The organism is Bacillus vallismortis, assembly GCF_004116955.1.
In the GTDB taxonomy this organism is placed as follows: domain Bacteria; phylum Bacillota; class Bacilli; order Bacillales; family Bacillaceae; genus Bacillus; species Bacillus vallismortis.
In genome coordinates, this window is record NZ_CP026362.1 from 926927 (window position 1) to 984597 (window position 57671).

At 43.1% G+C, this 57671-nt stretch carries 58 protein-coding genes and 6 pseudogenes (1 of these 64 cut by a window edge); 56 read left to right on the forward strand and 8 right to left on the reverse strand.

Features of this window, described 5'->3' with window-relative positions; translation table 11 throughout:
• From pssA to spoIVCA, 6 genes and pseudogenes are all read left to right on the forward strand, one after another.
• A protein-coding gene (gene pssA, locus BV11031_RS05005; RefSeq protein WP_010330743.1) for a CDP-diacylglycerol--serine O-phosphatidyltransferase crosses the window boundary here: on the forward strand, positions 1-483 show its 3' portion. 9 nt of this gene lie to the left of the window's left edge; 483 of the gene's 492 nt are visible here — the last part of the coding sequence; its start codon lies beyond the left edge, outside the window; the stop codon is at positions 481-483.
• A 31-nt stretch (positions 484-514) separates the two neighbouring features.
• On the forward strand, positions 515-1000 hold the full coding sequence (locus BV11031_RS05010) for a DedA family protein (RefSeq protein ID WP_010330742.1): 486 nt from the start codon (positions 515-517) through the stop codon (positions 998-1000).
• Between the two features lie 480 nt (positions 1001-1480).
• Entirely contained in the window at positions 1481-2704 is a 1224-nt protein-coding gene (locus BV11031_RS05015) for an MFS transporter (RefSeq protein WP_010330741.1), read from the forward strand.
• A 264-nt stretch (positions 2705-2968) separates the two neighbouring features.
• Positions 2969-4321: an IS1182 family transposase gene (locus BV11031_RS05020; protein ID WP_010328610.1), complete on the forward strand. Its 1353-nt coding sequence runs from the start codon at positions 2969-2971 to the stop codon at positions 4319-4321.
• A gap of 684 nt (positions 4322-5005) precedes the next feature.
• Positions 5006-5184: pseudogene (locus BV11031_RS22875) on the forward strand (hypothetical protein).
• A complete protein-coding gene (spoIVCA, locus tag BV11031_RS05035; RefSeq protein ID WP_241210327.1) occupies positions 5142-6602 on the forward strand; it encodes a site-specific DNA recombinase SpoIVCA in 1461 nt (486 codons plus the stop codon). The pseudogene BV11031_RS22875 and the gene spoIVCA overlap by 43 nt, the downstream one beginning before the upstream one ends.
• Before the next feature lie 27 nt (positions 6603-6629).
• Here spoIVCA and BV11031_RS05040 read toward each other — a convergent pair.
• Positions 6630-6980 (reverse strand): annotated as a pseudogene (locus BV11031_RS05040) (sigma-70 family RNA polymerase sigma factor); the annotation flags it as partial.
• A 195-nt stretch (positions 6981-7175) separates the two neighbouring features.
• Here BV11031_RS05040 and BV11031_RS05045 point away from each other — a divergent pair.
• A pseudogene (locus BV11031_RS05045) lies at positions 7176-7585 on the forward strand (sporulation protein).
• A 35-nt stretch (positions 7586-7620) separates the two neighbouring features.
• Here the strand turns inward: BV11031_RS05045 and BV11031_RS05050 are convergent.
• Positions 7621-7746 (reverse strand): annotated as a pseudogene (locus BV11031_RS05050) (CysS/YqeB C-terminal domain-containing protein); the annotation flags it as partial.
• Positions 7747-7848: 102 nt separating this feature from the next.
• Here BV11031_RS05050 and gnd point away from each other — a divergent pair.
• Positions 7849-8742 (forward strand): phosphogluconate dehydrogenase (NAD(+)-dependent, decarboxylating), encoded by an 894-nt coding sequence (gnd, locus tag BV11031_RS05055; RefSeq protein ID WP_010330737.1) that lies wholly within the window; start codon positions 7849-7851, stop codon positions 8740-8742.
• A 17-nt stretch (positions 8743-8759) separates the two neighbouring features.
• Here gnd and BV11031_RS05060 read toward each other — a convergent pair whose 3' ends face one another.
• On the reverse strand, positions 8760-9386 hold the full coding sequence (locus tag BV11031_RS05060; RefSeq protein ID WP_010330736.1) for a TVP38/TMEM64 family protein: 627 nt from the start codon (positions 9384-9386) through the stop codon (positions 8760-8762).
• A 227-nt stretch (positions 9387-9613) separates the two neighbouring features.
• Here BV11031_RS05060 and BV11031_RS05065 point away from each other — a divergent pair.
• Together BV11031_RS05065 and BV11031_RS05070 are read left to right on the forward strand one after the other, a co-directional pair.
• A pseudogene (locus tag BV11031_RS05065) lies at positions 9614-10248 on the forward strand (peptidoglycan recognition protein family protein); the annotation flags it as partial.
• Positions 10249-10501: 253 nt separating this feature from the next.
• Positions 10502-11233 carry an SGNH/GDSL hydrolase family protein gene (locus tag BV11031_RS05070; protein ID WP_010330735.1) on the forward strand — a complete coding sequence of 244 codons (732 nt, stop codon included), beginning with the start codon at positions 10502-10504 and terminating at the stop codon, positions 11231-11233.
• A 304-nt stretch (positions 11234-11537) separates the two neighbouring features.
• Here the strand turns inward: BV11031_RS05070 and sda are convergent, their stop codons facing one another.
• Positions 11538-11678: a sporulation histidine kinase inhibitor Sda gene (sda, locus tag BV11031_RS05075; protein WP_003226124.1), complete on the reverse strand. Its 141-nt coding sequence runs from the start codon at positions 11676-11678 to the stop codon at positions 11538-11540.
• A 356-nt stretch (positions 11679-12034) separates the two neighbouring features.
• On the opposite strand from sda, the gene BV11031_RS05080 reads away from it, so the two are divergent.
• Genes BV11031_RS05080 through BV11031_RS05115 form a run of 8 tightly spaced genes read left to right on the forward strand, consistent with a single transcriptional unit; the run spans position 12035 to position 17047 of the window.
• Complete coding sequence (locus BV11031_RS05080; protein WP_003226126.1) at positions 12035-12553, forward strand: YqeG family HAD IIIA-type phosphatase; 519 nt, start codon at positions 12035-12037, stop codon at positions 12551-12553.
• A 3-nt stretch (positions 12554-12556) separates the two neighbouring features.
• On the forward strand, positions 12557-13657 hold the full coding sequence (yqeH, locus tag BV11031_RS05085) for a ribosome biogenesis GTPase YqeH (RefSeq protein WP_010330734.1): 1101 nt from the start codon (positions 12557-12559) through the stop codon (positions 13655-13657).
• Positions 13658-13675: 18 nt separating this feature from the next.
• Entirely contained in the window at positions 13676-14518 is an 843-nt protein-coding gene (gene aroE, locus BV11031_RS05090) for a shikimate dehydrogenase (protein ID WP_010330733.1), read from the forward strand.
• Positions 14512-14802, forward strand: coding sequence for a ribosome assembly RNA-binding protein YhbY (gene yhbY / locus BV11031_RS05095; RefSeq protein WP_003226133.1), 291 nt, complete (start codon positions 14512-14514; stop codon positions 14800-14802). The genes aroE and yhbY overlap by 7 nt, the downstream gene beginning before the upstream one ends.
• Before the next feature lie 11 nt (positions 14803-14813).
• Positions 14814-15383 carry a nicotinate-nucleotide adenylyltransferase gene (locus BV11031_RS05100; protein ID WP_010330732.1) on the forward strand — a complete coding sequence of 190 codons (570 nt, stop codon included), beginning with the start codon at positions 14814-14816 and terminating at the stop codon, positions 15381-15383.
• The gene (yqeK, locus tag BV11031_RS05105; protein ID WP_010330731.1) at positions 15373-15933 is read left to right on the forward strand and encodes a bis(5'-nucleosyl)-tetraphosphatase (symmetrical) YqeK; all 561 of its coding nucleotides are present in this window, start codon (positions 15373-15375) and stop codon (positions 15931-15933) included. Before BV11031_RS05100 ends, yqeK begins: the two co-directional genes overlap by 11 nt.
• A gap of 17 nt (positions 15934-15950) precedes the next feature.
• A complete protein-coding gene (gene rsfS, locus BV11031_RS05110; RefSeq protein ID WP_010330730.1) occupies positions 15951-16307 on the forward strand; it encodes a ribosome silencing factor in 357 nt (118 codons plus the stop codon).
• Entirely contained in the window at positions 16304-17047 is a 744-nt protein-coding gene (locus tag BV11031_RS05115) for a class I SAM-dependent DNA methyltransferase (RefSeq protein ID WP_010330729.1), read from the forward strand. The genes rsfS and BV11031_RS05115 overlap by 4 nt, the downstream gene beginning before the upstream one ends.
• Positions 17048-17112: 65 nt before the next feature.
• Here the strand turns inward: BV11031_RS05115 and comER are convergent, their stop codons facing one another.
• On the reverse strand, positions 17113-17934 hold the full coding sequence (comER, locus tag BV11031_RS05120; RefSeq protein ID WP_010330728.1) for a late competence protein ComER: 822 nt from the start codon (positions 17932-17934) through the stop codon (positions 17113-17115).
• An 83-nt stretch (positions 17935-18017) separates the two neighbouring features.
• Here comER and BV11031_RS05125 point away from each other — a divergent pair, with 83 nt between their 5' ends.
• The 3 genes and pseudogenes from BV11031_RS05125 (at position 18018) to BV11031_RS05135 (ending at position 21604) form a co-directional block, all read left to right on the forward strand.
• The gene (locus BV11031_RS05125) at positions 18018-18635 is read left to right on the forward strand and encodes a helix-hairpin-helix domain-containing protein (protein WP_010330727.1); all 618 of its coding nucleotides are present in this window, start codon (positions 18018-18020) and stop codon (positions 18633-18635) included.
• A gap of 66 nt (positions 18636-18701) precedes the next feature.
• Entirely contained in the window at positions 18702-19271 is a 570-nt protein-coding gene (locus BV11031_RS05130) for a ComE operon protein 2 (protein WP_010330726.1), read from the forward strand.
• 3 nt (positions 19272-19274) lie between these two features.
• Positions 19275-21604, forward strand: a pseudogene (locus BV11031_RS05135) (DNA internalization-related competence protein ComEC/Rec2).
• 40 nt (positions 21605-21644) lie between these two features.
• Here the strand turns inward: BV11031_RS05135 and BV11031_RS05140 are convergent.
• On the reverse strand, positions 21645-21779 hold the full coding sequence (locus BV11031_RS05140; protein ID WP_003229983.1) for a YqzM family protein: 135 nt from the start codon (positions 21777-21779) through the stop codon (positions 21645-21647).
• A gap of 40 nt (positions 21780-21819) precedes the next feature.
• Between BV11031_RS05140 and BV11031_RS05145 the strand changes: the two genes are divergently transcribed.
• Positions 21820-21969, forward strand: a complete 150-nt coding sequence (locus BV11031_RS05145) for a hypothetical protein (protein WP_121642933.1) — start codon at positions 21820-21822, stop codon at positions 21967-21969.
• A 39-nt stretch (positions 21970-22008) separates the two neighbouring features.
• On the forward strand, positions 22009-23052 hold the full coding sequence (gene holA, locus BV11031_RS05150) for a DNA polymerase III subunit delta (RefSeq protein WP_010330724.1): 1044 nt from the start codon (positions 22009-22011) through the stop codon (positions 23050-23052).
• 14 nt (positions 23053-23066) lie between these two features.
• Here the strand turns inward: holA and rpsT are convergent, their stop codons facing one another.
• On the reverse strand, positions 23067-23333 hold the full coding sequence (gene rpsT / locus BV11031_RS05155) for a 30S ribosomal protein S20 (protein WP_010330723.1): 267 nt from the start codon (positions 23331-23333) through the stop codon (positions 23067-23069).
• Positions 23334-23536: 203 nt separating this feature from the next.
• On the opposite strand from rpsT, the gene gpr reads away from it, so the two are divergent.
• The 12 genes from gpr to mtaB all read left to right on the forward strand — a co-directional run bounded on the left by gpr (position 23537) and on the right by mtaB (position 37473).
• Positions 23537-24643, forward strand: coding sequence for a GPR endopeptidase (gene gpr / locus BV11031_RS05160; RefSeq protein ID WP_039074531.1), 1107 nt, complete (start codon positions 23537-23539; stop codon positions 24641-24643).
• 62 nt (positions 24644-24705) lie between these two features.
• Complete coding sequence (gene spoIIP / locus BV11031_RS05165) at positions 24706-25911, forward strand: spore autolysin SpoIIP (protein ID WP_121642932.1); 1206 nt, start codon at positions 24706-24708, stop codon at positions 25909-25911.
• A 16-nt stretch (positions 25912-25927) separates the two neighbouring features.
• Complete coding sequence (locus BV11031_RS05170) at positions 25928-26266, forward strand: YqxA family protein (RefSeq protein ID WP_010330722.1); 339 nt, start codon at positions 25928-25930, stop codon at positions 26264-26266.
• 133 nt (positions 26267-26399) lie between these two features.
• Entirely contained in the window at positions 26400-28238 is a 1839-nt protein-coding gene (lepA, locus tag BV11031_RS05175) for a translation elongation factor 4 (RefSeq protein ID WP_121642931.1), read from the forward strand.
• 52 nt (positions 28239-28290) lie between these two features.
• Positions 28291-29430: a radical SAM family heme chaperone HemW gene (hemW, locus tag BV11031_RS05180; protein WP_010330719.1), complete on the forward strand. Its 1140-nt coding sequence runs from the start codon at positions 28291-28293 to the stop codon at positions 29428-29430.
• An 80-nt stretch (positions 29431-29510) separates the two neighbouring features.
• Positions 29511-30542: a heat-inducible transcriptional repressor HrcA gene (gene hrcA, locus BV11031_RS05185; RefSeq protein WP_010330718.1), complete on the forward strand. Its 1032-nt coding sequence runs from the start codon at positions 29511-29513 to the stop codon at positions 30540-30542.
• Between the two features lie 71 nt (positions 30543-30613).
• Complete coding sequence (grpE, locus tag BV11031_RS05190; protein ID WP_010330717.1) at positions 30614-31177, forward strand: nucleotide exchange factor GrpE; 564 nt, start codon at positions 30614-30616, stop codon at positions 31175-31177.
• A 23-nt stretch (positions 31178-31200) separates the two neighbouring features.
• Positions 31201-33036, forward strand: coding sequence for a molecular chaperone DnaK (gene dnaK, locus BV11031_RS05195; protein WP_010330716.1), 1836 nt, complete (start codon positions 31201-31203; stop codon positions 33034-33036).
• Positions 33037-33234: 198 nt separating this feature from the next.
• The gene (gene dnaJ, locus BV11031_RS05200) at positions 33235-34365 is read left to right on the forward strand and encodes a molecular chaperone DnaJ (protein WP_010330715.1); all 1131 of its coding nucleotides are present in this window, start codon (positions 33235-33237) and stop codon (positions 34363-34365) included.
• Positions 34366-34389: 24 nt separating this feature from the next.
• Positions 34390-35325: a 50S ribosomal protein L11 methyltransferase gene (gene prmA, locus BV11031_RS05205; protein WP_010330714.1), complete on the forward strand. Its 936-nt coding sequence runs from the start codon at positions 34390-34392 to the stop codon at positions 35323-35325.
• Positions 35326-35347: 22 nt separating this feature from the next.
• The gene (locus BV11031_RS05210) at positions 35348-36118 is read left to right on the forward strand and encodes a 16S rRNA (uracil(1498)-N(3))-methyltransferase (RefSeq protein WP_010330713.1); all 771 of its coding nucleotides are present in this window, start codon (positions 35348-35350) and stop codon (positions 36116-36118) included.
• Positions 36118-37473, forward strand: a complete 1356-nt coding sequence (mtaB, locus tag BV11031_RS05215; RefSeq protein ID WP_010330712.1) for a tRNA (N(6)-L-threonylcarbamoyladenosine(37)-C(2))-methylthiotransferase MtaB — start codon at positions 36118-36120, stop codon at positions 37471-37473. Before BV11031_RS05210 ends, mtaB begins: the two co-directional genes overlap by 1 nt.
• Before the next feature lie 34 nt (positions 37474-37507).
• On the opposite strand, the gene BV11031_RS05220 is transcribed toward mtaB, so the two are convergent.
• Positions 37508-38431: a Na/Pi symporter gene (locus tag BV11031_RS05220; RefSeq protein ID WP_010330711.1), complete on the reverse strand. Its 924-nt coding sequence runs from the start codon at positions 38429-38431 to the stop codon at positions 37508-37510.
• A 172-nt stretch (positions 38432-38603) separates the two neighbouring features.
• Here BV11031_RS05220 and rpsU point away from each other — a divergent pair, with 172 nt between their 5' ends.
• From rpsU to dnaG, 21 genes are all read left to right on the forward strand, one after another.
• On the forward strand, positions 38604-38777 hold the full coding sequence (gene rpsU / locus BV11031_RS05225; RefSeq protein ID WP_003152957.1) for a 30S ribosomal protein S21: 174 nt from the start codon (positions 38604-38606) through the stop codon (positions 38775-38777).
• A gap of 14 nt (positions 38778-38791) precedes the next feature.
• Positions 38792-39238, forward strand: coding sequence for a GatB/YqeY domain-containing protein (locus tag BV11031_RS05230; protein WP_010330710.1), 447 nt, complete (start codon positions 38792-38794; stop codon positions 39236-39238).
• A 130-nt stretch (positions 39239-39368) separates the two neighbouring features.
• Positions 39369-40682: an NfeD family protein gene (locus tag BV11031_RS05235; protein ID WP_010330709.1), complete on the forward strand. Its 1314-nt coding sequence runs from the start codon at positions 39369-39371 to the stop codon at positions 40680-40682.
• Between the two features lie 21 nt (positions 40683-40703).
• Positions 40704-41699, forward strand: a complete 996-nt coding sequence (gene floA / locus BV11031_RS05240; RefSeq protein ID WP_010330708.1) for a flotillin-like protein FloA — start codon at positions 40704-40706, stop codon at positions 41697-41699.
• Between the two features lie 24 nt (positions 41700-41723).
• Positions 41724-42140 carry a YqfB family membrane protein gene (locus BV11031_RS05245; protein WP_010330707.1) on the forward strand — a complete coding sequence of 139 codons (417 nt, stop codon included), beginning with the start codon at positions 41724-41726 and terminating at the stop codon, positions 42138-42140.
• Between the two features lie 56 nt (positions 42141-42196).
• Positions 42197-42478 (forward strand): sporulation protein YqfC, encoded by a 282-nt coding sequence (gene yqfC / locus BV11031_RS05250; RefSeq protein WP_010330706.1) that lies wholly within the window; start codon positions 42197-42199, stop codon positions 42476-42478.
• 18 nt (positions 42479-42496) lie between these two features.
• Entirely contained in the window at positions 42497-43693 is a 1197-nt protein-coding gene (yqfD, locus tag BV11031_RS05255) for a sporulation protein YqfD (protein ID WP_010330705.1), read from the forward strand.
• Positions 43690-44649, forward strand: coding sequence for a PhoH family protein (locus tag BV11031_RS05260; RefSeq protein WP_010330704.1), 960 nt, complete (start codon positions 43690-43692; stop codon positions 44647-44649). The genes yqfD and BV11031_RS05260 overlap by 4 nt, the downstream gene beginning before the upstream one ends.
• 78 nt (positions 44650-44727) lie before the next feature.
• Positions 44728-46863: a cyclic-di-AMP phosphodiesterase PgpH gene (gene pgpH / locus BV11031_RS05265; RefSeq protein WP_082246387.1), complete on the forward strand. Its 2136-nt coding sequence runs from the start codon at positions 44728-44730 to the stop codon at positions 46861-46863.
• Complete coding sequence (ybeY, locus tag BV11031_RS05270) at positions 46864-47337, forward strand: rRNA maturation RNase YbeY (RefSeq protein WP_010330701.1); 474 nt, start codon at positions 46864-46866, stop codon at positions 47335-47337.
• Positions 47318-47689, forward strand: coding sequence for a diacylglycerol kinase family protein (locus BV11031_RS05275; RefSeq protein ID WP_010330700.1), 372 nt, complete (start codon positions 47318-47320; stop codon positions 47687-47689). Before ybeY ends, BV11031_RS05275 begins: the two co-directional genes overlap by 20 nt.
• Before the next feature lie 120 nt (positions 47690-47809).
• Positions 47810-48220: a cytidine deaminase gene (locus tag BV11031_RS05280; RefSeq protein WP_010330699.1), complete on the forward strand. Its 411-nt coding sequence runs from the start codon at positions 47810-47812 to the stop codon at positions 48218-48220.
• Positions 48201-49106, forward strand: a complete 906-nt coding sequence (era, locus tag BV11031_RS05285; RefSeq protein ID WP_010330698.1) for a GTPase Era — start codon at positions 48201-48203, stop codon at positions 49104-49106. Before BV11031_RS05280 ends, era begins: the two co-directional genes overlap by 20 nt.
• Positions 49107-49249: 143 nt before the next feature.
• On the forward strand, positions 49250-49393 hold the full coding sequence (locus tag BV11031_RS05290) for a YqzL family protein (RefSeq protein ID WP_010330697.1): 144 nt from the start codon (positions 49250-49252) through the stop codon (positions 49391-49393).
• Between the two features lie 36 nt (positions 49394-49429).
• Entirely contained in the window at positions 49430-50197 is a 768-nt protein-coding gene (gene recO / locus BV11031_RS05295) for a DNA repair protein RecO (protein ID WP_010330695.1), read from the forward strand.
• A gap of 303 nt (positions 50198-50500) precedes the next feature.
• On the forward strand, positions 50501-51388 hold the full coding sequence (glyQ, locus tag BV11031_RS05300; protein ID WP_003226213.1) for a glycine--tRNA ligase subunit alpha: 888 nt from the start codon (positions 50501-50503) through the stop codon (positions 51386-51388).
• Positions 51381-53420 carry a glycine--tRNA ligase subunit beta gene (gene glyS / locus BV11031_RS05305; RefSeq protein WP_010330694.1) on the forward strand — a complete coding sequence of 680 codons (2040 nt, stop codon included), beginning with the start codon at positions 51381-51383 and terminating at the stop codon, positions 53418-53420. Before glyQ ends, glyS begins: the two co-directional genes overlap by 8 nt.
• Positions 53421-53552: 132 nt before the next feature.
• On the forward strand, positions 53553-54191 hold the full coding sequence (ccpN, locus tag BV11031_RS05310; RefSeq protein WP_026014545.1) for a transcriptional regulator CcpN: 639 nt from the start codon (positions 53553-53555) through the stop codon (positions 54189-54191).
• Between the two features lie 25 nt (positions 54192-54216).
• Entirely contained in the window at positions 54217-55029 is an 813-nt protein-coding gene (locus BV11031_RS05315; protein ID WP_003237056.1) for a pyruvate, water dikinase regulatory protein, read from the forward strand.
• A 255-nt stretch (positions 55030-55284) separates the two neighbouring features.
• Positions 55285-55779, forward strand: a complete 495-nt coding sequence (locus BV11031_RS05320) for a YaiI/YqxD family protein (RefSeq protein WP_010330692.1) — start codon at positions 55285-55287, stop codon at positions 55777-55779.
• 33 nt (positions 55780-55812) lie between these two features.
• Positions 55813-57624 (forward strand): DNA primase, encoded by a 1812-nt coding sequence (gene dnaG / locus BV11031_RS05325; RefSeq protein ID WP_010330691.1) that lies wholly within the window; start codon positions 55813-55815, stop codon positions 57622-57624.
• Positions 57625-57671: the final 47 nt, after the last annotated feature.

A 57671-nucleotide genomic window follows, 5' to 3' on the forward strand; every position in this document is an offset into this window, starting at 1 on the left:
ATACCTAATATAATTACAATTGGTAATTTAATTTGTGGCCTTCTGGCTATTTACTCATTATTAGTTCAGGATATTTATTCTGCAGCAACTCTTATTTTTATAGGTCTGTTTTTTGATTTCTTTGATGGTATGATTGCCCGGAAACTTAATGCTGTTTCGGATATAGGTAGAGAATTGGATTCGATGGCTGATATGGTAACCTTTGGCGTAGCCCCATCCATATTTGCCTATTATACATGTCTTTATGAATTATCCATCACCGGAGTTTTATGGATGATAATTTACAGTATTTGTAGTTTGCTTCGTCTCGCTAAATTTAATGTTAAACAAAGTAAGCTCTCTACATTTGTTGGAATGCCTACGCCACTTGCAGGAATTTGTCTTGTCACATTGAGTACTATGCATAACCAAATACTCTTGGTAGTAGGGATAGGTATTATTTCTTGTTTAATGGTAAGTAACATCAAATTCCCACAATTTTAAAAAAATACAATGGAAAGTTTGGGGTCAAAAAATGGAGCAAATTGAAGAATTTATTACGAGTTATGGATACATCGCTATTTTTTTGATGTTAGTTCTTGGAATTGTAGGATTACCCATACCTGATGAAGTGATGATGACAATCGTTGGTTTCTTCACTCATACTGGAGTATTGAATTATCCCCTTGCTATTATAGTAAGCTTTTTGGGGGCGTTGTCAGGTATGATGATTAGTTATCTCATCGGTAGAAAAGCAGGGCGTCCTTTTATTGATAAATTCGGGAAATGGATTGGGCTGAAAGAAAAGAGAATGCTGAAAGTAGAAAATTGGCTAAAAAAGTATGGACCATATTCTCTGATATTTGGATATTTCATTCCAGGAATCAGACATGTAACGTGTTACTTTTCAGGTATTGGCAAGATGGAATTGAAGACATATACACTATTCGCTGCAATTGGTGCCTTTATATGGTGCTTTATTTTTATTACGATTGGAAGAATGGTGGGAATTCTTTATTAAAGAAAGAGTACACGTCCGTTGTAACTTAACGGGTTTGTGCTTCTGATAATCCTTATGTGAAGGAGAAAGATGTAAAATATCTTTTTTTATCTTTGATCTTAAATACCTCCTTGACTATACGGTAACTGTATACTTTAAGATATTGATTATATTCCTAAAAAAATTTAATTAACGAATAAGAAATACAGTAGTTACTGTATATTTCCTGGTTTAGTTGAGTTAACTGATTTGAAAGTTAACAGGTGAAATTTATGGAAACTTTGTTGCAGGACTGAGAATATCAACAACATTACCTTTTGTGTAAGTTTTTTTAGGTAGGTTATGGTTAACACTTTTCTGGTACGTAGTTGATAATCACAATACTTGGTTTGATTATTGTAGCGACCTCTAACCGAAGGATGATTATGATAATAATTAAGGGCATACTAGCTAATCGATATAATCAGTGGATCAGAAATGTAAGGTAAGGAGGTCTATCTATTGAATCAACTTTTAAGAAATAGGGTTTTTGTAATTGTTGCAACAGCCGATTTATTACAGCAAGCCGGCATATGGATTCGGAATATGGCCTTGCTGTTTTATATTATGAACCAAACCAATAATGATCCAACAGCTGTTTCATTACTTACGGCACTTGAATACCTTCCGATTTTCGTATTTTCCTTACTAGGTGGAACATTTGCTGACCGTTGGAATCCCAAAAAAACTGTAATATTAGGGGATACATTGAGTGCAATATCGATGTTGATAATATTAGCTCTCGTATCATTAGGTTTATGGCAGGCTGTATTTGCTGCTACCGTAGTCTCAGCAATTGTTAGCCAATTTTCTCAGCCTTCTTCCTCTGTATTATTTAGGAAACATGTACCAGCCGAACAAGTTGGGGCAGCTATTGGTATTACCCAAAGCCTTATGTCTGTATTTACGATATTTGGTCCGATTGCTGGCACATTTATATATACCCAGTTAGGGCTTAAGTTCTCTCTCATTATATTGTTTGTAATTTTTCTGTTGGCAGCTTTTATTCAGTTATTTTTACCTCCTTCATCAAGAGAAGAAACAGTTAAAAAAAGACCAGCTATGGAGGATCTCAAAGACGGAATTCAGTATGTAATTAAACATTCAAACTTGCGTCTTATCGCTGGGATGTTTCTTCTTACAGGGATGGCAATAGGATTAACCCAACCGTTAGATGTATTTGTCACAATGGAGCGTTTGGGATTACCTAAAGAAGCCGTACAATGGTTTGCAGCTTGCGAAGGTGTGGGCATGCTAGTTGGTGGGATTTTGGCAGCTACCTCTTCAAAATGGGTGGATCGACATCGTAATAATGTCATAACAAGCACGTTAATCCTATGGTCAATCATAACCATTATCGAGGTATTATCCATATTTCCTCTTTTAACAGCTGGGGTTCGCATCATTTCTGGGATTACGACAGCCTTCTTTCAAGTTGTCTTTAATACCCTTATGATTAAAGAAGTACAGGTAGAATACATTGGGAGAACGAATGGAGTTATTACTCCTTTGTTAATGGGAGGCATATTAGTCGGGACACTTGTTTCTGGTTTTATAGTTAATTCTCTTACACTGTTTGGAGTTTACGGACTATCTGCAGTTTTAATTATGTTGTGTACGATTTTAACAGCGAAGTTAAAAGTTTACGATGAAGGGGACAATACAAGAGAATCTGAAATTAAGTAGGAAATTTTGCTATAGAAGAGTTTGAATAAACGAAAAAGGTTATCAAATTATTTTATTTATAATTTGATAACCTTCTGGTTGGAAGTACAATAACCACTATATTAGAAAGTAAAGAAACAGTAAAATGAATAACCCTGAATTTAAAAGATACCCCTTGGTATCTTCAGGCTGTCGAGAAAATCTCGACAGCCTTTATTTTTCCTTAAAATATCCATTCTTCTGTAATAAAATAAAAGAAAGACTAAAAAGGACGGTGTCTTTCTCATGTTCTACACAAGAAATTCTTCTCAAAACGCAGCCGAATTTGTTCTGCTTGACCAACTCGTCGAAGAGGATCATTTGCTTCGAAAAATTGATAAACACATAGACTTCTCTTTTATCATTGAAAAGGTTAAGCCTTACTACAGCGAAAACAAAGGCCGCCCCTCACTCGACCCGCTGATTTTATTCAAAATGATGTTTATCGGCTACCTCTACGGTATCCGTTCAGAAAGACAGCTTGAAAAAGAAATTTACTACAATATGGCGTACAGATGGTTTTTGGGCCTGAATATCAATGACCCAGTTCCGCACCACTCCACCATCAGCTGGAACAGACGCACACGCTTTAAAGATACAACGATTTTCCAAGACATTTTTGATGAGATCGTTCTTCAGGCCATCAATCATGACATGGTGGGTGGACGTGTCCTATTCACCGATTCAACTCATCTGAAAGCCAATGCCAACAAGCACAAATACACAAGAAAAACGATTGAACAGGATACACAAAACTATATCAAAGATTTAAATGAAGCCATTCAAGAAGATCGGGAGGAGCACGGAAAAAAGCCATTACCGGCCAAAGAGGAGGTGAAAGCTGAAAAAGAGATCCGCCACAGTACCACTGATCCGGAAAGTGGATATATGTATCGTGAAAACAAACCGGAGGGTTTCTTTTACTTAGATCACCGAACAACGGATATGAAACATAACATTATCACCGACGCCTATGTTACGCCTGGAAATGTCCATGATTCTGTGCCTTATCTTGACCGATTAGATCACCAAATTGCACGATTTCATTTTGAAGTAGAAGCCGTCGCTCTTGATTCTGGTTATTTAACGACTCCGATCTGTAAAGGGTTAGCCGACCGCCATATTTTTGGCGTTATTGCCCATAGACGATATCACCCTACTAGAGGCTTGTTTCCAAAATGGAAGTTTCATTATGACAGTGAACAAGACAGTTACATTTGCCCGAACCAGCAGGTACTTACATACTCAACAACTGACCGAAAAGGCTACAGGTCATATAAATCAAATCCTGAAACCTGTTCCGCATGCCCATTGCTTGCGCAATGCACAAGATCAAAGAACCGCCAGAAGATCATCACCCGGCATGTATGGGAGGACCATAAAGAAAAGGTCAGACAAAATCGTTTATCTGTTTCAGGAAAAACCCTCTATAAAAAAAGAAAAGAAAAAATAGAGCGAAGCTTTGCAGATTCAAAACAGCTGCATGGGCTTCGCTATTGCAGGTTGAGGGGAAAACGGAATGTGAGTGAACAAGTTCTCCTCACAGCCGCATGCCAGAACATGAAGAAGATTGCCACATACCTAGCCAAGCAGGGCTAGGTATGTGGGAGCTCTTTTTGAGTTTTTGAAATCCGCTGAATAACTAAGGAAACAGCAAAAAACAAAAAAGCTTGTAGAAAAAACGTCGTTTTCTCTACAAGCTGAAGATACCCCTTGGTATCTTTTTTATCTAATCGTGATAATCCGATTTTTTTTGAATCCAAATTTATTTTTAGAAATTACTTTTTTTAAAAGGAAAGGACATAGAATACTTCCGGCTAACCCGATGCATTCGTAAAAAACATTATTTTTATATTTAAAAATCCAATATGCTGTCGACCCTATGATCATTTCGAAAATCAAAAATTCTTTTAATTGTTTTTTTGATAAAGAGATGATTAAAATTCTTGTTAGTTTCAGTTTATTCATGGTGATCACCGCCTCATTGAACAAATATATTCAGGAATTTTATAATAAATTACAAGTATGAACCAACTGGTCGGTTCTGTTGGCAGAAAGTCACTGAATGTATTTTTTGGCTACTCTAACAGACATTGCACCAGTGGCATTTTATTTGCCTAGTTAAAAAAACTCTTTATTGGGGACTTAGGCATTAGTAAATGTCGGATAAAAACCGATGGTTTCAAACTATTGTTTTTTTATAATGTTTTCATACTCATTGAAAATGATCTCATTAGGACAAACACTTGCTACATAGCATTACCCAAGGGGTGATGCATTTTTATGAAGGTAATAATCATCGAAGGACCGCAAGCTGACAAATGCATTAACGATTGCTATCATTATTTAATAAAACTTTATAGGAAGGAGATTAAGGGTGATAGCAATATATGTAAGGGTATCGACAGAGGAACAAGCGATCAAGGGATCGAGCATCGACAGCCAGATCGAGGCCTGCATAAAGAAAGCAGGGACTAAGGATGTACTGAAGTATGCCGATGAAGGATTTTCTGGAGAACTTTTAGAACGTCCGGCTTTGAATCGCTTGAGGGAGGATGCAAGCAAGGGACTTATAAGTCAAGTCATCTGCTACGATCCTGACCGTCTTTCTCGGAAATTAATGAATCAGCTTATCATTGATGATGAACTGCGAAAGCGAAACATACCCTTGATTTTTGTAAATGGTGAGTACGCCAATTCTCCTGAAGGTCAATTATTTTTCGCTATGCGTGGAGCAATCTCAGAATTTGAAAAAGCCAAAATCAAAGAACGGACATCAAGCGGCCGACTTCAAAAAATGAAAAAAGGCATGATTATTAAAGATTCCAAACTATATGGCTATAAATTTGTTAAAGAGAAAAGAACTCTTGAGATATTAGAAGAGGAAGCAAAAATCATTCGGATGATTTTCAACTATTTCACCGATCATAAAAGTCCTTTTTTCGGCAGAGTAAACGGTATTGCTCTACATTTAACCCAGATGGGGGTTAAAACAAAAAAAGGCGCCAAAGTATGGCACAGGCAGGTTGTTCGACAGATATTAATGAACTCTTCTTATAAGGGTGAACATAAGCAGTATAAATATGATACAGAGGGTTCCTATGTATCAAAACAGGCAGGAAACAAATCTATTATTAAAATAAGACCTGAAGAGGAGCAAATCACTGTTGCAATTCCAGCGATTATTCCAGCGGAACAATGGGATTATGCTCAAGAACTCTTAGGTCAAAGTAAAAGAAAACACTTGAGTATCAGCCCTCACAACTACTTGTTATCGGGTTTGGTTAGATGCGGGAAATGTGGAAATACCATGACAGGGAAGAAAAGAAAATCACACGGTAAAGACTACTATGTGTATACTTGCCGGAAAAATTATTCTGGAGCAAAGGACCGCGGTTGCGGAAAAGAAATGTCTGAGAATAAATTAAACCGGCATGTATGGGGTGAGATTTTTAAATTCATCACCAATCCTCAAAAATATGCTTCTTTTAAAGAGATTGAACAATCAAATCACCTGTCTGATGAATTAGAACTTATTCAAAAAGAGATAGAGAAAACAAAAAAAGGCCGCAAGCGTCTTTTAACGCTAATCAGCCTAAGCGATGACGATGATTTAGACATAGATGAAATCAAAGCACAAATTATTGAACTGCAAAAAAAGCAAAATCAGCTTACTGAAAAGTGTAACGAAATTCAATCAAAAATGAAAGTATTAGATGATACAAGCTCAAGTGAAAATGCTCTAAAGAGAGCCATTGATTATTTTCAATCAATCGGTGCAGATAACTTAACTCTTGAAGATAAAAAAACAATTGTTAACTTTATCGTGAAAGAAGTTACCGTTGTGGATTCTGACACCGTATATATTGAAACGTATTAAAGAGGGGTGTATGCACCCCCCTTTTGTAATTACAATCTCGTTCTCAATACACCGCGCGGCATACGTCGCCAGCTTTGTCCCTTTTCCGGCGGAATAGCTTTCAATTCCTTTGATCAGCCCGATTGTTCCGATGGAGATTAAGTCCTCTGCATCCTCACCTGTATTTTCGAATTTTTTTACAATATGGGCGACCAAGCGAAGATTATGCTCTATCAGCATGTTCCTGGCATGTTCATCCCCTTTAGCCATGAGCTCTAAGTATTTTTTTTCCTCGCTGCTTGAGAGCGGTTGTGGAAAGGCATTGTTTTTCACGTAAGATACTAAAAAGACAAGCTCTTTAACAACAAAGCCGAGCGCTGCGAAAACACCTGTCACCATCGTCACCTCCACAAAAGTATGTAGGCAAAAGCCTATATGTAAATGTATGTGGGCATAAGGCTGTCTGTGTCTGTACAGGGAAATTTCTCGCAGGGGGGCTTGGCTTTTGTGAGCAATAGACGAATTTCAAATTTTAAAAATAATTTTTATCAGACTCCCATACATGGAAATGTACAAAAAATGTGTAGGATGGGAATGAAAAAGTGGATGGCAGGCCTGTTTCTTGCTGCGGCAGTGCTTCTTTGTTTTATGGTTCCGCAGCAGATCCAAGGCGCTTGTATGTTCGACAAAGTGTTGACTTTCCGCTGTCTCGTTATTCTGAAACAGGGGATCATATTAGAGATGCGATTGCAGAGGGACATTCTGATATTTGCACCATCGACAAGGGTGGAGCGGACAAAAGACGGCAGGAGTCATTAAAAGGAATTCCGACGAAGCCGGGCTAAGACCGGGATGAGTGGCTGATGGCGGTTTGTGAGGAGGGCGGCGCGGGGGCAGATGTCCGATATGTGACGCCTTCTGATAATCGCGGGGCCGGCTCATGGGTAGGGAATCAAATGAGCGGTTATCCTGACGGCACCAGAGTGCTGTTTATTGTGCAGTAATAAAGGAATAGAGGCTCTTTCCTGAGCCTCTGTTGTTATGAACCTTCGCGATGCTGAAGGTTCGGAGGATAGGTTCCTGCTTTTCGCCAATACTGGCGTGTGCCTTCGTCTCGAACAACGATGCCCAGCTGTGCAAGTTCAAGCCGGAATTCTTCCACATCAGTCAAACCCTTTTTGACTTCATTTGTGTTTATGCGTATCACAATTCAGTTCACTGGGAACATAAAAAGTAAAGGCTTTTTAGACAACCAGGAGGAATTGACATGAAAATCGGATTAATCGGGCTGGGAAAAATGGGCATCAACATAGGAAAACAATTGATTGACCGCAAACATCAAGCAGTTGGGTATGATGTAAATCAATCGGCTGTTGATGAATTGAAAGCCTATGGGGCTGAAGGGACAACCAATCTAAACGAGTTGATTTCTTCATTAGATACGCCGCGTATACTATGGGTTATGGTGCCGCATGGCGTTGTCGATGCTGTTTTGCGTGATGTGACACCTTTATTAAGCCAAGGCGATATCATCATTGAAGCCGGAAATTCTCATTATAAAGAATCGATTCGCCGTTACAATCAACTGAAAGAAGCGGGTATCCATTATCTCGACGCCGGAACGTCAGGCGGAATGGAAGGCGCACGCCACGGAGCCTGTTTTATGGTGGGAGGCGACCCAGAAGCATGGGAGGCTGCTGAGCCGCTGTTTCGGGATGCTGCCGTCGAAAATGGCTATCTTTACGCTGGTGAAGCGGGAAGCGGACATTTTCTGAAAATGATTCATAATGGCATTGAGTACGGAATGATGGCTGCGATCGGTGAAGGATTCGAAGTGCTTGAAAACAGCCAATTTGATTTTGACTATGAAAAGGTCGCCAGGGTGTGGAATCATGGCTCTGTCATTCGATCTTGGCTTATGGGGCTGACTGAGCGGGCTTTCTCTAAAGATGCGAAGCTGGATCAGATCAAAGGTATCATGCATTCCTCAGGTGAAGGAAAATGGACGGTGGAAACAGCGCTTGATCTGCAAACAGCAACGCCGGTAATCGCCATGTCGCTATTGATGAGATACCGTTCTTTAACAGACGATACGTTTACAGGAAAGGTTGTCGCGGCGCTTCGAAATGAATTCGGAGGCCATGCGACAGAAAAAAAGTAGGGGGCGCACACGCCTCCTTATTTTTTTTGCACGTTCAGCAGGTGAGGAAACTTTTTATAAACGATCAGCATGATGATGAGAATGTAGGCTCCGTAAATGCTGAAAGACAGCAATTTATTGCTCGCGAAATTGGCACCTGCAATGGTAACAACGACAATATTCGGGATTTTTCCTATGAGAGACGCGAAGAAAAAAACATGCCAGCGAACCTGACTCAGCCCGCATATCACGTTCATAACAAGGGAAGGAATAACCGGGATGAGCCTTCCTAATAAAACAGCGGCAAAAGCATTCTTGTTGAAAGAAGCCTCGTAGCTTTGGATGGCAGGATAGGCCTGAACTTTTTTTCTGGCCCAATCTCTAAGGCTGTACCTGGCGAGAAAAAACAGCATGATTGTACCAAGCATTGAGCCGCTCAGTGTAATCCAGATTCCATTTGCCATTCCGAACACAGCTCCATTTAAAGCGGCTACCAAAGCAAACGGCACAATAGGGAAAAAGACATCGGCAGCAATCAGCAGCATACTGAATAAAACAGAAAACATCCCTCCTGCTTTGATCGCATCAAGCCAAGCCTCTTTCTGAAAAAAACCGACTGCAATGACCGTCAAAATGACGATGATACCCAGTATCTTTTTTAACATGTATGTGTCACTCCCAACTACGGTGATGTCAGGAGCTGAAATCTCCGTCATCTAGAGTTAGTATAACTGGTGTCATGTCAGCGGTCCAATTGAAATTGATATCCGGGTTGGAAACCCATTCTTTTCTATCTTGTAAAATAGGCTGTCCATCTCTCTGTTTTCTCCATTCTTTATATAGTAGGGAGGGATAGAAATGACTAGGCTAAAAAAGGATTATTCCGGCATATCCTGCTTACATTACGGTGCATAATACAGCAAATACAGCCGACGGGGCAGCTGCGAAAAAACACGTCATTTACGTGAAAAAACCAAGCATATCTGTCAGCTGGCATTTTACAGGTGAAGATTCAGTCATTTATCTGCATTTCCCGATAGATGAAAACGGCTGGCATGCTGGTGATGGCACAAATGGGACAGGGAACCGCTCACATTAATAGGAAATGAAATTTGCGAAAATGCTGACGGCGATTTTGAGCAAACAACTGAAATGCCCAGTGAATGATCAGAAAACGAATGAAAGAAATCAATATTCCGCTGAACCATGTCGTTCCCTACAAAAATGGTCCGGGAAAGAATGTCCGCGCAAACTCTTGGATGTCGGGAGTTCTTTTTAAGATGGAATTACTTCCGCCGATACGCCCCAACAGACATCTCCATCATATCCGCTGCCGTCGGGGATGATAAAACTTACTTCACCTTTCTATTCTATCCTGACAAGGGCGCCAAAAATAACGGAATTGACGGAGTTTACGGACCGAAAACCGCAAATGCCGTCAAGCGTTTTCAGCTGATGAACGGATTAACTGCGGCTGGCATCTATGGACCCCAAACAAAGGCCAAGCTTAAATCGAAGGTAAAGTGAATGCAGGGGTACGGGATAACCTGTTTCCAAGGCGGATTCAGGTTATGTTTTTTCTGTGTGATTTGGTGTTTTTTCGAGTGAGAAGAAGGGAATTTTTAAAAGAATCATCGGCCGTGCCTCAATGAAAATAGAATGATTTTTACTGAGGGGGACACGTTAACAGTAAGAAAAATACAGGAAGAACGAGAAACTCTTCGTTGAACGAGGGGGAACAGAGGTATAACATAGTGGTGAGGCTTGTGGGGGTGTAAAGATGAAACATTTTTTTATCCTTTTCCTTCTACTGTTCGTTACAGCTGGATGCGAGGGGGAGGGATACGAAGACGTTGTAGCATTTGGTGACAGCAATACGCGAGGCTCTAATTGGGACTATCGCGATTATCCAAAAGCACAGCAGTGGGTCAATATGTTAAAAACGGCTGAACGCGGAAAGCTTGATATACGCAACGCGGGAATTGGCGGACAGACGACTGAGGATGCCCGACTGCGGTTTCAGGCAGATGTGCTGGATCAAAAACCGAAGTATGTGTTCATTATGTTCGGCACAAATGACGCCGCGATACTGACTGAGGGAAAACCGAGGGTATCGAAGCTGCGTTTTAGAGAAAATCTGGTTTATTTTATTGAAGAAAGCAGAGAGCACGGGATCAAGCCAATCCTAATGACATGTATCCCAATTATTGAAGGGAACGGAAAGCACCATTTGTTTTACTATTCGAGATATAAAGCAGCTGTATTTGAACCGAAAGGCGGGGCTAGAAAATGGCACAACTCATACAACGATATAACAAGGGATGTGTCGAAGCGCATGGATGTCCCTCTTGTAGACAACTGGAAGCATTTTGTAGAAGCAGATGGCGGAAAAGCAACGGATGAAGCGCTTATCCAATCGGGCCTGATAGATCCTTCAGGCAATCATATGACACCTAAAGGAGCAAGGATTGTATATGAAGGAATACAAGATGGGCAGGTTTTGAAGTACTGAGCCGGACAACGGCCTAAGCCGTTTTATTTCTCCTACATAGGCTGTTATAAATCTTATGTAAGGAGGCGCTTCAATGTATGGCGCAGGCAGGGCATATGGATATGCTTTTATCGTTGTTTTAGTTGTTGTTCTTCTGGTTGTGGGCGGCATATATTGGTTAGCATAGCTACCGTCCCTTGAAAACACCTCTTTTTAGGGGTGTTTTTTGCTGAAAACAGTAGTAAAGCCCGCAACCGAAGTGATATAATATCAGTCATCTGAGTAAAAAAAGGAAATACGCCCGGAAAAAATAGACAAGTTCCTATTAAGAAGATACGGAAATAATATGTCCGAGCGATCTTCTTTTTATTTCGTTTTCAATTAACTCGATAAAGTCACGGTTTAAATTCATTTCAGTGGCTTTGAAATAAGATTCTATTAGTAATTCATCAGACAGTTTTCTCATGCTTGGAACCCAATTAATGGGAGAGTCACCTCCTTAAAAGTTGGAATCATTCATGAATGTAACGCATATATTGATACGTTGCGCATATCTGAGGCTGAAGTTACCTTTAATCTACCATGAAATGCATATAAGAACAATCGTTCTGTTATCCACACCAAAAAGTGGATAACTTGTGAGTATCGTGTTTATAATTTGTCTAAAGAGTGATGTAATAAGAGTGGATAGTGTGTGTAATTTTATCCACACCTGGTGAAGAAACCCAATTTTTGTCGAAATTTTTTTGCTCAGTTTTTCTTTCGGCACAAGTTCGATTTTTTTCGACAATCATTTAAAGAGAAAAGGGAAGGGTGCAGGTTTTGTTAAAAAAGTTTTTTTTACCTGACGAGTTTGTAAAAAATATTTTTCATATTACACCTGAGAAATTAAAAGAACGAAATGTAAAAGGAATCATTACTGACCTGGATAATACGCTTGTTGAGTGGGACAGGCCGAACGCGACGCCGCGTTTGATCGAGTGGTTTGAAGAAATGAAGGAGCACGGCATTAAAGTGACGATTGTCTCTAATAATAATGAAAGAAGAGTAAAACTTTTTTCAGAACCGCTTGGAATTCCATTCATCTATAAAGCGAGAAAACCGATGGGCAAAGCCTTTAACAGAGCGGTGCGCAATATGGAACTGAAAAAAGAAGACTGCGTGGTCATTGGAGACCAGCTTTTGACCGATGTGCTCGGGGGAAACCGTAACGGCTACCATACGATTTTGGTCGTGCCTGTTGCTTCCTCTGACGGGTTCATTACGCGCTTTAACCGCCAGGTCGAACGCAGAATACTGAGTGCTCTCAAACGAAAAGGGCATATTCAGTGGGAGGAGTAAGAAATGGATAAGGTTGTTTGTATCGGCTGCGGAGTAACAATCCAAACCGAGGACAAATCAGGTCTGGGATACGCGCCGCCGGCATCGCTTACGAAAGAAAATGTCATTTGCCAGCGCTGCTTCAGACTGAAAAATTATAATGAAATACAAGATGTTTCCTTAACGGATGATGATTTCTTAAACATTCTTCACGGTATAGGGGAAACGGATTCTCTCGTTGTTAAAATTGTTGATATTTTTGATTTTAACGGCAGCTGGATCAATGGGCTGCAGCGCTTGGTAGGGGGGAACCCTGTCTTATTGGTCGGCAATAAAGCCGATATTTTGCCCAAGTCATTGAAAAGAGAGCGTCTGATCCAGTGGATGAAGCGTGAAGCGAAAGAGCTTGGCTTAAAACCGGTTGACGTATTTTTAGTCAGTGCGGGACGCGGCCAGGGGATCAGAGAAGTCATTGATGCGATTGAGCACTATCGCAACGATAAAGACGTCTATGTTGTCGGGTGTACCAATGTAGGAAAGTCAACCTTTATTAACCGGATTATTAAAGAAGTATCAGGTGAAGAAGATATTATTACGACTTCCCAATTTCCGGGTACAACCCTTGATGCGATTGAAATCCCGCTGGACGACGGCTCAGCGCTTTATGATACACCGGGAATTATCAACCATCACCAAATGGCGCATTATGTCAATAAAAAGGACTTGAAAATACTATCTCCTAAAAAGGAGCTGAAGCCTCGCACATTCCAGCTTAACGATCAGCAAACACTGTATTTCGGCGGGCTTGCAAGGTTCGATTACGTGTCTGGAGAAAGGGCTCCTTTTATTTGCTATATGCCAAATGAGCTGATGATTCATAGAACAAAATTAGAAAATGCAGACGCGCTTTATGAAAAGCATGCAGGGGAATTGCTCACGCCTCCGGGAAAAGATGAAATGGGTGAGTTTCCGGAATTGGTCGCTCATACGTTTACGATAAAAGACAAAAAGACAGATATCGTGTTCTCTGGGTTAGGCTGGGTAACGGTGCATGACGCTGATAAAAAAGTAACTGCTTACGCGCCAAAAGGCGTGCACGTGTTTGTTCGGCGCTCATTAATTTAATGAAAAGGGGAGAGGAGCATGAAAAAGCTGTACGGGGTTATCGGAAATCCGATTGGCCATTCCATGTCACCTGATATTCATAACGCATCGTTGAAAGATCTCGGTTTAGACGGATATTATCATGCCTTCAAAGTAGAAGAGAATGATCTTGAAGATGCGGTAAAAGGAATAAGAGCACTCGGCGTACAGGGCATCAATGTTACTGTGCCGCATAAGGTATCCATTATGAATTATTTGGATCATATTGACGAGAGTGCTAAAGTGATTGGTGCCGTAAACACGGTGAGGAGAGAGGGAGACAAGCTTGTCGGATACAATACCGACGGGGAAGGCTTTGTCAAGTCATTAATGAAGGTATTGGACAAGCCCATCTCTGAGCTGTCATTCTTAATGATCGGCGCGGGCGGAGCGGCAAGAGCCATCTTTACAACAATCGCCCGTGATATACCGAAAAAGTTTGACATTTGCAACCGGACGCTAGAAAAAGCAAAGCAGCTTACAGAATCCGCTCCCTCATTTCACAATAAAGAAGTGTTAAGCATGACAGAAGCAGAAAAGCGGCTTGAGCAGTATGATGTAATCATCCATACAACGTCTGTGGGCATGTATCCGAACGTGGAAGATGCGCCGCTTTCATTGCAGCATGCAGCAAGCTGTGCCGTCGTATGCGATATCGTGTATAATCCAATTCAGACGGCCCTTTTAAAAGAAGCAAACCAAAATGGCCTGAAGACGCTAGATGGAGTGGGCATGTTTGTAGAACAGGCAGCATTGTCTTTCCAATTGTGGACTGGAAAAGAGCCTGATATTGAAAAAATGAGATCGATTGTTATAGGAAAATTAGGAGGAACAGAATGTTAACAGGTAAACAAAAACGTTTTTTACGTTCAAAAGCACATCATTTAACGCCGATTTTTCAAGTGGGAAAAGGCGGGGTAAACGACAACATGATTAAACAAATCGCCGAGGCGCTTGAAGCAAGAGAGCTCATTAAAGTCAGTGTTCTTCAGAATTGTGAAGAGGATAAAAACGATGTGGCGGAAGCTCTTGTAAAAGGAAGCCGATCTCAATTGGTGCAAACAATCGGCAATACGATTGTGTTATATAAGGAATCAAAGGAAAACAAACAAATCGAGCTTCCTTAAAGGTGGTTGAAATGAAGAAAATCGGAATTTTCGGAGGCACGTTTGACCCTCCGCATAACGGTCACCTCTTAATGGCGAATGAGGTGCTGTACCAGGCGGGGCTTGATGAAATTTGGTTTATGCCCAATCAAATTCCGCCGCATAAGCAGGACGAAAACTATACGGACAGCTTTCATCGTGTGGAAATGCTGAAGCTTGCGATTCAGTCCAATCCGTCCTTTAAGCTGGAGCTGGCTGAAATGGAAAGAGAAGGGCCTTCCTATACGTTTGATACTGTTTCTTTACTGAAGCAGCGTTATCCGAATGATCAGCTGTTCTTTATTATCGGTGCTGATATGATTGAATATTTGCCGAAATGGTATAAGCTGGACGAACTGCTGAACCTCATTCAATTTATTGGAGTAAAGCGCCCCGGTTTTCATATTGAAACCCCTTATCCGCTTCTCTTTGCAGACGTTCCGGAATTTGAGGTATCATCAACTATGATAAGGGAACGGTTTAAAAGCAGGAAGCCCACTGACTACTTAATCCCTGATAAAGTGAAGAAGTATGTAGAGGAGAATGGTTTATATGAATCGTGAGGAGGCACTTGCCTGCGTCAAGCAGCAATTGACCGAACACCGATATATCCACACGCTGGGCGTGATGAACACGGCGATCGAACTTGCGGAGCGATTTGGAGCCGACCTTAAAAAAGCGGAAACAGCCGCTATCTTTCATGACTATGCCAAATTCCGCCCGAAAGAAGAAATGAAACAGATTATCGCCAGGGAAAAAATGCCTTCATATTTATTGGATCATAATCCGGAGCTGTGGCACGCTCCGGTTGGCGCTTATTTGGCCCAAAGAGAAGCGGGGATTCAAGACGAAGACATTCTTGACGCCATCAGGTATCATACTTCTGGTCGGCCCGGCATGACACTTTTGGAAAAAGTGATTTACGTTGCCGATTACATTGAGCCCAACCGGGCATTTCCCGGTGTCGATGAGGTGCGTAAGCTTGCTGAGACAGATTTGAATCAAGCGCTCATTCAATCCATTAAAAATACAATGATGTTTCTTATGAAAAAAAATCAACCGGTTTTTCCGGACACATTCTCAACGTATAACTGGCTTGTGTCTGGTAACTGAACAGGAGGAATTTGTGAATGAACCAAAAGTCCATTCTAAAGATCGCAGCTGTAGCTTGCGATGATAAACGCGCAGAAGATATTTTAGCACTGGATATGGAAGGCATATCTCTGGTTGCAGATTACTTTCTGATCTGCCACGGGAATTCAGATAAACAGGTGCAGGCGATTGCTCGTGAAATCAAGGATCAGGCTGAAGAAAACGACATTCAAATCAAAAAGATGGAAGGCTTCGATGAAGCAAGATGGGTGCTCGTTGACCTTGGTGATGTGATTGTCCATGTCTTCCACAAGGATGAAAGAAGTTATTACAATCTGGAAAAACTGTGGGGAGACGCTCCGCTCGCAGATCTTGAGCTTGGAATGAACCAATGATTTATCAAGGCTTTGCAAGCGTGTATGACGAGTTAATGTCGCACGCACCTTACGATCAATGGACAAAGTGGATTGAAGCATCTCTCCCGGAAAAAGGCCGTATCCTCGATTTGGCATGCGGCACAGGAGAGATCTCAATCCGGCTTGCCGAAAAGGGCTTCGAGGTCACGGGGATCGATCTCAGTGAGGAAATGCTTGCTTACGCCCAGCAAAAGGTCTCCAGTAACCAGCCGATTCTTTTTCTTCAGCAGGATATGAGAGAGATGACCGGTTTTGACGGCCAGTTTGACGCTGTTGCGATATGTTGTGACTCATTAAATTATTTAAAAACGAAAAATGATGTCATTGAAACCTTCAAAAGTGTATTTCGGGTGTTGAAGCCTGAAGGCATGTTGCTGTTTGATGTTCATTCATCATATAAAGTTGGTGAAGTCTTTCCGGATAGCACATTTGCTGACCAGGACGAAGATATCAGCTATATTTGGCAGAGCTTTTCCGGAAGTGAAGAGCTTTCTGTCATCCACGATATGTCGTTTTTTGTGTGGAACGGAGAAGCGTATGACCGCTTTGATGAGACGCACGAGCAAAGAACATTCCCGGTTGATGAATACAAAGAAATGCTCGAGAACTGCGGCTTTCAGCTTCACCGCGTGACAGCTGATTTTACGGATGCAGAGCCAACTGCACAATCAGAACGCCTATTCTTCAAGGCGCAGAAATCAAAAACCATCGTTTCCTAAGACGATGGTTTTTTAAAATGCTTTTTTATTCCTTTGCAGGACAGACAAATGTATGAGACACTCGTCTACACATGGAACTGCTTCTTCACTGCGGAAATGTCCTCCTCATACTTCATATGAGTATTTTGGAATACCCGGTGAAACATATCCTGCACACCGCTTTCCAGCGCTTTAATGCCTTCTCCTGTCACACCGCCTTTAACGCAAACCTTTTCCTGCAACGCGGGCAGGGTGTACAATTCCGTTTCTAACAGTTTTCCCATTCCGACAAGCATTTCCTTACACATCAGAATGGCGTCCTGTTTGGATACCGATGTTTCCGATACGGCAGCATCTATAAACCGCTGAATCAGATAGCTCATAAAAGCGGGTCCGCAGCTTACGATATCTGATGCTACCCTTGTAATGTCACTTTCAATTTGCAGCGGATGGGAGATATGCTTCATCAGCTCATTGACTTTCGCTTTTGCAGCTTCTCCGCAGCTTGTGCCGAAAGTGACGAGAGAAACGCCGGCCAGCGCTCTGTTCGTAATACTTGGGATCACTCGCGCCACTTGGCATGGCACATATTGCTCGAGCTGTTCAGTTTGAACGGGGCTTGTAATTGAAATAAGAATATGGTCCTTTCTGACATAAGGCACCGCCCTTGCTAGTAAAGGATATATGTCAAGCGGCTTCACACAAATAAAAATCATCTCGTTTTCAGAAACAAGCTTTTCTAGACTTTCTGTTACATTTATGCTGCTGTAGCGGTTTTTTATGTGTAACGCTTTTTCAATTGTGCGGTTTGTGATTGTGATGTTTGAGGGATCGGCTGCTTTTGATTCAATAAATGATTCTATAAGGATCGTCCCCATATTTCCTGTGCCGATAAAACCAATCTTCACTGATTTCCCCTCCTTTGAGCTATTATCCTCTAAACCATATGTGTGATGAAAATAAATTATGACGAAAGCGGGGAACATGCACGATGAATTGGTTGATCCAGCATAAAAAAGCAATCATTTTAGCGGCTTTTGCGGCTGCTTTCATAGCGGTTATTTTCTTCTTGGCCAGCAGGGAAAACAAAGAGCCGGTAAAGCAGGCTGTATCAACTGAGACAGAAAATCCGGAGGTAAAGCAGGAGGCCGTAAAAGACGATTCAGACGATACCATTGTGATTGATATAAAAGGGGCTGTCCAGCATCCCGGCGTTTATGAGATGCAAACAGGGGACAGAGTATCTCAGGCAATTGAGAAAGCGGGCGGGGCCAGTGAACAAGCAGATGAGATGCAAGTTAACTTGGCGGAGCTGCTGCAGGACGGGACAGTGGTGTATATTCCGAAAAAGGGAGAGGAGGAATCGGGGCGGCAAGTGTCCGGAGACGATGTGAGAAGCGGCGGCGGGAAAGAAGCACTGGTAAATATCAATACAGCAACCTTAGAGGAATTACAAGGCATCCCAGGGGTGGGACCATCAAAAGCTGAAGCTATTATCGCATACCGTGAAGAAAACGGGCGTTTCCAGACAATTGAAGAGATCACGAAGGTGTCGGGAATCGGTGAGAAGTCGTTTGATAAAATAAAGTCTTCCATTACAGTAAAGTGATTTGACGGTCATGCATCATGATAGGTAAACTAAAGGCTAGGCAACACAACATTTGGAGGGAACAACGTGGAACGAATTTCATGGAATCAATACTTTATGGCTCAAAGCCATTTACTGGCGTTGCGCAGCACTTGCCCGAGATTGTCTGTCGGCGCTACTATAGTCAGAGACAAACGCATGATTGCCGGAGGCTATAATGGGTCAATCGCTGGCGGCGTGCACTGCGCAGACGAAGGCTGCCTGATGATAGATGATCATTGCGCAAGAACGATTCACGCTGAAATGAATGCGATTCTTCAATGTTCTAAGTTCGGGGTGCCGACAGATGGAGCGGAGATTTATGTGACGCATTATCCGTGCATTCAATGCTGTAAATCTATCATTCAAGCGGGTATTAAAACAGTTTATTTTGCTGAGGATTACAAAACGAATCCTTACGCGCAGGAATTATTTGAACAGGCGGGTGTCACCGTTGAACAGGTTGAACTCGATGAAATGATCGTTGATTTGAAAAACAGGGAAAAGCTTTCATTTGTAGCTGGTCTTTTAGAGAAACTGGCGGATGCCGGTCTTGCAGAGGAAGATTTGAAGAAAATACATGAACAAGCCAATACACTTTTCACGAGCTATGTGTGATGAATGCGTAGCTCGCGCTTAATATTGCCTTTGGCGGCAGCTTCAGCAACGGCTGGAATCACTGCCGCCGCTTATTTCTCCGCTGTATTTCTTTTCTTCCTCTTTCTCCTTATCATCCTCATCAAAACGAGACACGCTTTTCTCATATTTGTTTCTTTCTTCTCTTTTATATTGTTTTTTGCATTGTATGCCGTCACAGATTCCCAAAATGTTTCTTTATATCAGCGGGGAACCTATCAAGTCAAGGCAGTCATTGACAGCATTCCTAAAATTGACGGCGACCGTATGTCCATGATAGTTAAGACGCCTGATGGCGAAAAATGGGCCGCTTCGTATCGCATTCAGTCTGCCGGTGAAAAAGATCAGCTGTCAAATATAGAGCCGGGAATGGCATGTGAATGGACTGGCACACTGGAAGAACCTAAACACGCAACTGTGCCGGGCGCATTTGATTATAACGAATATCTTTACCGGCAGCATATTCACTGGAACTATTCTATTGCATCTATTCAAAATTGCAGCGAACCTGCTAATTTCAGTTATAAACTGCTCGGTTTAAGAAAAGATATCGTGTCATTCACTAACAGCCTGCTGCCTCCTGCTTCGGCAGGAATCGTACAAGCTCTTATAGTAGGTGACAGATTTTACGTGGAAGACGGGGTGCTTAACGCGTATCAAAAGCTTGGCGTTGTCCATCTCTTGGCGATTTCAGGACTGCACGTCGGCATTTTGACAGCCGGCTTGTTTTATATCATGATCCGTGTTGGAATAACCAGAGAAAAGGCAGCAATCCTGTTGCTGGTATTATTGCCGCTCTATGTGATGTTGACTGGCGCTGCTCCTTCAGTGCTTCGCGCCGCGCTAATGTCGGGAATTTACTTAGCTGGAAGTCTTGTTAAATGGCGTGTACATGCTGCTGGTGCAATCTGCCTTTCATACATCACCCTCCTGCTCTTCAATCCTTACCATCTCTTTGAAGCCGGTTTTCAGCTGTCATTCGCCGTCAGTTTTTCTTTAGTGCTTTCCTCTTCTATTTTTCAGCATGTTAAAACCTCCCTAGGTCAGATGACAATGGTATCACTGATCGCTCAGCTGGGTTCACTTCCCATTCTTCTGTATCATTTTCAGCAGTTTTCTATGATTAGCGTACTGATGAACATGGTGCTTGTTCCCATTTATACATTCTGTGTTTTGCCAGGAGCTATAGCAGGTGTTTTTTTATTAAGCCTTTCCGCTTCGGCTGGCCGGTTGTTCTTCAGCGGGTTTGATTTCCTGATGAGCTGGATCAACAAGCTGATCACAAGAATAGCAGATATTGATGTATTTACAATTATCATTGCACGTCCCGCCCCTGTTTTGCTCTTTTTGTTCACGGCCGCGATCATCGCATTGCTTATGGCAATTGAAAAACGCTCCTTTTCACAGCTGATGATTGATGGGGGCATTTGCTGCGCGGTGCTCTGCCTTCTTTTTATTTATCCGCGTTTTAGTTCTGAAGGAGAGGTCGATATGATTGATATCGGGCAGGGTGACAGCATGTATATCGGTGCCCCGTATCAGCAAGGCCGTGTTTTAATTGATACTGGCGGCACGTTGTCTTACTTATCAGAGCCATGGCGGGAGAAACAGCATCCGTTTTCACTCGGGGAAAAGGTGCTGATTCCGTTCTTAACCGCTAAGGGAATCAAACAGCTTGACGCTTTGATACTGACGCATGCTGACCAAGATCATATCGGGGAGGCGGAGACTCTGCTGAAGCATCATAAAGTGAAGCGTCTCGTGATTCCGAAAGGATTCGTTTCTGAACCTAAAGACGAGAAAGTGCTCCAGGCTGCCAGAGAAGAGGGAGTGGCAATTGAAGAAGTGAAGCGAGGCGATGTATTGCACATAAAGGATTTACAGTTTCATGTGCTATCACCGGACGCACCTGATCCGGCAAGCAAAAATAATTCTTCTCTCGTTTTGTGGATGAAAACGGGCGGTGTGAGCTGGATCTTGACTGGTGATTTGGAGAAAGAAGGGGAGCAGGAGGTTATGCGCATGTTTCCGAATCTAAAAGCAGACGTGTTAAAGGTTGGGCATCATGGAAGCAAAAGCTCTACCGGGGAAGAATTCATCAAACAGCTTCAGCCGGAAACGGCTCTTATCTCAGCGGGAGAAAACAATCGGTACCATCACCCCCATCAAGAAGTTCTGCAACTATTACAGAAACATTCCATCCGCGTGCTGCGCACCGATCAAAACGGAACGATCCAATACAGATATCAGAACAGAGTTGGAACCTTTTCTGTCTATCCTCCATATGATACATCAGAATAACAGAGACGAACTAAAAAAAGACTGCCGAGAAATCAGCAGCCCGGGCAGTCGCTGTTATGAACCAACCAGGTGAATAACCGTTGCCATGACAAACAAGAAGGCGAAAAATCCGAAGGACACAACAAAACCAACAGCTGAATCGACAGCATCATTTCGTTTGCTTTGAACGTTTTTTTCAAAATCATTCAATTCAATCCCTCCTGACTGCTTTAAGTATAATGGAATCGTTTTGAAAAATCTAGAAGCTAAGGTAACGTTTTTTGTTCTGGTGATTATCGCCTTTTTACAAGCTGTCCCGGGGGCTTGCGAACAGGCGTTTAATATAAATGGGGAAGCAGCAGTCAGGCTTCCTCTTTACTATTTTCCAAACTCAATTTAGGATAGAAGGGGATGATGAAAGAGAGGAAGTCGTACAACAATGGTATTTGATGTGTGGAAAAGCCTGAAAAAAGGAGATGTCCATCCGGTTTATTGTTTATACGGAAAAGAGGCGTATTTGCTGCAAGAAACTGTCAGCAGAATTAGACAGACGGTCATTGACCAGGAGACAAAGGATTTCAATCTTTCTGTTTTTGATCTGGAAGAGGAGTCGCTGGATCAAGCGATTGCAGATGCTGAAACGTTTCCGTTTATGGGTGAGCGGCGTCTTGTTATTGTGAAAAATCCGTATTTTTTAACAGGTGAAAAGAAAAAAGAAAAAATTGAGCATAACGTCAGCGCGCTTGAATCATATATACAATCGCCTGCGCCTTACACGGTCTTTGTTCTGCTCGCTCCGTATGAAAAGCTGGATGAGCGGAAAAAACTGACGAAAGCATTAAAGAAGCACGCGTTTATGATGGAGGCGAAGGAATTAAACGCAAAGGAGACGACAGACTTTACGGTTAACCTTGCAAAAACCGAGCAGAAAACAATCGGCACTGAAGCGGCGGAGCATTTGGTTCTGCTAGTGAACGGACATCTATCTTCGATTTTTCAGGAGATTCAAAAGCTCTGCATATTTATTGGAGATCGTGAAGAAATTACACTGGATGATGTGAAAATGCTTGTAGCGAGAAGCCTTGAACAAAATATATTTGAGCTGATTAATAAAATCGTCAATCGGAAACGCACGGAGAGCCTGCAAATTTTTTATGATTTGCTCAAACAAAATGAAGAACCGATCAAAATCATGGCGCTCATTTCGAATCAGTTCCGGCTGATTTTGCAAACAAAGTACTTCGCGGAACAAGGATACGGACAAAAGCAAATCGCTGCTAATTTAAAAGTTCACCCATTTCGGGTAAAGCTGGCGATGGATCAAGCAAGGCTTTTTTCAGAAGCTGAGCTCCGGTCAATTATTGAACAGCTTGCCGTCATGGACTATGAAATGAAAACAGGGAAAAAGGACAAGCAGCTCCTGCTCGAACTGTTCCTTTTACAGCTATTAAAAAGAAATGAAAAAAACGATCCCCATTATTGAGGATCGTTTTTATATTATGCAGAAAGTCCGTTCACTTTTTTAGCCAGTCTTGATTTGTATCGAGCACCGGTGTTTTTGTGTACAAGACCTGTTTTCACTGCTTTATCAATACGTTTAGCTGCTTCAGTAAGAGCAGTTTTCGCTTTGTCAGCTTCGTTGTTTGCAACAGAAGCTTCAACTTGTTTGATTGCAGTACGCATAGCAGATTTGATTGTCGCGTTATGAGCGCGGCGTTCGTTGTTTGTTTTTGTACGTTTAATCGCTGATTTAATGTTTGGCACGTGTTTCACCTCCTAAGATACAACCTGTAGCACAGTGTCTTAAGGTTAAATCTTCTTCACAATAGAACAAATTGTATTCTATCAAACACATCTTTAGATTGCAATATAAATGTAAAGTATTTTTCATTGAAGGATCTCTTTTTAGCATGATTCATTCAGCAAATGGCAACAATATAGGTACTGAATGTGAAGGAGGCCCCTGTATGAAAAAGAGTGAACTGGACGTTAACCAGTATTTGATACGTACCGATTTAGCAGTTGAGACGAAGGAAGCGATGGCCAATCAGAAGGCTGTGCCGGCAAAAGAAATTAGAGGTTTTATTGAAAAAGAACGTGATCGCGGCGGCATAAAAATCCGCACTGTTGATATTACCAAGGAAGGCGCCGAGCTCTCAGGAAAAAAAGAAGGGCGCTATTTAACGCTCGAGGCGCAAGGAATCAGAGAGAATGATTCGGAAATGCAGGAAAAGGTCTCTGCTGTTTTTGCGGAGGAATTTTCGGCTTTTCTTGAAAGCCTTCATATCTCAAAAGATGCGAGCTGTTTGATCGTCGGGCTCGGCAACTGGAACGTGACACCTGACGCGCTCGGACCGATGGCTGTAGAAAATTTATTGGTCACAAGGCACTTGTTTAAGCTTCAGCCGGAAAATGTGCAGGAGGGCTACAGGCCTGTCAGCGCATTTGCACCTGGTGTGATGGGGATTACGGGAATCGAAACAAGCGACATTATTAAAGGGGTGATTGAGGAATCGAAGCCTGATTTTGTCATTGCCATTGATGCACTGGCGGCACGGGCGGTGGAAAGGGTTAACACAACCATTCAAATATCTGACACAGGGATTCATCCGGGTTCTGGTGTGGGGAATAAACGAAAGGATTTAAGCAAAGACACGCTTGGCGTACCGGTGATTGCAATCGGAGTGCCGACAGTCGTTGACGCGGTGACGATTGCCAGCGATACGGTGGACTACATATTAAAACACTTTGGAAGAGAAATGAAAGATGACAGGCCGTCAAGATCGCTTGTTCCGGCAGGCATGGCGTTTGGGAAAAAGAAAGTGCTCACTGAAGAGGATCTTCCTGATCAAAAGCAGCGCCAATCGTTCCTCGGGATTGTCGGAACGCTTGGAGAAGATGAAAAACGGCAGCTCATTCACGAGGTGCTTTCACCTTTAGGCCACAACTTAATGGTTACGCCGAAGGAAGTTGATTCATTTATCGACGATATGGCCAATGTGCTGGCGAACGGATTAAACACAGCGCTTCATGAAAAAGTGTCACAAGAAAACAAAGGCTCCTACAATCACTAAACGGTTCTACTTCCTCTAGCTTGTTCATAGAGTAATTACTAGACAAGCGCTGGAGGGATTCAATGAGAAATAAACGCAGAAACAGACAAATTGTTGTTGCGGTAAATGGCGGGAAAGCGGTAAAAGCCATCTTTCTATTTATCGTAAGCCTTATCGTGATTTTTGTTCTATCCGGTGTGCTGACGTCTCTCCGGCCTGAACTCAGGCCGTCGTCTGACTCCTTTTACGGGATTACTGAGGAATTGCCGGGTGACGTGTTTGCACACTTGCTACGGATGGAAAACCATTATTTCGCTTCTGATCTTTCTCAAACCGACAGCTCATTTCATCTTTCACGTCTTTCTTTGAAGCTGGCAACAAGCATAAACCTTGAAGATCCGCGGAGCTTTCTCGGCCGGGAGCTGCCGGGATTCGCGCAATTCGATACCGAGATTCTGTTAGCTGGACAAGGCACGGATTATACGAATATGCCTGCAGAATCGCCGCCGCCGTCTAAGGTAATGGAGGAAGAAAGAGAAGCGAATTTGGCTGAGATTGAAAAACAGCAAACACAATCAGATCGTGCGCAAAAAGATCCGCCGAAACAAACAACAGGTGATAAAAAGGTGGTCTTTATCTATCACACACATAATACGGAATCATATCTCCCTCTATTAAAAGGCGAGACAGACCCTGACATGGCACGCCACTCCAAGGCCAACGTCACCCTCGTAGGAGATATGTTCGGAAAAGCGCTTGAATCCCAGGGCATCGGAGCTACAGTAAATAAAACCGATATACAGGCGAACCTGAACAAAAAAGGCTTAAACTATGCAAGATCCTATGATGAATCAAGGCCGGTCGTAAAAGACGCGCTCGCATCAAACAAAAGTCTGCAATATATCATTGACATCCATAGGGACTCGCGGCGCAAAAAAGATACGACCGCAACGATTAAAGGGAAAAGCTATGCGAGGGTGGCCTTTGTCGTCGGCAAAAAAAGCAAAAACTTCGAAGAAAACTATAAAATTGCAAGCGAGCTTCATAAATTGATGGAGAAAAAATACCCAGGACTCAGCACAGGTGTCTTTTCAAAAGGCTCGCCGGGCGATAATGGGGTATACAATCAAGATCTTACCGATAGAGCGCTTCTGCTTGAATTTGGCGGAGTAGATAATAACCTCAAGGAACTGCAGCGCTCGGCTGACGCCGCCGCAGACGTATTCAGCGAAATGTACTGGGATGCTGAAAAAGTCAACGCGGAGAGCGGTGAAACGAAAAAACAATAAGAAATAGGTGGTTTAATTGATTGCTTATTTTGGCAAATGCCTGTTGCTTGTCACGATCATGTTTTTAGGCGTGCTGTTTGGCATGCAGCAGGCCAATAACGGGATGTTGAGCATGAAAGGCTATCAAGACCCTTCACTTAAGGGGGCGTTTACGCTCACCGACGGAAAAAATAATGAAAAAGAAGCCTCGATCCTAGGACAAACAGTCACGGCGAAAGATTTAGAAGAAAAACAAAGAGAGCTGGAACAGGTGGAAACGTTCAATATGTTCTCTAAAGCTGGAAAAGCGCTTTCGAACACTGTAACCAACACCGCCCAGTCGATGTATGAATGGATACGGGATATGACTCAATAGGCGTGTGAAAGAGAAAAGCAGCCCAAGATGAACAGGGAACTTTTCTCTTTCTTGTTTTACATTGAATCTTTACAATCCTATTGATATAATCTAAGCTAGTGTATTTTGCGTTTAATAGTAGGAGTGATAGATTGTGACAGATAAAGAAAAGCGTTTAGAGAGGCAGTCGAGAATAAGGAATTTCTCTATCATTGCCCATATTGACCACGGAAAATCGACCTTAGCGGATCGAATTTTAGAAAAAACGTCGGCAATCACTCAACGAGAAATGAAAGAACAATTGCTCGATTCTATGGATCTTGAACGTGAACGGGGCATAACGATTAAGTTAAACTCTGTTCAGCTTAAATACAAAGCAAAAGACGGAGAAGAATATATTTTTCATCTGATTGATACGCCGGGACACGTCGATTTCACATACGAAGTATCCCGAAGCCTTGCTGCCTGCGAAGGAGCGATTCTTGTCGTGGATGCAGCGCAGGGAATTGAAGCGCAGACGCTTGCCAACGTTTACTTAGCGCTTGACAATGATCTTGAAATTCTGCCAGTCATTAACAAAATCGATCTTCCGAGCGCAGAGCCTGAACGCGTGCGCCAAGAGGTAGAGGACGTTATCGGCCTTGACGCATCAGAAGCCGTGCTTGCTTCAGCAAAAGCCGGTATCGGGATTGAGGAGATTTTAGAACAGGTCGTGGAAAAGGTGCCCGCTCCGACAGGAGATCCGGAGGCGCCGCTTAAAGCGCTCATCTTCGACTCGCTTTATGACGCCTACCGGGGTGTCGTGGCGTATATCAGAGTTGTTGAAGGGACGGTAAAGCCGGGACAAAAAGTCAAAATGATGGCTACCGGCAAAGAATTCGAAGTAACAGAAGTCGGTGTGTTCACACCGAAAGCGACTCCGACAAATGAACTGACAGTCGGTGATGTAGGCTTCCTGACTGCCTCAATCAAAAATGTCGGCGACACTCGTGTCGGTGATACGATAACGGGCGCTGCCAACCCTGCAGAAGAAGCATTGCCGGGATACCGCAAGCTCAACCCGATGGTATATTGCGGTTTGTATCCAATTGATACAGCGAAATATAATGATTTAAGGGAAGCTCTTGAAAAGCTTGAGCTCAATGATTCCTCCCTTCAATATGAAGCGGAGACATCACAGGCGCTTGGATTCGGTTTCCGATGCGGATTTTTAGGCATGCTCCACATGGAGATCATACAGGAGCGGATTGAGCGCGAGTTTAAAATCGATTTGATTACAACAGCGCCTAGTGTTATCTACGATGTATACATGACAGACGGTGAAAAAGTTGTTGTCGACAACCCGTCCAACATGCCGGACCCGCAGAAGATTGAACGGGTAGAAGAGCCTTATGTGAAAGCAACAATGATGGTGCCGAATGATTTTGTCGGTGCTGTGATGGAGCTTTGCCAAGGAAAACGCGGCAACTTTATTGATATGCAATATTTAGACGCAAACCGAGTCAGTATTGTCTATGATATGCCGCTGGCTGAAATTGTTTACGAGTTTTTTGACCAGCTGAAATCAAGCACAAAAGGCTATGCGTCCTTCGATTATGAACTGATCGGCTACAAACCGTCTAAGCTTGTAAAAATGGACATTATGCTGAACGGAGAAAAAATCGACGCCCTTTCCTTTATCGTGCACCGTGATTACGCGTATGAACGAGGAAAAGTGATCGTTGAGAAGCTGAAAGATCTCATTCCGCGTCAGCACTTTGAAGTGCCGATTCAAGCGGCGATCGGCCAGAAAATCGTAGCGCGCTCTACGATTAAAGCGATGCGTAAAAACGTATTGGCTAAGTGTTACGGGGGGGACATCTCCCGTAAACGGAAGCTTCTTGAAAAACAAAAAGAAGGAAAACGCCGAATGAAGCAGGTCGGCTCAGTTGAAGTGCCGCAAGAGGCATTCATGGCAGTTCTGAAAATGGACGACAGTCCGAAAAAACAATAGAAGCCGCCGCAGTCTTGTACTGCGGCTTCTTTCTGTAAAGAAGGTGAATTCGTTGAAATCAGCCTATATCCACATCCCGTTTTGTGAGCATATTTGCCACTACTGCGATTTCAATAAATATTTTATTCAAAGCCAGCCTGTCGACGAGTATTTAAACGCGCTCGAACAGGAAATGATAAATACAATTGCAAAAACAGGGCAGCCTCGCCTCAAAACGATCTTTATCGGAGGAGGCACGCCGACCTCTCTATCTGAGGAACAGCTCAAAAAGCTGATGGACATCATCATCCGAGTGCTGAAGCCCTCGAGCGCCTTAGCGGAATTTGCAGTTGAAGCGAATCCGGACGACTTGTCCGCAGCGAAGTTAAACATATTAAAAGAAGCAGGCGTAAACCGTCTCAGCTTTGGCGTTCAAACGTTCGAAGACGACTTGTTAGAAAAAATCGGCCGTGTGCACAAACAAAAAGATGTATTTGCCTCTTTTGAAAGGGCGCGGGAAATCGGTTTTGACAATATCAGTCTTGATTTAATGTTCGGACTCCCGGGTCAAACCCTCAAGCATCTGGATCATTCCTTAGACACAGCTTTATCGCTGGATGCTGAGCATTATTCGGTGTACTCTCTCATTGTAGAACCGAAAACCGTATTTTATAATCTCATGCAAAAAGGGCGGCTGCATCTACCGCCGCAGGAGCAGGAAGCTGAAATGTATGAAATGGTGATGAGCCGGATGGAAGCTCACGGCATTCATCAATATGAAATCAGCAACTTTGCCAAGCGAGGCATGGAGTCAAAGCACAATCTCACATATTGGAGCAATGATGAATATTTCGGATTTGGAGCCGGGGCCCATGGATATATTGGCGGCACGCGTACAGTAAACGTCGGACCTGTTAAACATTACATTGATCTGATCGCTGAAAAAGGCTTCCCCTACAGAGATACTCATGTAGTGACAACAGAAGAGCAAATTGAAGAAGAAATGTTTTTAGGCTTGAGAAAAACAGCCGGTATCAGCAAAAAGCACTTTGCAGAAAAATACGGGCGTTCCCTGGATGCGCTTTTCCCAAGCGTATTAAAAGATCTCACAGAAAAAGGCCTGATTCATCAATCGGAGTCTGCCATTTATTTGACTCATCAGGGGAAATTATTAGGTAATGAAGTTTTTGGCGCTTTTTTGGGTGAGTTATAATTGACATTTTTCTTGTGGTTTGATACTTTTGTTATAGAATTAGCACTCACTTATTGAGAGTGCTAACAGAGGTGATGATGATGTTAACAAATCGTCAGCTGCTGATCCTTCAGGTCATAATCAACGATTTTATTCAATCGGCGCAGCCGGTAGGGTCAAGAACTCTTTCGAAAAAAGATGAAATCACATTTAGCTCTGCAACAATAAGAAACGAGATGGCTGACTTGGAAGAATTGGGCTTCATAGAGAAAACCCATTCATCCTCAGGACGTGTTCCGTCAGAAAAAGGGTACCGGTACTATGTTGACCATTTGCTGTCACCCGTCAAACTGACGAAAAGCGACATGGACCAAATCCACTCGATCTTCAAAGAGAAAATTTTCGAGCTGGAAAAGACAGTTCAAAAATCAGCGCAAATTTTGTCCGATTTGACGAATTATACATCCATCGTACTCGGGCCGAAGCTGAGTGAGAATTACCTTAAACAGATTCAAATCATACCGATTCAGCCCGATAAGGCGGTAGCGATTCTCGTTACCAATACAGGGCACGTGGAAAACAAAACGATTAATTTTCCAGCCAAAATGGATCTGTCTGATATTGAAAAACTGGTGAATATACTAAACGACCGTTTAAGCGGCGTTCCAATGGATGAACTGAATGAGCGCATTTTTAAGGAAGTCGTCATGTATTTAAGACAGCACATTAAGAACTATGACAATATTCTTGACGCGCTTCGTTCAACATTTCATTCCACGAACCACGTTGAAAAACTGTTTTTTGGCGGAAAAATCAATATGCTGAACCAGCCGGAGTTCCATGATATCACCAGAGTGCGGTCGCTGCTTTCATTAATCGAAAAAGAACAGGACGTACTAAAGCTGGTTCAATCCCCCCACACGGGAATTTCGATTAAAATCGGAAAAGAAAACGACTATGCAGAGATGGAAAACTGCAGTCTGATTACGGCTTCTTATTCCGTTGATCAGAAGCAGATCGGCTCAATTGCGATCATCGGCCCGACCCGCATGAATTATTCCAGGGTTGTCAGTCTGCTTCAGCATGTGACTTCGGACTTGTCAAAAGCATTGACAAGTTTGTATGATGAATAAGGGAATTTTGGCAAATTTTATCGAAGGGCAGCACCCGCCCTTCTTCTTACACTTTGAGGGAGGTGAACACAATGTCAGAAGAAAAACAAACCGTTGAACAAAACGAAACAGAAGAGCAAGAAGTCATGGAAGATCAAGCTGCCGCTGAAGAGCAGCGGGAAGAAACAAATGAAAGTGAACGTCTTGAAAATAAAATGAATGAATTGCAAGGTTTGCTTGAAGAAAAAGAAAACAAACTTTTGCGTGTTCAAGCAGATTTTGAAAATTATAAACGACGCAGCCGTTTAGAAATGGAAGCGTCCCAAAAATACCGTTCTCAAAACATCGTGGCTGAATTGCTGCCGGCTCTTGACAGTTTTGAAAGAGCGCTGCAGGTTGAGGCCGACAATGAACAGACGAAGAGTTTGCTTCAGGGAATGGAAATGGTCCACCGCCAGCTCGTAGAAGCCTTAAAAAAAGAAGGCGTGGAAGCCATCGAAGCTGTAGGGCAGGAATTTGATCCAAATCTGCATCAAGCTGTGATGCAGGCCGAAGATGAAAATTACGGCTCCAACATTGTTGTTGAGGAAATGCAAAAAGGCTACAAGCTGAAGGATCGCGTCATTCGTCCTTCCATGGTCAAAGTGAATCAATAATTACATAGCAGGAGGTTATTCAAGTGAGTAAAGTTATCGGAATCGACTTAGGTACAACAAACTCATGTGTTGCAGTGCTTGAAGGCGGCGAGCCTAAAGTTATTGCTAATGCAGAAGGAAACCGCACAACACCATCAGTTGTCGCATTCAAAAACGGTGAACGCCAAGTAGGGGAAGTGGCTAAACGCCAATCTATCACAAACCCTAACACAATCATGTCTGTTAAACGCCATATGGGTACTGATTATAAAGTTGAAGTTGAAGGAAAAGATTACACTCCTCAAGAAGTGTCTGCCATTATCCTTCAACACCTGAAATCATACGCTGAAAGCTATCTTGGCGAAACAGTTTCAAAAGCAGTGATCACAGTTCCTGCATACTTTAACGATGCTGAGCGTCAAGCGACAAAAGACGCTGGAAAAATTGCAGGTCTTGAAGTTGAACGTATCATTAACGAGCCGACTGCAGCTGCGCTTGCATACGGGCTTGATAAAACAGAGGAAGATCAAACGATCCTAGTATACGATCTTGGCGGCGGTACATTCGACGTTTCAATCCTTGAACTAGGCGACGGTGTATTCGAAGTTCGTTCAACTGCCGGTGACAACCGTCTGGGCGGTGACGATTTTGACCAAGTCATCATCGATCATCTTGTGTCTGAATTCAAAAAAGAAAACGGCATTGATCTGTCAAAAGACAAAATGGCGCTTCAGCGTTTGAAAGACGCAGCTGAAAAAGCGAAAAAAGATCTTTCCGGCGTATCTTCTACGCAAATTTCTTTACCGTTCATCACAGCTGGAGAAGCGGGACCGCTTCACCTTGAACTGACATTAACCCGCGCTAAATTCGAAGAGATTTCTTCACATTTAGTAGAGCGTACAATGGGTCCTGTCCGTCAAGCGCTTCAAGATGCAGGACTTTCTGCAAGCGAAATCGACAAAGTCATCCTTGTCGGCGGATCTACACGTATCCCTGCTGTACAAGAAGCGATCAAAAAAGAAACTGGAAAAGAAGCGCATAAAGGCGTAAACCCTGACGAAGTTGTGGCGCTTGGTGCTGCGATTCAGGGCGGCGTTATCACTGGTGACGTAAAAGACGTTGTTCTTCTTGACGTTACACCGCTTTCTCTCGGTATCGAAACGATGGGCGGCGTGTTCACAAAACTGATCGACCGCAACACGACGATTCCGACAAGCAAATCTCAAGTGTTCTCAACTGCTGCTGATAACCAAACAGCTGTTGATATCCATGTTCTTCAAGGTGAGCGCCCAATGTCTGCCGACAACAAAACACTCGGCCGCTTCCAGCTTACTGATATCCCGCCAGCACCACGCGGCGTGCCTCAAATCGAAGTTTCTTTCGATATTGACAAAAACGGTATCGTAAACGTAAGAGCAAAAGACTTAGGCACAGGAAAAGAGCAAAACATTACAATCAAATCGTCTTCAGGCCTTTCTGATGATGAGATCGAACGCATGGTAAAAGAAGCGGAAGAAAATGCTGACGCTGATGCGAAGAAAAAAGAAGAAATCGAAGTCCGCAACGAAGCAGATCAGCTTGTTTTCCAAACGGAGAAAACATTAAAAGATCTTGAAGGCAAAGTGGACGAAGAACAAGTGAAAAAAGCCAATGATGCCAAAGACGCTTTACAAGCGGCGATTGAGAAAAACGAGTTTGAAGAGATCAAAGCGAAAAAAGATGAGCTTCAAACGATCGTTCAAGAGCTTTCTATGAAGCTTTACGAGGAAGCTGCTAAACAACAGCAAGCGCAAGGCGATGCAAACGCAGAAGGCAAAGCGGATGACAACGTTGTTGACGCTGAATACGAAGAAGTAAACGACGACCAAAACAAAAAATAAGTTTTTTTCGAGCCAGTCCCTCTTTTGGGGCTGATCGGAAAGAACCCATTTCATAATCTGATTCAATGATTAGAAAGTCAAAGTCAGGCATCTCTTGGCTTTGACTTTTTTTCTTGCCCGGGATAAAAGGAATTGAAAAATCATAATTCAAAATGATACAATCTAATTTATGTGAGAAATTCGGGAGAGTGAAGCGAGATGAGTAAGCGTGATCACTATGAAGTGCTGGGAGTAAGTAAGAGCGCTTCTAAGGATGAAATTAAAAAAGCTTATCGGAAGCTGTCAAAAAAATATCATCCTGATATTAACAAAGAAGCAGGATCAGATGAAAAATTTAAAGAGGTAAAAGAAGCGTACGAAACGCTGTCTGATGACCAAAAACGGTCACATTACGATCAATTTGGCCATACTGATCCTAACCAAGGCTTCGGCGGCGGCGGTTTTGGCGGCGGCGGAGATTTCGGCGGGTTTGGTTTCGATGATATTTTCTCAAGCATTTTCGGCGGAGGCACAAGACGAAGAGATCCAAACGCGCCGCGCCAAGGGGCCGACTTGCAGTATACGATGACCTTGTCGTTTGAGGACGCCGCTTTCGGTAAAGAAACAACCATTGAAATTCCGCGCGAGGAAACGTGTGATACTTGTAAAGGTTCAGGTGCGAAACCTGGAACAAATCCCGAAACGTGCTCGCACTGCGGAGGCTCTGGCCAGTTGAACGTGGAGCAAAATACGCCGTTTGGAAAAGTCGTAAACAGACGGGTCTGCCACCACTGTGAAGGCACGGGCAAAATCATTAAGGACAAATGTGCGGATTGCGGCGGAAAAGGAAAAATTAAAAAACGCAAAAAAATCAGCGTGACCATTCCAGCCGGTGTAGATGACGGACAGCAGCTTCGTCTCGCGGGACAGGGTGAACCAGGCGTAAATGGCGGCCCTGCCGGAGATTTATTTGTTGTGTTCCACGTACGCGCTCACGAGTTCTTCGAACGTGACGGCGATGATATTTACTGTGAAATGCCGTTAACGTTTGCTCAGGCTGCTCTTGGAGATGAAGTGGAAGTTCCGACGCTGCACGGAAAAGTGAAGTTGAAAATTCCAGCTGGTACACAGACAGGAACAAAATTTAGATTAAGAGGCAAAGGCGTTCAAAATGTCAGAGGCTATGGACAAGGTGACCAGCATATCGTCGTCCGTGTCGTCACGCCGACAAACCTGACTGATAAACAAAAAGACATTATCCGCGAATTTGCCGAGGTCAGCGGAAACCTGCCTGACGAACAGGAAATGAGTTTCTTTGATAAGGTAAAACGCGCGTTCAAAGGCGATTAATTATTGGATGAGGAGTTGGTAGTTTTGAAATGGTCCGAATTAAGCATTCACACAACACATGAAGCGGTCGAACCTATCTCAAATATTTTGCATGAAGCTGGTGCAAGTGGGGTTGTGATAGAGGACCCGCTTGATTTAATAAAAGAACGTGAGAATGTGTACGGGGAAATCTACCAGCTCGACCCCAATGATTATCCAGACGAGGGTGTCATTGTTAAAGCGTACCTGCCGGTTAACAGCTTTCTGGGCGAAACAGTGGACGGCATTAAAGAAACAATCAATAATCTGCTTCTTTACAATATTGATTTGGGCAGAAATCACATCACGATTTCTGAAGTCAATGAAGAAGAGTGGGCGACTGCCTGGAAAAAATATTATCATCCGGTAAAAATTTCTGAAAAGTTTACAATTGTGCCGACGTGGGAGGAATATACGCCGGTCCATACGGATGAGCTGATTATTGAAATGGACCCGGGAATGGCATTCGGCACAGGCACACACCCGACAACCGTACTCTGTATTCAGGCGCTTGAACGCTTTGTGCAAAAGGGTGATAAGGTGATTGATGTCGGTACAGGTTCCGGAATTTTAAGCATTGCAGCTGCAATGCTTAAGGCTGAATCGGTTCATGCCTACGATCTTGACCCCGTAGCTGTAGAAAGTGCACGCCTCAATCTCAAGCTGAACAAAGTGAGCGATATTGCTCAAGTAAAGCAAAACAATTTGTTAGACGGAATTGAAGGAGAACATGAAGTCATTGTTGCCAACATTTTGGCTGAAGTTATTCTTCGCTTTACTTCACAAGCGTACAGCCTGTTAAAAAAAGGCGGTTATTTTATTACGTCAGGTATCATCTCGCATAAAAAACAAGAAGTAAAAGAAGCCCTGGAGCAGGCTGGCTTTACAATCGTAGAAATCCTTTCTATGGAAGATTGGGTCAGCATTATTGCGAAAAAATAACAGTTAGTAGGTGTCACAGCGTATGCAACGATATTTTATCGAGCTCACGAAGCAGCAAATGGAGGAAGCGCCGGCTTTTACAATAACCGGCGAAGATGTTCATCATATTGTGAACGTGATGAGAATGAATGAGGGAGACCAGATTATCTGCTGCTCTCAAGACGGCATCGAGGCAAAATGTGAACTTCAATCTGTTTCCAAGGATCATGTGTCCTGTCTTGTGGTAGAATGGACGAATGAAAACAGAGAGCTTCCGATAAAGGTTTATATTGCAAGCGGCCTCCCGAAAGGAGATAAGCTTGAATGGATTATCCAAAAGGGAACTGAGCTCGGAGCACATGCCTTTATCCCTTTCCAAGCCGCGCGTTCTGTTGTCAAGCTGGATGACAAAAAGGCTAAGAAAAAGCGGGAAAGATGGACAAAAATTGCGAAGGAAGCGGCTGAACAATCGTACCGTAACGAAGTGCCGCAAGTGATGGATGTCCATTCTTTTCAACAGCTTCTTCAAAGGATGCAGGATTTCGATAAATGTGTCGTTGCATACGAGGAGTCATCGAAGCAAGGTGAAATAAACGCGTTCAGCGCGGTTGTAAGCAGCCTTCCGAAAGGATCATCCCTTTTGGTCGTGTTTGGCCCCGAAGGCGGTTTAACAGAAGCGGAGGTTGAGCGGCTCACAGAGAAAGACGGTGTGCCGTGCGGGCTTGGACCGAGAATTTTAAGGACAGAAACCGCTCCGCTTTACGCGTTGAGTGCGATTTCTTATCAAACAGAGTTATTAAGAGGTGATCAATAATGGCAACTGTTGCTTTTCATACGCTTGGCTGTAAAGTCAATCATTATGAAACAGAAGCGATCTGGCAGCTTTTCAAAGAAGCGGGCTATGAAAGAAGAGATTTTGAACAAACAGCTGATGTATATGTCATTAACACATGTACGGTAACCAATACGGGCGATAAAAAAAGCCGCCAAGTGATCAGACGCGCCATTCGTCAAAATCCTGACGGTGTCATCTGTGTCACAGGCTGTTATGCCCAAACCTCACCTGCTGAAATTATGGCGATCCCTGGTGTCGATATTGTCGTTGGAACGCAAGACCGTGAAAAAATGCTCGGCTACATCGACCAATACCGTGAAGAACGCCAGCCGATTAACGGTGTCAGCAACATCATGAAAGCTAGAGTGTATGAGGAGCTTGATGTGCCTGCTTTCACGGACCGGACAAGAGCGTCATTGAAAATCCAGGAAGGCTGCAATAATTTCTGCACATTCTGTATTATTCCATGGGCGCGCGGCCTGCTCCGCTCACGCGACCCTGAAGAAGTCATTAAACAAGCCCAGCAGCTTGTCGATGCCGGATATAAAGAAATTGTTCTTACTGGTATTCATACGGGCGGCTATGGCGAAGACATGAAAGATTACAGCTTCGCTAAGCTCTTGAGAGAATTAGATACTCGTGTTGAAGGCGTGAAACGGATTAGAATTTCTTCAATCGAGGCGAGCCAAATCACAGATGAAGTGATCGAGGTCTTAGACCGTTCAAATAAGATAGTCAACCATTTGCATATTCCTATCCAATCCGGATCAAACACTGTGCTGAAACGGATGAGACGTAAATATACGATGGAGTTTTTTGCAGACCGTTTGCACAAACTGAAAAAAGCATTGCCTGGCTTAGCTGTCACTTCTGATGTGATTGTAGGGTTCCCTGGCGAAACTGAAGAAGAATTTATGGAAACCTACAACTTTATTAAAGAACATCAATTCTCTGAGCTGCATGTTTTCCCTTACAGTAAACGCACAGGAACGCCGGCTGCGAGAATGGAAGGTCAAGTGGATGAAAACGTAAAAAATGAGCGTGTACACCGCCTGATTTCCCTATCCGACCAGCTCGCGAAGGAATACGCTTCCCAGTATGAAAATGAAGTGCTTGAGATTATCCCTGAGGAAGCGTATAAGGAAACAGAAGAAGAAAACATGTTTGTCGGTTACACGGACAACTATATGAAAGTTGTTTTCAAAGGAACGGAAGAGATGATCGGCAAAATCGTGAAAGTCAAAATCCTAAAAGCAGGCTATCCTTACAACGAAGGGCAATTTGTCCGTGTTGTCGAGGATGAAATAACTGAACACATGCGTTTATCTTCTTAACCTTTAAACCGGTGCATCCACATGTACCGGTTTTTTATTTTGCGGGAATGAGAAAGTGAATCAAGCGGTAAAACAAGGTGGTGAGCGGAAGAAATAAAAGAGCTGTCACCACATTAAATAAAAGGCTGAAATGCGCGATTTTTTGTGCGGGATCTGGTGATAGCTGTTCTACAAAGCTGGTCGCTGCTGTCAGGAAAGGAAATACAAGAGCCACACCCAGCACGTTAAACACGACATGGGCATACGCTGTCTGTTTCGCAGCATAGCCGCCGGATACAGCAGCCATAACAGCTGTAATGCATGTCCCGATATTTGACCCGAGCACGACGCTCATCGCCTGTGTCAGTCCGATAATGCCTTCATTCATAAAGCTCATCAAAATACCGATGCAAACGGAGCTTGAGTGAATAATGGCAGTCAGCACCATACCGATAAGCAATGCGGACCAGCTTGAATCGTTCACGTGGTATAGAACGTCTGCTCCTGTTTTCAGCTTTGTAAGCGGTCCTGCAAGGTGACTGAACCCGGTGATGCAAAAAAAGATGATGCCGAGTCCGAGAAAGCTTGTTCCCAGCTGTTTCAAGGGATATCTGCCGGTCAGAAAAAACAATAAGCCGCCAATCAAAAGAATCCAAATCAAAACATCCATTTTAATGGCGATAAATTCAGTTGTAAAGGTAGATCCGACATTTGTTCCCAGAATCATCGGTATCGTCCGTTTAAAAGGAAGGACGCCCGCACTTACAAAGCCGATGACAATGACCATAAAGGCTGAACTGCTCTGAAGAATCCCTGTAAATACAATACTGATAAGGAACGCTTTTAATGGATGGTCTGTAAAAAAGAGCAATCGTTCTTCAATTTTTGAGTACGCCATTGAAATGAGGCCTTTTCGAAGCATGTTCATGCCTGCGAGAAAGAATAATATAAGAGCAATAAAACCGATCAAAATCAACATCCTATTCACCAACCCCTTTCCATCATTATATAGACAGGCAGTCGTACTCATGACGGAAAAGTGAACTCACTTAGTTGACCTGACTGATGGCTTATATTATAATGTCAAAGTACATGTTTATATGTGTAACTTAAAGGTAGTCGATTGGTGTATTCGGAGGGAGGGAAAGAGAATGTCAAAAACGGTCGTTAGAAAAAACGAATCGCTTGAAGATGCTCTTCGTCGCTTCAAACGCAGTGTATCAAAGACAGGTACTTTGCAAGAAGCAAGAAAGCGCGAATTTTATGAAAAACCTAGCGTAAAGCGCAAGAAAAAGTCTGAAGCTGCTAGAAAACGCAAATTCTAAAAGAGGGTGGATTTATGAGTCTTCTTGAGCGTCTTAACCAGGATATGAAGCTATATATGAAAAACCGTGAGAAAGACAAACTGACTGTCGTTCGAATGGTTAAGGCTTCACTTCAAAATGAAGCAATTAAGCTTAAGAAAGACAGTTTGACCGAGGATGAGGAACTGACTGTCCTTTCTCGTGAACTTAAGCAACGTAAAGACTCCCTCCAGGAATTTTCAAACGCTAATCGTTTAGATTTAGTAGATAAAGTTCAAAAAGAGCTGGACATTTTAGAAGTTTATTTACCCGAGCAGCTGTCAGAAGAAGAGCTGCTTACAATCGTAAATGAAACCATTGCTGAGGTTGGTGCGAGCTCAAAAGCGGACATGGGAAAAGTAATGGGTGCAATTATGCCTAAAGTAAAAGGCAAAGCTGATGGAAGCTTAATTAATAAGCTTGTTAGCAATCAATTGTCTTAAATGGCGTAAAAAAGGACATCTTTCTAAGAGAGATGTCTTTTTTTATACATAAAAAAATGAAACCTTTGATACATTGTTACGTATAAAGAGAAGGCACTTATTATAAAAAGGAAGGAGGGATATACTGCCCTTGCTTCATACCAAAGGATTCCGTGCTGCTCTCTTGAGCATATTATTACTTTCTTTATTAGGCGTAGAACTGAACGCAAAAGCAGAAAAACAAACGGTGTATGTCATCCCGGTTGAGAAAAATGTCGAACAGGGCCTCGCCTCGTTTTTGTCCCGTTCGTTACAGGATGCAAAAGAAGCGCATGCAGATCATATTATTCTTGATATCAATACGCCGGGAGGATTGGTCAAATCAGCTATTGATATAGCTTATTCGATAACCGAAAGCGAGGTTCCGGTCACTGCATATGTAAATAAACGTGCGTTGTCAGCTGGTGCATATATTGCCCTGCAAGCCGATAATATTTATATGGCGCCCGGGGGAAAAATGGGAGCAGCCGCGATTATTGACGGTAAAGGCAATGCCGCTGGCCAAAAAGCTGAATCACTTTGGCTGGCAGAGCTTGAAGATGCGGCAGTAAAAAATAATCGCGATCCTAAATATGCGCTCGCTATGGCTGACCCGGATATAGATGCCAAGGAGGTCGGTGCTCCGAAGGGAGATCTGCTTACACTTAACGCTGACAAGGCAATTGATGTAGGCTATTCAGAGGGAACTGCTGACAATGTAACTGCACTCGTAAAGAAGCTTGGTTTCGAAAAAGCGGATATTCGTTATGCAGAGGAAAGCTTTATGGAGAAGACAGCGAGATGGCTGACGAACCCCGTCATTGTGCCTATTCTGCTGACGATTGCTTTTTTAGGTCTGACGGTTGAGCTTTTTTCCCCGGGTGTCGGTATCCCTGGAACGGTTGGGTTCATCGCGTTATTGCTGTTCTTTTACGGGCATCTCGCAGCCGGCCTGGCTGGATACGAGACAGTTCTTCTCTTTGCTGGAGGGGTGATTCTCATCCTGCTAGAGATTTTCCTTCCCGGGGGAATCATTGGATTACTGGGCTTAGGAGCGATTGTTGCGAGCCTGTTTTTAGCCGCGGGAAGCTTCACTGTCATGGCGATTTCTCTCTTGATCGCCTCAGCTGTTTCTATTACAGCATTTATTTTACTGACAAGGGTGTTGGGAAAGCGTATGAAATTCTTTAAAAAATTTGTGTTAAATGATTCGACAAATACGGAGAGCGGCTATGTATCAAATCAAACGCGCACGGACTTAATAGGGAAAGTGGGCATAACCTATACACAGCTGCGTCCTGCCGGCACTGTCATTATTGATGATGAACGCCTTGACGTCGTTTCGGAGGGATCATTTACAGAAAAAGACAAGAAAGTAAAAGTGGTAAGAGTGGAAGGCTCACGCATCGTCGTGAGAGAAATTTAAACAGAATCGAGGAGAATTGATATGGATCCATCAACACTAATGATTTTGGCTATTGTCGTAGTAGGGATCATTGTTTTATCTGTATTTTTTACATTTGTCCCTGTCATGCTTTGGATTTCAGCATTAGCTGCCGGAGTAAGAATCAGCATTTTCACTTTGATAGGAATGAGGCTTCGCCGCGTTATACCAAACCGAGTGGTGAATCCACTGATCAAAGCGCATAAGGCTGGGCTTAATGTTGCCACCAATCAGCTTGAAAGCCATTATCTCGCTGGAGGAAATGTTGACAGAGTCGTCAACGCGCTGATTGCTGCTCAGCGAGCTAACATTGAACTATCATTCGAACGCTGTGCCGCTATCGATCTTGCCGGCCGCGACGTATTGGAAGCCGTTCAAATGAGTGTTAATCCGAAGGTAATTGAAACACCGTTTATTGCCGGTGTGGCTATGGACGGGATTGAAGTAAAAGCGAAAGCAAGAATTACAGTAAGAGCGAATATCGATCGTCTCGTTGGGGGAGCAGGGGAAGAAACCATTGTGGCCCGTGTCGGCGAAGGGATTGTCTCTACAATCGGTTCATCTGAAAGTCACAAAAAAGTGCTTGAAAACCCTGACATGATCTCTCAAACAGTACTCGGAAAAGGATTGGACTCAGGAACTGCGTTTGAAATTCTCTCGATCGATATTGCTGATGTTGACATTGGCAAAAACATCGGCGCGATTTTACAAACCGATCAGGCCGAGGCTGATAAAAACATCGCGCAGGCAAAAGCGGAAGAACGCCGTGCGATGGCTGTCGCCCAAGAACAAGAAATGCGCGCACGCGTAGAGGAAATGCGTGCGAAAGTGGTAGAAGCCGAAGCGGAAGTGCCGCTTGCGATGGCAGAAGCATTGCGTGAAGGAAATATTGGCGTCATGGATTACATGAATATCAAAAACATTGATGCTGACACAGACATGCGTGATTCATTCGGTAAGCTGACGAAAGATTCGTCTGATGAAGACAGTAAATCATAATCTCTCTAAGAAGGGAGAACGCTGATGGAAGATATACTGACCAATCCGCTCATTATCGCAGCGGTTATCGGAATCATATCTATGATTTTCGGTAAAAAGAGCAAAGAGGAAAACAAAAACAGCCAAAACAGAAACAAACCTCAGCAGGTGCAAACGGCTTCTCCTCAAAAGAAGCAGTCTGAGGATGCCCCTGTACCGATTCCTAACCGCATAGAACAGGCAAGACGGGAAGCGGAAGAAAGACGAAGAGAAACAGAAAGAAATCTAAAAGGGCTGGAACGTGATCTTACTGCAGTTAAACAAAAAGCAGTATATACAAAACAAAAAATGCTCCAGGTTAATAAAGATACTGTGGTACAAGGGATCGTCTTAGGCGAGGTGTTCGGGCCTCCAAGGGCAAAAAAACCTCACCATACGATGCGCACGGCCCGCAAAAATTAAAGTGTTAGAACCTCCTTTCAAATCATACATATGAGATGAAAGGGGGTTCTTTTTGTATGGGGCAAAGAAAGAATCGTGTAAAAGCTTGGCTGACAAAAGCATTGGAAATTCCCCCGGACGTTATGATGGATCTGCCGCGGATTACAATGGTTGGCAGACTTCATATCTACATAGAAAACCACAGAGGCCTTTTGCTTTTCAGTGAGAATGAAGTGAGGCTGATGCTGAAGCAGGGCCAGTGCATCATATCAGGTAAAAATTTTGTCATCAAGGCGATTCTTCCGGAAGAAATTCTTTTGGAGGGTACGATTGATGTCGTTCGATATGTTGAGTCATAAAGCCGAGGGGGAAATGTTGTGAAAAATAAATGGCTGTCTTTTTTTTCGGGTAGGGTCCAGCTTGAATTGACGGGAAGAGGGATTGAACGGCTCCTTAATGAATGCACTAGACAAGGGATTCCGGTCTTTCATGTCAAAAAAAAGAAAGAAGCCGTATTGTTATATCTACAGCTTCAGGATGTACATGCCTTTCGGCGGATAAGAAGAAAATTTAAATGTAAAGCCCGATTCATGAACCGGAAAGGATTTCCTTTTCTGTTATTGAAATCAAAGTTGAATATAGGGTTTACGATCGGTTTTGCAATGTTTTTCATCCTTTTGTTTTTGCTTTCCAATATGGTGTGGAAAATTGATGTGACAGGCGCTAAGCCTGAAACGGAACATCAAATGATGCAGCATCTTAAGGAAATTGGCGTCAAAAAGGGGCGTCTGCAGTTTTTAATGATGTCACCCGAAAAAATACAAAAATCGTTAACCAACGGAATAGACAATATCACTTGGGTCGGAGTTGATCTGAAGGGGACGACGATTCACATGAAAGTCGTGGAAAAAAATGAGCCCGAAAAAGAAAAGTATGTTAGCCCGCGCGATATCGTCGCCAAAAAGAAAGCAACCATTACAAGAATGTTTGTCCAAAAAGGTCAGCCGATGGCCGCAATCCATGATCATGTGGAAAAGGGACAGCTGCTTGTTTCGGGACTCATCGGGAGCGAAGAGCATCAGCAGGAAGTCGCCTCAAAAGCAGACATTTACGGAGAAACCTGGTACAGATCCGAAGTGACGGTCCCGCTTGAAACATTATTTAACGTCTATACGGGCAAAGTAAGGACAAAGCACAAGCTTTCTTTTGGCTCTTTGGCCATCCCGATCTGGGGAATGACGCTTAAACAAGAGGAGTTGAAGCATCCAAAAACGGAACAAGAAAAGCATTCGCTCCATTTTCTCGGATTTAAGCTCCCTGTATCCTATATCAAAGAGCAAACGAGAGAAAGTGAAGAGGCTTTGAGAAAATATACGAAAGAAGAAGCGGTTCAAGAAGGCATTAAAATGGGTAAACAGGATGTAGAGGATAAAATAGGCGAAAACGGCGAGGTGAAAAGTGAAAAAGTTTTGCACCAGACTGTTGAGAATGGTAAAGTAAAGTTGATTATTCTCTACCAAGTTATAGAAGATATCGTTCAAACCACACCTATTGTCAGGGAGACTGAAGAATGACAGAACATTTACTTGCGATGAATCAAAAACTGAAAAGCCCGGACGAGGCGCTTTCACTGTTCGGGAATCAAGATTCTTTTTTGAAATTGATGGAGAAAGATCTGAATGTAAATATCATTACGCGCGGCGAAACGATTTATGTTTCAGGCGATGAAGAATCGTTTCAGATTGCAGACAGGCTGCTGGGATCGCTCCTCGCTTTAATTCGCAAGGGGATAGAGATCTCTGAACGTGATGTGATTTACGCCGTCAAAATGGCAAAGAAGAATGAACTTGAATACTTTGAAAGCATGTATGATGAAGAAATTACAAAAACCGCAAAAGGCAAACCAATCCGTGTAAAAACGATGGGACAGCGGGAATACGTGGCCGCTATGAAGCGGAATGACCTTGTATTCGGCATTGGTCCGGCGGGAACCGGGAAAACATATCTGGCTGTCGTAAAAGCAGTCCACGCTTTGAAAAACGGACATATCAAAAAGATCATTTTGACAAGACCTGCCGTAGAAGCCGGTGAAAGCCTTGGTTTTCTCCCGGGTGACCTCAAAGAGAAGGTAGATCCTTATTTGCGCCCGCTATATGACGCTCTTCATGATGTGCTTGGGGCAGACCATACAGAACGTCTGATGGAAAGAGGCGTCATTGAGATTGCCCCGCTTGCATACATGAGGGGACGGACGCTTGATGATGCTTATGTTATACTTGATGAAGCACAGAATACCACGCCTGCTCAAATGAAAATGTTTTTGACGAGACTGGGTTTTGGCTCTAAAATGATCATTACAGGTGACGTTAGCCAAATTGATCTGCCGAAAGGCGTCAAATCGGGACTTGCAGTAGCGAAGGAGATGCTGAAAGGAATAGACGGCATTTCTATGATTGAGCTAGACCAGACAGACGTGGTCAGACATCCGCTTGTTGCGAAAATTATTGAAGCATACGATAAGCAAAATTAATGCTGAATGACCCGATCGCGCGTTATCGGGTCATTTTTATGATTGCTTATGGGCTTGATGTTTCCAGAGGAGGTTCTTGTGTTGAAAAAGAAGGGGAAGACCAAAAGCAGCTCAAAAAAATGGAGCAGCTTTACTAATGCCCGCTCTATGCATGTACTGCTGTATCTTCTGCTGGCTGCCATTATGTTTGCTTTGCTTTTTGTACATGTTAAGCCGGAAACACTTGATTTAGACCTATTTTCAGTCAGCGACAAGACCATTTATGCTCCGGCAACCGTGGAAGATCAAAAAGCCACAGAAGAAAAAAAGCAGGCCGCTGAGGACGCGGTTGAAGATCAATATACATTAAAAAAAGAATACACAGACAATCGGATTGACCTTGTATCATCTATTTTCGAAAGTATCAGCGAAGTGAAAAAATCATCAGAAGACAGCAAATCACCACCATCGGAAAAATCCATGGTGAAGTCTGTGAAGAACAAATTAACGTCAGATGTGAATGATTCCATATCAGAGGATTCCATCAAGACATTGCTGAAAGCAGACAGTGAAGACTTTTCTTTTGTCAGGGATACCGTCATTACGTCAGTGAATTCGGTCATGAGCAGTGAAATCTCTTCGGATAAACTATCTGATGCAAAGGATAAAGTAGAAAAAGAGCTAAAGGGCAATTCTATCCCATCAAAATACTTGGGAGCGGCGACAGAAATCGGGCGTTTTGCTATTATTCCGAATTACGTTTTTGATCCGAAAGCAACGGAGGCAAAAAGACAGGAAGCGTCAGACAATGTCCAGCAGGTTCAGATTAAACAGGGACAGGTGCTCGTTGAAGAAAACGACCTCATTGACCGGGAAGTGTACAGAAAACTCGAACTGACCGGGTTATTAAATAACTCAAATCTCTTTAAACCGATCAGCGGATTATTAATTATGATCGGACTATTCATCGCAACGCTTGTATACTACTTTGAAAAACAAAACCAAAACCTGAAATTCAAAAACCAATCTGTCCTGCTGTTCTCTATTATCACAACGCTTTTGCTTATTATCATGGAGGTTGTTAGTTTATTCCAGAAGATGGAATATAATAATATCGGGTATCTTGTTCCTATTGCGGCCGGCGCAATCTTAATCAAACTGCTGATGAACGAACGCATCGCTATTTTGGGAAGTATCATTCTTGCGATTTGCGGAAGTATGATGTTTAATCAGGGTGTGACGGGAACATTCAATTATGTCATAGGAATTTATTATTTGATCAGCGGAATTTCAGGTGTTTTATTTTTAGGAAAACACAATGCCAGATCAAAGATTTTGCAGACCGGGCTTTTCGTGGCCTTTATTAATATGATTGTTGTTCTTTCCTTATTATTGATCCAAAACACCGCGCTGTCGGGGCTTGAGATCGGCACGTTAATGCTGATGGGCGTTGTGTCGGGGTTTGCTTCGTCAGTATTGATCATCGGCCTGATGCCGTTTTTTGAGACAGGCTTTGGCATTTTATCCACAATGAGGCTGCTTGAGCTGTCTAATCCTAACCATCCGCTTTTGCGCAAAATATTAACAGAAACACCAGGTACATATCATCACAGTGTAATGGTTGCCAATTTGTCAGAGGCAGCCTGCGAGGCGGTTGGGGCGAATGGTTTGCTTGCTAGAGTTGGCGCGTATTACCACGATCTTGGAAAAACAAAGCGGCCGCAGTATTTTATTGAAAACCAAATGAATATTGACAATCCGCATGACAAGCTCTCTCCTCAGCTGAGTAAAAATATTATCATCTCTCACACGACTGATGGTGCGAACATGCTGAGAAGCTATAAATTTCCGAAAGAGCTTGTCGACATTGCTGAGCAGCATCATGGAACCTCGCTGTTAAAGTTCTTTTATTATAAAGCGAAGGAAAAAGGCGACCAGATTACAGAAGAAGAGTTCCGATATCCGGGGCCAAAGCCGCAGTCAAAGGAAGCCGCGATTATATCAGTGGCTGACAGTGTTGAAGCAGCCGTCAGATCCATGCATAATCCAAATCCAGAGCGAATTGAAAAGCTTGTCCGGGGTATCATATCCGATAAGCTGCAGGACGGACAGTTCAGCGAATGCGATTTGACATTTAAAGAGCTGGATACAATCGCCAAAACACTCTGTGCAACATTAAAAGGAATTTTCCACTCCCGGATTGAATATCCGGAGGCTACTAAGAAGGTGAAATAGATGAGTTTACTGATTGATATTGTTGATGAAACGGGGAGTGTCTCTGAAGAGATGCTTAAAGAAGTAGAGAATCTGCTTCAATTTGCCGCTGAGCGTGAAGGCGTTCAGGATCAGGCTGAAGTTTCGGTCACGATCGTTACCAATGAAGACATACAGCAGATTAATAAAGAGTACCGCGGGAAGGATGCGCCGACAGATGTCATCTCATTTGCTCTTGAAGAGGAAGGAGAGGGCGAAGTGGAAATTGTGGGCGCGGAAATACCGCCTGTTTTAGGTGATATTATCATTAGTGCGGACCGTACAAGAGAGCAGGCCGAAGAATATAACCATTCTTTTAAAAGAGAGCTCGGATTTCTAGCCGTGCATGGATTCCTGCACCTTTTAGGATATGACCATATGACGAAAGAGGAAGAAGAGGAGATGTTTACTAAGCAAAAGGATTTGCTGGACGCCTATGGACTCAAGAGATCATAGAAATGAGCTGAAGCGATTCTTCAAAAGCTTCGTGCATGCAGGCAGGGGCATCCGGGAAACAGCGCGGACGGAGCGGAATTTCCAGTTTCATTCCGCAGCCGCGTGTGCTGTTCTCATTTGCGGCTTCCTCGTGGGGCTCAGCCTGATCGAGTGGGCGGTTATTTTCCTTTTGATCGGCGGAATGCTTTCGCTAGAGCTTTTAAATACAGCCATTGAACATACGGTTGATTTAATAACAGACAAACATCACCCGCTTGCTAAAGCGGCTAAGGACGCTGCCGCTGGGGCTGTTTGCGTTTTTGCCATCATTTCGTGTATCATTGGTTTACTTATTTTTTTGCCAAAGCTGTAATCGCTGAAGATTCTTACATTTATTTTACATTTTTAGAAATGGGCGTGAAAAAAAGCGCGCGATTATGTAAAATATAAAGTGATAGCGGTACCATTATAGGTAAGAGAGGAACATGTACACATGAACAGACAGGAATTAATAACAGAAGCATTAAAAGCACGTGATATGGCGTATGTGCCGTATTCCAAGTTTCAAGTCGGAGCCGCTCTTCTTACCAAGGATGGAAAAGTGTACAGAGGCTGCAACATCGAGAACGCGGCATACAGCATGTGCAATTGCGCCGAGCGTACCGCTTTATTTAAAGCTGTTTCTGAAGGGGATACAGAGTTTCAGATGCTGGCTGTTGCGGCAGACACCCCTGGACCGGTATCTCCGTGCGGAGCATGCCGCCAGGTGATTTCTGAGCTTTGCACAAAGGATGTTATTGTCGTAATGACAAATTTACAAGGACAAATAAAAGAAATGACTGTGGAAGAATTATTGCCAGGCGCATTTTCATCGGAGGATTTACATGACGAACGAAAGCTTTAAATCAGGATTTGTATCTATTATCGGAAGACCAAACGTGGGAAAGTCCACATTTTTGAACAGAGTCATTGGACAAAAAATCGCAATTATGAGCGATAAGCCCCAAACGACGAGAAACAAAGTGCAAGGAGTTCTGACGACAGGTACATCACAAACGATTTTTATTGACACACCCGGGATTCATAAGCCTAAGCATAAGCTTGGGGACTTTATGATGAAAGTGGCGCAAAATACATTAAAAGAAGTCGATATGATCTTGTTTATGATCAACGCCGAGGAAGGCTACGGGAAGGGCGACGAATTCATTATTGAGAAATTGCAGAATCTGTCCACGCCTGTATTTTTAATCGTAAACAAAATTGACAAAATTCATCCCGATCAATTGCTTCTGTTAATTGACGAATACCGCGGACGTTATCCTTTTAAGGAAATTGTTCCAATTTCTGCTCTAGAGGGAAATAATATCGAAACATTGCTCACTCAGATTGAAGCATATTTGCCGGAAGGGCCGCAATTCTATCCGAGTGACCAAGTAACCGACCATCCGGAGCGCTTTATCATTTCTGAACTTATCAGGGAAAAAGTGCTGCATTTGACGAGAGAAGAGATCCCGCATAGCATTGCGGTAGCCATCGAATCAATCAAAGGGCAGGACAATGGTTCTGTTCACGTGGCGGCCACGATTGTGGTCGAACGGGACTCCCAAAAAGGCATTGTAATCGGGAAAAAAGGAAGCCTGCTAAAAGAAGTCGGAAAAAGAGCGAGAGCGGATATTGAAGCGTTGTTAGGCTCCCGTGTCTACCTTGAATTATGGGTCAAAGTGCAGAAAGACTGGCGTAATAAAATGTCCCAGCTTCGCGATTTTGGCTTTAAAGAGGATGAATATTAATCTCTCGCTGTGTCATGATCTCACAGGAACAGGGATACATTAGCAAATTTTGTTTAACATGAAATGGAGGACATCTGGTCAAGATAAAGGTAAGAATTTGGAGTTTATGTAAGCTAGTTTAACTACAGAAAGGTGGGTTTCTTGTGTTGAATTTTACCTGGAACGTATTTTCTCAAACAGGAAATGTTGATACGTATCTTCTTTTTAAAGAACTGGAAAAAGAGAACATGGATAGACCCGAAGAACTAGAAGATGAGCTAGCCCGATTTGATTATCCAATTTTATAAACCTCTTGGCCGCTCCTGCTTTAGGAAGGTGCGGAAATGCTGACAAAATGTGAAGGAATCGTTCTTCGCACAAATGATTACGGAGAGACGAATAAAATCGTTACTTTACTGACAAGAGAACACGGAAAAGTAGGTGTGATGGCCAGAGGCGCCAAAAAACCGAACAGCCGTTTATCAGCAGTCAGCCAGCCCTTTTTGTATGGCTCGTTCTTAATGCAAAAAACATCCGGCCTCGGAACGCTTCAGCAGGGGGAAATGATCCTCAGCTTGAGAGGTATCAGGGAAGATCTGTTTTTAACAGCATATGCTGCTTATATCACCGAGTTAGTCGACAGAGGCACAGAAGAAAAAAAGCCGAACCCTTATTTGTTTGAATTCATTTTAGAATCGCTCAAACAGCTGAATGAAGGAACTGACCCGGACGTTATCATCTTTATCGTTCAAATGAAAATGCTCGGTGTCATGGGGCTGTATCCCGAGCTCAATCACTGTGTGCATTGTAAAAGCCAGGATGGGACCTTTCATTTTTCTATCCGTGATAATGGTTTTATTTGCCACCGCTGTTTTGAAAAAGATCCTTACAGGGTTCCGATTAAACCGCAAACAGCAAGGCTGTTGAGACTGTTTTATTACTTTGATTTATCGAGGCTGGGCAATGTGTCCTTAAAACAGGAAACAAAAGCTGAATTGAAGCAAGTGATTGATTTATATTATGAAGAATACTCAGGGTTATATTTAAAATCAAAGCGCTTTTTAGATCAAGTGGAGAGCATGAAACATCTTATGGGCGAAAACAAAAGTTGACATCTGGTCCATCTTTTTATATGATCATTTATTATAAAATATGTTGCAGTGAGAGAAAGAAGTACTTGCGTTTACCTCATAAATTGTAAAGCGACCTTAGGGCGGTGTAAGCTAAGGATGAGCACGCAACGAAAGGCATTCTTGAGCAATTTTAAAAAAAGAGGCTGGGATTTTGTTCTCAGCAACTAGGGTGGAACCGCGGGAGAACTCTCGTCCCTATGTTTGCGGCTGGCAAGCATAGAGACGGGAGTTTTTTGGTTGCCGCCGCAGTCATTTTATGAAGGAAAAGTGGAGGTGCTTGACATGAATATTCAAGACATGATTCTAACCTTGCAAAAGCATTGGTCCAGTCAGGGCTGTGTGCTTATGCAGGCATACGATGTAGAAAAAGGGGCCGGCACGATGAGCCCGTATACATTTTTGCGCAGTATCGGCCCTGAGCCGTGGAAAGTGGCTTATGTAGAGCCTTCAAGACGCCCTGCAGACGGCCGTTACGGGGAGAACCCGAACAGACTGTATCAGCATCATCAATTCCAGGTCATTATTAAACCGTCTCCTGATAATATTCAAGAGCTGTATTTAGATTCCTTGCGCGCGCTTGGAATTGATCCGCTTGAGCATGATATTCGCTTTGTTGAAGACAACTGGGAGAATCCGTCATTAGGCTGCGCGGGTCTTGGCTGGGAAGTATGGCTTGATGGAATGGAAATCACTCAATTTACGTATTTCCAGCAGGTCGGAGGACTAGAGTGTAAACCAGTTTCTGTAGAGATTACGTACGGAATTGAGCGCCTCGCGTCTTATATCCAGGATAAAGAGAATGTTTTCGACTTGGAGTGGACATCAGGGTTTACAGTAAAAGATTTATTCATGATGGCAGAATACGAGCATTCCGTCTATACGTTTGAAACGTCAGACGTTGATATGCTGTTCCAATTATTCAGCACGTATGAAAAAGAAGCGATTAAGCAAATGGATAACGGGCTTGTTCATCCGGCATATGATTATGTGCTAAAATGCTCGCACACTTTCAACCTGCTTGACGCCAAAGGCGCGATCTCTGTTACCGAGCGGACAGGCTATATCGCAAGAGTGCGGAATTTAGCGAGAAAAGTAGCAAAAACCTATTATGAGGAACGAGAAAAGCTAGGGTTCCCAATGCTTAAAGGGGAGGGTTCTTCTCATGAGTAAACAGGATTTACTTTTAGAGATCGGATTAGAGGAAATGCCGGCGCGCTTTTTACATGACAGTATGGTTCAGCTTGGCGAGAAGCTGACAGGCTGGCTGAATGAAAAAAATATCACTCACGGTGAAGTGAAGCTCTTCAATACACCTAGACGCCTTGCTGTATTCGTAAAGGATGTAGCAGAAAAACAGGATGATATTAAAGAAGAAGCGAAAGGGCCTGCGAAAAAAATTGCCCTTGATGCAGACGGGAACTGGACAAAAGCGGCAATTGGCTTTTCAAAGGGCCAAGGTGCAGACGTGAATGACCTGTACATCAAAGAAGTAAAAGGCACAGAGTATGTATTTGTGCAAAAATTCCAAGCCGGCCAAGAAACGAAATCGCTTCTGCCGGAACTGAGCGGCTTGGTTACGAGCTTGAACTTCCCGAAAAACATGCGTTGGGGAAATGAAGATTTGCGTTATATCCGGCCAATCAAATGGATTGTCTCTTTATTTGGACAGGATGTCATTCCATTTTCTATCACAAACATTGAGTCTGGCCGGACAACACAGGGACACCGTTTTCTCGGACATGAAGTGTCAATTGATTCACCTTCCGCTTATGAAGAGCAGCTGAAAGAACAGCACGTCATCGCCGACCCTCATATCCGGAAACAGATGATTCAATCTCAGCTGGAAGCGATGGCTGCAGACAACAATTGGAACATTCCAGTTGACGAAGACCTTCTTAATGAAGTGAATCACTTAGTAGAATATCCGACAGCTCTTTACGGTTCATTTGAATCTGAGTTTTTGACAATTCCTGAGGAAGTGCTGGTCACGACAATGAAAGAGCATCAGCGCTACTTCCCTGTCAAAGACAAAAACGGCGATTTACTGCCTTACTTTATCACAGTCCGAAACGGAAACAGCCACGCGATCGAAAATGTGGCACGAGGCAATGAAAAAGTGCTGCGCGCGCGTTTATCTGATGCTTCATTCTTCTACAAGGAAGATCAGAAATTAAACATTGATGCAAATGTGAAGAAGCTTGAAAACATTGTTTTCCATGAAGAGCTTGGTTCTCTTGCTGATAAGGTCAGAAGAGTCACTTCAATCGCAGAGAAGCTTGCGGGCCGTCTTCAGGCTGATGAAGATACATTAAAACATGTGAAGCGGGCTGCTGAAATTTCAAAATTCGATCTTGTCACGCATATGATATACGAATTCCCTGAGCTTCAAGGAATTATGGGTGAAAAGTATGCGAGAATGCTTGGAGAAGATGAAGCTGTGGCTGCGGCAGTCAACGAACACTATATGCCTAGATCAGCAGGCGGAGAAACGCCTTCTACTTTCACTGGAGCTGTTGTAGCAATGTCCGATAAGCTGGATACAATCGCTTCATTCTTCTCTATCGGCGTTATTCCGACTGGTTCTCAGGATCCTTACGGCCTGCGCCGCCAAGCGAGCGGTATTGTTGCGATTCTTCTTGACCGCAACTGGGGAATTTCGTTTGAAGAGCTGCTTACTTTCGTACAAACCGAAAAAGAAAAAGAACTGCTGGATTTCTTCACTCAGCGTCTGAAATATGTCTTGAATGCTGAACAAATCAGACACGATGTCATCGACGCCGTGCTGGAAAGCTCTCAGCTTGAGCCGTACTCAGCGCTGCATAAAGCACAAGTGCTGGAACAAAAGCTTGGTGCACCAGGCTTTAAGGAAACAGCAGAAGCTCTAGGCCGAGTCATCTCTATCAGCAAAAAAGGAGTTCGCGGAGACATTCAGCCTGACCTGTTTGAAAATGAATACGAAGCAAACCTGTTTGATGCCTACCAAACAGCGAAGCAAAACCTTCAGGAAAACTTCCGCGAAAAAGATTACGAGGCGGCGCTTGATTCACTTGCAGCCTTAAAAGAACCGATCGATGCTTACTTTGATCATACAATGGTGATAGCAGATAGCGAGACATTAAAGGCAAACCGTTTGGCGCAAATGGTAAGCTTGGCGGATGAGATCAAGTCCTTTGCGAATATGAATGCCCTTATTGTAAAATAGAGAGAGAAAAGGCGGTTGCTGTGTGATCGGTAATCGTCTTTTCTCCATTTATATGTTTTTTGTTTGATTGCAAGATAATTACGATATAATATGGATTATTATTTCTTTACATAGACATGAAGTGAAAAGGTGGTGAGTACGATCGAACTAAATAAACGGCAAGAACATATTTTGCAGATTGTAAAAGAAAGCGGGCCAATTACAGGGGAGCATATTGCAGAAAAGCTGAACCTAACAAGGGCAACGTTGCGTCCGGATTTAGCCATACTCACCATGTCAGGATTCCTCGAGGCGCGCCCGAGAGTCGGTTATTTCTACACTGGGAAAACCGGCACCCAGCTCTTGGCAGATAAACTCAAAAAGCTTCAGGTGAAAGACTTTCAATCTATCCCCGTTGTGATTCATGAAAACGTTTCTGTGTACGATGCGATTTGCACCATGTTTTTAGAAGATGTAGGTACTCTGTTTGTGGTGGACCGCGATGCTGTTTTAGTCGGGGTGCTTTCACGAAAAGACCTGCTGAGAGCGAGCATTGGCCAGCAGGAGCTTACATCTGTCCCTGTTCACATCATCATGACAAGGATGCCGAACATTACAGTGTGCAGACGTGAGGATTATGTGATGGACATTGCAAAGCATCTGATAGAAAAACAAATTGATGCACTGCCTGTTATCAAAGATACCGATAAAGGCTTTGAAGTGATCGGCAGAGTGACAAAAACGAATATGACAAAAATACTTGTCAGTTTATCAGAAAATGAAATCCTATAACATCGCAAACTAACGGGGGGATAATATGAATAACCGCATCATCTATGTCGTATCGGATTCCGTCGGTGAAACGGCTGAATTGGTAGTAAAAGCAGCGCTCAGCCAATTTAACGGATCAGCGGACGATACACATGTCAGAAGAATTCCTTATGTTGAAGATATAGGCACGATCAATGAAGTGATTTCACTTGCGAAGGCAGACGGCGGCATTATCTGTTTTACACTCGTGGTGCCGGAAATAAGAGAATATTTGATTGCCGAAGCGGAAAAAGCAAATGTTTTATATTATGATATTATCGGCCCGTTAATTGATAAAATGGAAACAGCCTACGGTTTAACAGCGAAATACGAACCGGGGCGGGTGCGCCAGCTTGATGAAGATTATTTCAAAAAAGTGGAGGCCATCGAGTTTGCAGTGAAATATGATGATGGACGGGATCCAAGAGGGATTTTAAAAGCGGATATCGTTTTGATCGGCGTATCGAGAACGTCTAAAACACCACTGTCTCAATATCTCGCCCACAAGCGCCTGAAGGTTGCCAATGTTCCGATTGTACCTGAAGTTGACCCGCCGGAAGAACTCTTTAACGTTGATCCGAAAAAATGCATCGGTTTAAAGATTAGCCCGGATAAACTGAATCACATTAGAAAAGAACGGTTGAAATCACTCGGACTAAATGACAAAGCGATCTATGCAAATATCAACAGAATCAAAGAAGAACTCGAATATTTCGAAAAGATTGTGGATCGGATCGGGTGCCAGGTTGTTGATGTTTCAAATAAAGCGGTTGAAGAAACAGCGAATATTATCCATCATCTCAAAACAAAAAACATGTAACTCAGGACGCTCCATCCTGGGTTTTTGGCGATGCCAAAAGGGAATAATGAAAAACAATAGCATCTTTGAGAAGTTTGTATTATAATAAAAAATTGTGATAAAATGATTAATTTTAGGTTTAAGGTTCGTGTGATACGAATAAACTATTATGGGTAAGATGTCAAGAATTTCTCCCGGAAATTTTTCGACAAATTCATATACATCCGCAATGATCTAAAGGATGTGCGATTTTGCTTGCTTTTATGCAGGAGTTTAATGGAGGGATGGAGAATTACTCTTCTTAATGAACAAGAAAAGACGATTTTTGTCGATGCTGACGCTTGTCCGGTAAAAGATGAAATTTTGCAAACAGCATCCGATTATAACGTTCAAGTTCTTTTTGTCGCTTCATTTGAACATTATCAGCTTTCCAGAAGCAAGGAAGAAATATGGAAGTATGTTGATCCTCATAAAGAAGCTGCTGATTTATATATCGCAAATCATGTAAAACCGGGAGATGTTGTTGTGACGCAGGACATCGGATTAGCGTCCCTGCTGTTGAACAGAAATGTCTCAGTTATGTCGGAAAGAGGGCGTCTTTACAAAGAAGATACGATTGATTTTGCTCTTGAGAGCCGTCATTTTTCCGGTAAACAAAGGAGAAAAGGCATATACGCCAAAGGTCCTAAAAAATTGAATAAAGAAGATCGAGAACGATTTATTACACTACTGCAAAAAATCCTGTCGAACGATGAAGGGATTTTGCACTAAAGCATCGAATAATGTACGACGGAGTGTTATAGGATGGGAAATCGGATACCAGATGAAATTGTGGATCAGGTGCAAAAGTCGGCAGATATCGTTGAAGTCATAGGTGATTATGTTCAATTAAAGAAGCAAGGCCGAAACTACTTTGGACTCTGTCCTTTTCATGGAGAAAGCACACCTTCGTTTTCCGTATCGCCCGACAAACAGATTTTTCATTGCTTTGGCTGCGGAGCGGGCGGCAATGTTTTCTCTTTTTTAAGGCAGATGGAAGGTTATTCATTTGCTGAGTCGGTTTCTCACCTTGCTGACAAATACCAGATTGATTTTCCGGATGATATCACAGTCCATTCCGGAGCCCGACCAGAATCTTCCGTAGAACAAAAAATGGCTGAGGCTCATGAGCTCTTGAAGAAATTTTACCATCATTTGTTAATAAATACAAAAGAAGGTCAAGAAGCACTGGATTATCTGCTTTCAAGGGGCTTTACGAAAGAGCTGATTGATGAATTTCAGATCGGCTATGCTCTTGATTCCTGGGACTTCATCACGAAGTTTCTCGTGAAGAGGGGCTATAGTGAGACGGAAATGGAAAGAGCGGGTCTTTTGATCAGACGTGAAGACGGAAGCGGATTTTTTGACCGTTTCCGAAACCGTGTCATGTTTCCGATCCATGATCATCACGGGGCTGTTGTTGCGTTCTCAGGCAGGGCTCTTGGCAGTCAGCAGCCTAAATATATGAACAGTCCTGAAACACCGCTTTTTCATAAAAGTAAACTGCTTTACAATTTTTATAAGGCCCGCCTTCATATCAGAAAGCAGGAAAGAGCGGTCTTATTTGAGGGCTTTGCCGATGTCATATCGGCCGTAGACTCCGGTGTGAAAGAGAGTATAGCCACGATGGGAACGTCTCTGACAGATGAGCATGTCAAGATTCTGAGAAGAAACGTCGAGGAGATCATTCTTTGCTACGACTCCGATAAAGCCGGATATGAAGCCACCTTAAAAGCTTCTGAACTTCTGCAGAGTAAAGGATGCAAAGTCAGAGTTGCAATGATTCCTGACGGATTGGACCCCGACGATTACATCAAAAAGTTCGGCGGGGAAAAATTTAAAAACGACATTATCGACGCCAGTGTCACCGTGATGGCGTTCAAAATGCAATATTTCCGAAAAGGAAAGAACCTGTCCGATGAAGGTGATCGCTTAACTTACATTAAAGATGTACTGAAAGAAATCAGCACGCTTTCAGGATCGCTTGAGCAGGAAGTCTATGTCAAACAGCTTGCTTCAGAGTTTTCGCTTTCACAGGAGTCTTTAACCGAACAGCTGGCTGTTTTCAGCAAGCAAAGCAAACCTGCTGACAATGGCGGTGAGACGAAAACACGGCGAGCGCATCTAACGACAAAGGCGAGGCAAAAACGCCTGCGTCCGGCGTATGAAAATGCAGAAAGGCTGTTACTCGCCCACATGCTTCGAGATCGGAGCGTCATTAAAAAAGTGATTGACCGGGTAGGCTTTCAATTTAATATTGATGAGCACCGCGCATTAGCCGCCTATCTTTACGCTTTTTATGAAGAGGGAGCCGAGCTGACGCCGCAGCATCTGATGGCAAGGGTGACGGATGATCATATAAGCCAGCTGTTGTCTGATATTTTAATGCTTCAGATGAATCAAGAACTCAGCGAAGCCGAGTTATCAGATTATGTAAAAAAAGTGTTGAATCACAGAAATTGGTCAATGATAAAAGAAAAAGAAGCGGAAAGAGCCGAAGCCGAAAGGCAAAAAGATTTTTTAAGGGCTGCTTCTCTTGCTCAAGAAATCGTTACATTGAACCGATCTTTAAAATGACTGGAAAACCGATGAGAAGCATGTATTGGCAATGATTCCTTGCGGAG

Coding starts and splice junctions, on each gene's coding strand:
- grpE (WP_010330717.1), top strand. CDS start 30,614: ATGTCAGAAGAAAAACAAACCGTTGAACAAAACGAAACAGAAGAGCAA.
- gpr (WP_039074531.1), top strand. CDS start 23,537: ATGAAAAAGAGTGAACTGGACGTTAACCAGTATTTGATACGTACCGAT.
- yhbY (WP_003226133.1), top strand. CDS start 14,512: ATGTTAACAGGTAAACAAAAACGTTTTTTACGTTCAAAAGCACATCAT.
- BV11031_RS05260 (WP_010330704.1), top strand. CDS start 43,690: ATGACAGAACATTTACTTGCGATGAATCAAAAACTGAAAAGCCCGGAC.
- gnd (WP_010330737.1), top strand. CDS start 7,849: ATGAAAATCGGATTAATCGGGCTGGGAAAAATGGGCATCAACATAGGA.
- holA (WP_010330724.1), top strand. CDS start 22,009: ATGGTATTTGATGTGTGGAAAAGCCTGAAAAAAGGAGATGTCCATCCG.
- recO (WP_010330695.1), top strand. CDS start 49,430: ATGCTGACAAAATGTGAAGGAATCGTTCTTCGCACAAATGATTACGGA.
- era (WP_010330698.1), top strand. CDS start 48,201: ATGACGAACGAAAGCTTTAAATCAGGATTTGTATCTATTATCGGAAGA.
- BV11031_RS05125 (WP_010330727.1), top strand. CDS start 18,018: ATGAATTGGTTGATCCAGCATAAAAAAGCAATCATTTTAGCGGCTTTT.
- hrcA (WP_010330718.1), top strand. CDS start 29,511: ATGTTAACAAATCGTCAGCTGCTGATCCTTCAGGTCATAATCAACGAT.
- BV11031_RS05245 (WP_010330707.1), top strand. CDS start 41,724: ATGGAAGATATACTGACCAATCCGCTCATTATCGCAGCGGTTATCGGA.
- BV11031_RS05070 (WP_010330735.1), top strand. CDS start 10,502: ATGAAACATTTTTTTATCCTTTTCCTTCTACTGTTCGTTACAGCTGGA.
- rsfS (WP_010330730.1), top strand. CDS start 15,951: ATGAACCAAAAGTCCATTCTAAAGATCGCAGCTGTAGCTTGCGATGAT.
- BV11031_RS05060 (WP_010330736.1), bottom strand. CDS start 9,386: ATGTTAAAAAAGATACTGGGTATCATCGTCATTTTGACGGTCATTGCA.
- yqfC (WP_010330706.1), top strand. CDS start 42,197: ATGGGGCAAAGAAAGAATCGTGTAAAAGCTTGGCTGACAAAAGCATTG.
- BV11031_RS05320 (WP_010330692.1), top strand. CDS start 55,285: ATGGAGGGATGGAGAATTACTCTTCTTAATGAACAAGAAAAGACGATT.
- dnaG (WP_010330691.1), top strand. CDS start 55,813: ATGGGAAATCGGATACCAGATGAAATTGTGGATCAGGTGCAAAAGTCG.
- BV11031_RS05280 (WP_010330699.1), top strand. CDS start 47,810: ATGAACAGACAGGAATTAATAACAGAAGCATTAAAAGCACGTGATATG.
- BV11031_RS05100 (WP_010330732.1), top strand. CDS start 14,814: ATGAAGAAAATCGGAATTTTCGGAGGCACGTTTGACCCTCCGCATAAC.
- aroE (WP_010330733.1), top strand. CDS start 13,676: ATGAAAAAGCTGTACGGGGTTATCGGAAATCCGATTGGCCATTCCATG.
- BV11031_RS05010 (WP_010330742.1), top strand. CDS start 515: ATGGAGCAAATTGAAGAATTTATTACGAGTTATGGATACATCGCTATT.
- BV11031_RS05020 (WP_010328610.1), top strand. CDS start 2,969: ATGTTCTACACAAGAAATTCTTCTCAAAACGCAGCCGAATTTGTTCTG.
- BV11031_RS05230 (WP_010330710.1), top strand. CDS start 38,792: ATGAGTCTTCTTGAGCGTCTTAACCAGGATATGAAGCTATATATGAAA.
- spoIIP (WP_121642932.1), top strand. CDS start 24,706: ATGAGAAATAAACGCAGAAACAGACAAATTGTTGTTGCGGTAAATGGC.
- mtaB (WP_010330712.1), top strand. CDS start 36,118: ATGGCAACTGTTGCTTTTCATACGCTTGGCTGTAAAGTCAATCATTAT.
- sda (WP_003226124.1), bottom strand. CDS start 11,678: ATGAGAAAACTGTCTGATGAATTACTAATAGAATCTTATTTCAAAGCC.
- BV11031_RS05315 (WP_003237056.1), top strand. CDS start 54,217: ATGAATAACCGCATCATCTATGTCGTATCGGATTCCGTCGGTGAAACG.
- BV11031_RS05275 (WP_010330700.1), top strand. CDS start 47,318: ATGGACTCAAGAGATCATAGAAATGAGCTGAAGCGATTCTTCAAAAGC.
- floA (WP_010330708.1), top strand. CDS start 40,704: ATGGATCCATCAACACTAATGATTTTGGCTATTGTCGTAGTAGGGATC.
- yqeH (WP_010330734.1), top strand. CDS start 12,557: ATGGATAAGGTTGTTTGTATCGGCTGCGGAGTAACAATCCAAACCGAG.
- BV11031_RS05115 (WP_010330729.1), top strand. CDS start 16,304: ATGATTTATCAAGGCTTTGCAAGCGTGTATGACGAGTTAATGTCGCAC.
- yqeK (WP_010330731.1), top strand. CDS start 15,373: ATGAATCGTGAGGAGGCACTTGCCTGCGTCAAGCAGCAATTGACCGAA.
- BV11031_RS05210 (WP_010330713.1), top strand. CDS start 35,348: ATGCAACGATATTTTATCGAGCTCACGAAGCAGCAAATGGAGGAAGCG.
- glyS (WP_010330694.1), top strand. CDS start 51,381: ATGAGTAAACAGGATTTACTTTTAGAGATCGGATTAGAGGAAATGCCG.
- ybeY (WP_010330701.1), top strand. CDS start 46,864: ATGAGTTTACTGATTGATATTGTTGATGAAACGGGGAGTGTCTCTGAA.
- rpsU (WP_003152957.1), top strand. CDS start 38,604: ATGTCAAAAACGGTCGTTAGAAAAAACGAATCGCTTGAAGATGCTCTT.
- glyQ (WP_003226213.1), top strand. CDS start 50,501: ATGAATATTCAAGACATGATTCTAACCTTGCAAAAGCATTGGTCCAGT.
- dnaJ (WP_010330715.1), top strand. CDS start 33,235: ATGAGTAAGCGTGATCACTATGAAGTGCTGGGAGTAAGTAAGAGCGCT.
- BV11031_RS05220 (WP_010330711.1), bottom strand. CDS start 38,431: ATGTTGATTTTGATCGGTTTTATTGCTCTTATATTATTCTTTCTCGCA.